Origin of the sequence: Natronolimnohabitans innermongolicus JCM 12255, assembly GCF_000337215.1 — an archaeon.
GTDB classification, from domain to species: domain Archaea; phylum Halobacteriota; class Halobacteria; order Halobacteriales; family Natrialbaceae; genus Natronolimnohabitans; species Natronolimnohabitans innermongolicus.
The window spans coordinates 1-57671 of record NZ_AOHZ01000014.1 but is presented as its reverse complement, the minus strand read 5'-3'; the positions used below and the strand labels follow the sequence as shown (position 1 = coordinate 57671).

51 protein-coding genes and 1 pseudogene (1 of these 52 running past the window's edge) are annotated in these 57671 nt (G+C 65.0%); 28 read left to right on the top strand and 24 right to left on the bottom strand.

All coding sequences use genetic code 11. The features are described from left to right. A protein-coding gene (locus C493_RS02720; RefSeq protein ID WP_007257865.1) for a helix-turn-helix domain-containing protein crosses the window boundary here: on the top strand, nt 1–80 show its final stretch. 556 nt of this gene lie to the left of the window's left edge; only the last 80 of its 636 coding nucleotides appear in the window; its start codon lies off the left edge, out of view; its stop codon occupies nt 78–80. 15 nt (nt 81–95) lie between these two features. Here C493_RS02720 and gatB read toward each other — a convergent pair whose 3' ends face one another. Next, nucleotides 96–1592, bottom strand: coding sequence for an Asp-tRNA(Asn)/Glu-tRNA(Gln) amidotransferase subunit GatB (gene gatB / locus C493_RS02715; protein ID WP_007257864.1), 1497 nt, complete (start codon nt 1590–1592; stop codon nt 96–98). A 308-nt stretch (nt 1593–1900) separates the two neighbouring features. Here gatB and C493_RS02710 point away from each other — a divergent pair, with 308 nt between their 5' ends. Further along, on the top strand, nt 1901–2755 hold the full coding sequence (locus tag C493_RS02710; protein ID WP_007257863.1) for a bacteriorhodopsin: 855 nt from the start codon (nt 1901–1903) through the stop codon (nt 2753–2755). 402 nt (nt 2756–3157) lie between these two features. Here the strand turns inward: C493_RS02710 and C493_RS02705 are convergent, their stop codons facing one another. Both C493_RS02705 and C493_RS02700 read right to left on the bottom strand, forming a co-directional pair. Next, a complete protein-coding gene (locus C493_RS02705; RefSeq protein ID WP_007257862.1) occupies nt 3158–6238 on the bottom strand; it encodes an FAD-binding and (Fe-S)-binding domain-containing protein in 3081 nt (1026 codons plus the stop codon). A 60-nt stretch (nt 6239–6298) separates the two neighbouring features. After that, complete coding sequence (locus C493_RS02700; RefSeq protein ID WP_007257861.1) at nt 6299–8068, bottom strand: L-lactate permease; 1770 nt, start codon at nt 8066–8068, stop codon at nt 6299–6301. 439 nt (nt 8069–8507) lie between these two features. Here C493_RS02700 and C493_RS02695 point away from each other — a divergent pair, with 439 nt between their 5' ends. The 6 genes from C493_RS02695 (at nt 8508) to C493_RS02670 (ending at nt 14859) form a co-directional block, all read left to right on the top strand. After that, a complete protein-coding gene (locus C493_RS02695) occupies nt 8508–9071 on the top strand; it encodes a helix-turn-helix domain-containing protein (RefSeq protein ID WP_007257860.1) in 564 nt (187 codons plus the stop codon). 198 nt (nt 9072–9269) lie between these two features. After that, on the top strand, nt 9270–11006 hold the full coding sequence (locus tag C493_RS02690; RefSeq protein ID WP_007257859.1) for an Nramp family divalent metal transporter: 1737 nt from the start codon (nt 9270–9272) through the stop codon (nt 11004–11006). An 84-nt stretch (nt 11007–11090) separates the two neighbouring features. After that, the gene (locus tag C493_RS02685) at nt 11091–11525 is read left to right on the top strand and encodes a hypothetical protein (RefSeq protein WP_007257858.1); all 435 of its coding nucleotides are present in this window, start codon (nt 11091–11093) and stop codon (nt 11523–11525) included. Further along, nucleotides 11522–12022 carry a hypothetical protein gene (locus C493_RS02680; protein ID WP_007257857.1) on the top strand — a complete coding sequence of 167 codons (501 nt, stop codon included), beginning with the start codon at nt 11522–11524 and terminating at the stop codon, nt 12020–12022. The genes C493_RS02685 and C493_RS02680 overlap by 4 nt, the downstream gene beginning before the upstream one ends. An 81-nt stretch (nt 12023–12103) precedes the next feature. After that, a complete protein-coding gene (locus C493_RS02675; RefSeq protein ID WP_007257856.1) occupies nt 12104–12628 on the top strand; it encodes an LUD domain-containing protein in 525 nt (174 codons plus the stop codon). Beyond that, a complete protein-coding gene (locus C493_RS02670) occupies nt 12625–14859 on the top strand; it encodes an LUD domain-containing protein (protein WP_007257855.1) in 2235 nt (744 codons plus the stop codon). Before C493_RS02675 ends, C493_RS02670 begins: the two co-directional genes overlap by 4 nt. Before the next feature lie 224 nt (nt 14860–15083). Here the strand turns inward: C493_RS02670 and C493_RS02665 are convergent, their stop codons facing one another. From C493_RS02665 to thiC, 5 genes are all read right to left on the bottom strand, one after another. After that, a complete protein-coding gene (locus C493_RS02665; RefSeq protein ID WP_007257854.1) occupies nt 15084–16055 on the bottom strand; it encodes a deoxyhypusine synthase in 972 nt (323 codons plus the stop codon). A gap of 107 nt (nt 16056–16162) precedes the next feature. Then, a complete protein-coding gene (locus tag C493_RS02660) occupies nt 16163–18190 on the bottom strand; it encodes an AMP-binding protein (protein WP_007257853.1) in 2028 nt (675 codons plus the stop codon). 166 nt (nt 18191–18356) lie between these two features. Continuing rightward, the gene (locus C493_RS02655) at nt 18357–19256 is read right to left on the bottom strand and encodes a PhzF family phenazine biosynthesis protein (protein ID WP_007257852.1); all 900 of its coding nucleotides are present in this window, start codon (nt 19254–19256) and stop codon (nt 18357–18359) included. A gap of 26 nt (nt 19257–19282) precedes the next feature. After that, nucleotides 19283–20707, bottom strand: coding sequence for an alpha/beta hydrolase family protein (locus tag C493_RS02650; RefSeq protein WP_007257851.1), 1425 nt, complete (start codon nt 20705–20707; stop codon nt 19283–19285). A 324-nt stretch (nt 20708–21031) separates the two neighbouring features. Continuing rightward, a complete protein-coding gene (gene thiC / locus C493_RS02645) occupies nt 21032–22480 on the bottom strand; it encodes a phosphomethylpyrimidine synthase ThiC (protein ID WP_007257850.1) in 1449 nt (482 codons plus the stop codon). A 334-nt stretch (nt 22481–22814) separates the two neighbouring features. Here thiC and C493_RS02640 point away from each other — a divergent pair, with 334 nt between their 5' ends. Both C493_RS02640 and C493_RS02635 read left to right on the top strand, forming a co-directional pair. After that, nucleotides 22815–23081, top strand: a complete 267-nt coding sequence (locus tag C493_RS02640; RefSeq protein ID WP_007257849.1) for a HalOD1 output domain-containing protein — start codon at nt 22815–22817, stop codon at nt 23079–23081. A 149-nt stretch (nt 23082–23230) separates the two neighbouring features. Beyond that, entirely contained in the window at nt 23231–23932 is a 702-nt protein-coding gene (locus C493_RS02635; protein WP_007257848.1) for a phosphoribosyltransferase, read from the top strand. A gap of 210 nt (nt 23933–24142) precedes the next feature. Here C493_RS02635 and C493_RS02630 read toward each other — a convergent pair whose 3' ends face one another. The 7 genes from C493_RS02630 to C493_RS02600 form a co-directional block, all read right to left on the bottom strand. Beyond that, a complete protein-coding gene (locus tag C493_RS02630; protein ID WP_007257847.1) occupies nt 24143–24334 on the bottom strand; it encodes a hypothetical protein in 192 nt (63 codons plus the stop codon). Between the two features lie 162 nt (nt 24335–24496). Continuing rightward, the gene (locus tag C493_RS02625; RefSeq protein ID WP_007257846.1) at nt 24497–25996 is read right to left on the bottom strand and encodes an MATE family efflux transporter; all 1500 of its coding nucleotides are present in this window, start codon (nt 25994–25996) and stop codon (nt 24497–24499) included. An 88-nt stretch (nt 25997–26084) separates the two neighbouring features. Further along, on the bottom strand, nt 26085–26744 hold the full coding sequence (locus C493_RS02620) for a hypothetical protein (protein ID WP_007257845.1): 660 nt from the start codon (nt 26742–26744) through the stop codon (nt 26085–26087). A 112-nt stretch (nt 26745–26856) separates the two neighbouring features. Next, nucleotides 26857–28059 (bottom strand): segregation and condensation protein A, encoded by a 1203-nt coding sequence (locus C493_RS02615; RefSeq protein ID WP_007257844.1) that lies wholly within the window; start codon nt 28057–28059, stop codon nt 26857–26859. After that, nucleotides 28052–31642, bottom strand: coding sequence for a chromosome segregation protein SMC (gene smc / locus C493_RS02610; protein ID WP_007257843.1), 3591 nt, complete (start codon nt 31640–31642; stop codon nt 28052–28054). Before smc ends, C493_RS02615 begins: the two co-directional genes overlap by 8 nt. Before the next feature lie 86 nt (nt 31643–31728). Beyond that, entirely contained in the window at nt 31729–32040 is a 312-nt protein-coding gene (locus C493_RS02605; RefSeq protein ID WP_007257842.1) for a DUF7518 family protein, read from the bottom strand. A gap of 164 nt (nt 32041–32204) precedes the next feature. Further along, the gene (locus tag C493_RS02600; RefSeq protein ID WP_007257841.1) at nt 32205–32513 is read right to left on the bottom strand and encodes a transcription factor S; all 309 of its coding nucleotides are present in this window, start codon (nt 32511–32513) and stop codon (nt 32205–32207) included. Nucleotides 32514–32706: 193 nt separating this feature from the next. Here C493_RS02600 and glmM point away from each other — a divergent pair, with 193 nt between their 5' ends. Then, on the top strand, nt 32707–34065 hold the full coding sequence (gene glmM / locus C493_RS02595) for a phosphoglucosamine mutase (protein WP_007257840.1): 1359 nt from the start codon (nt 32707–32709) through the stop codon (nt 34063–34065). Between the two features lie 52 nt (nt 34066–34117). Here the strand turns inward: glmM and C493_RS02590 are convergent, their stop codons facing one another. Beyond that, a complete protein-coding gene (locus C493_RS02590; RefSeq protein ID WP_007257839.1) occupies nt 34118–35305 on the bottom strand; it encodes a DHH family phosphoesterase in 1188 nt (395 codons plus the stop codon). A gap of 110 nt (nt 35306–35415) precedes the next feature. Next, entirely contained in the window at nt 35416–36306 is an 891-nt protein-coding gene (locus C493_RS02585) for an SDR family oxidoreductase (RefSeq protein ID WP_007257838.1), read from the bottom strand. A gap of 294 nt (nt 36307–36600) precedes the next feature. On the opposite strand from C493_RS02585, the gene C493_RS02580 reads away from it, so the two are divergent. From C493_RS02580 to C493_RS02570, 3 genes are all read left to right on the top strand, one after another. Then, nucleotides 36601–36867 (top strand): hypothetical protein, encoded by a 267-nt coding sequence (locus C493_RS02580; RefSeq protein WP_007257837.1) that lies wholly within the window; start codon nt 36601–36603, stop codon nt 36865–36867. Between the two features lie 313 nt (nt 36868–37180). Continuing rightward, on the top strand, nt 37181–37915 hold the full coding sequence (locus C493_RS22505) for a hypothetical protein (RefSeq protein ID WP_152421079.1): 735 nt from the start codon (nt 37181–37183) through the stop codon (nt 37913–37915). A 483-nt stretch (nt 37916–38398) separates the two neighbouring features. Then, nucleotides 38399–38833, top strand: coding sequence for a zinc ribbon domain-containing protein (locus C493_RS02570; protein ID WP_007257834.1), 435 nt, complete (start codon nt 38399–38401; stop codon nt 38831–38833). A 50-nt stretch (nt 38834–38883) separates the two neighbouring features. Here C493_RS02570 and C493_RS02565 read toward each other — a convergent pair whose 3' ends face one another. Next, nucleotides 38884–39309: a DUF5791 family protein gene (locus C493_RS02565; protein ID WP_007257833.1), complete on the bottom strand. Its 426-nt coding sequence runs from the start codon at nt 39307–39309 to the stop codon at nt 38884–38886. 138 nt (nt 39310–39447) lie between these two features. On the opposite strand from C493_RS02565, the gene C493_RS02560 reads away from it, so the two are divergent. The 10 genes and pseudogenes from C493_RS02560 (at nt 39448) to C493_RS02520 (ending at nt 49879) form a co-directional block, all read left to right on the top strand. Continuing rightward, entirely contained in the window at nt 39448–40536 is a 1089-nt protein-coding gene (locus C493_RS02560) for a tubulin/FtsZ family protein (protein ID WP_007257832.1), read from the top strand. 469 nt (nt 40537–41005) lie between these two features. Continuing rightward, nucleotides 41006–41887, top strand: coding sequence for a coiled-coil protein (locus C493_RS02555; RefSeq protein ID WP_007257831.1), 882 nt, complete (start codon nt 41006–41008; stop codon nt 41885–41887). Between the two features lie 248 nt (nt 41888–42135). Continuing rightward, entirely contained in the window at nt 42136–42543 is a 408-nt protein-coding gene (locus C493_RS02550) for a nuclear transport factor 2 family protein (RefSeq protein ID WP_007257830.1), read from the top strand. Between the two features lie 94 nt (nt 42544–42637). Beyond that, entirely contained in the window at nt 42638–43975 is a 1338-nt protein-coding gene (locus C493_RS02545; RefSeq protein ID WP_049889092.1) for a carboxylate--amine ligase, read from the top strand. Between the two features lie 224 nt (nt 43976–44199). Further along, nucleotides 44200–45195 (top strand): signal peptide peptidase SppA, encoded by a 996-nt coding sequence (sppA, locus tag C493_RS02540; protein WP_007257828.1) that lies wholly within the window; start codon nt 44200–44202, stop codon nt 45193–45195. Nucleotides 45196–45294: 99 nt separating this feature from the next. Then, nucleotides 45295–46614, top strand: coding sequence for a DUF373 family protein (locus C493_RS02535; protein ID WP_007257827.1), 1320 nt, complete (start codon nt 45295–45297; stop codon nt 46612–46614). Between the two features lie 49 nt (nt 46615–46663). Then, complete coding sequence (locus tag C493_RS02530; RefSeq protein WP_007257826.1) at nt 46664–47404, top strand: diphthine--ammonia ligase; 741 nt, start codon at nt 46664–46666, stop codon at nt 47402–47404. Nucleotides 47405–47494: 90 nt separating this feature from the next. Further along, a pseudogene (locus tag C493_RS21990) lies at nt 47495–47623 on the top strand (diphthine--ammonia ligase); the annotation flags it as partial. 193 nt (nt 47624–47816) lie between these two features. After that, nucleotides 47817–49358 (top strand): FGGY-family carbohydrate kinase, encoded by a 1542-nt coding sequence (locus tag C493_RS02525; RefSeq protein WP_007257824.1) that lies wholly within the window; start codon nt 47817–47819, stop codon nt 49356–49358. Between the two features lie 80 nt (nt 49359–49438). Further along, complete coding sequence (locus C493_RS02520) at nt 49439–49879, top strand: DUF892 family protein (protein WP_007257823.1); 441 nt, start codon at nt 49439–49441, stop codon at nt 49877–49879. Nucleotides 49880–49908: 29 nt separating this feature from the next. Here C493_RS02520 and C493_RS02515 read toward each other — a convergent pair whose 3' ends face one another. Next, entirely contained in the window at nt 49909–50880 is a 972-nt protein-coding gene (locus tag C493_RS02515) for a sugar phosphate nucleotidyltransferase (RefSeq protein WP_007257822.1), read from the bottom strand. Nucleotides 50881–51004: 124 nt separating this feature from the next. Between C493_RS02515 and C493_RS02510 the strand changes: the two genes are divergently transcribed. After that, nucleotides 51005–51301: a transcriptional regulator gene (locus C493_RS02510; protein ID WP_007257821.1), complete on the top strand. Its 297-nt coding sequence runs from the start codon at nt 51005–51007 to the stop codon at nt 51299–51301. A gap of 198 nt (nt 51302–51499) precedes the next feature. Beyond that, entirely contained in the window at nt 51500–51862 is a 363-nt protein-coding gene (locus C493_RS02505; protein WP_007257820.1) for a DUF7344 domain-containing protein, read from the top strand. A 92-nt stretch (nt 51863–51954) separates the two neighbouring features. Here the strand turns inward: C493_RS02505 and C493_RS02500 are convergent, their stop codons facing one another. Continuing rightward, nucleotides 51955–52428: a Rieske (2Fe-2S) protein gene (locus C493_RS02500; protein ID WP_007257819.1), complete on the bottom strand. Its 474-nt coding sequence runs from the start codon at nt 52426–52428 to the stop codon at nt 51955–51957. Nucleotides 52429–52518: 90 nt separating this feature from the next. On the opposite strand from C493_RS02500, the gene C493_RS02495 reads away from it, so the two are divergent. Continuing rightward, complete coding sequence (locus tag C493_RS02495; protein WP_007257818.1) at nt 52519–53661, top strand: saccharopine dehydrogenase family protein; 1143 nt, start codon at nt 52519–52521, stop codon at nt 53659–53661. A 126-nt stretch (nt 53662–53787) separates the two neighbouring features. Then, on the top strand, nt 53788–53991 hold the full coding sequence (locus C493_RS02490) for a hypothetical protein (RefSeq protein WP_007257817.1): 204 nt from the start codon (nt 53788–53790) through the stop codon (nt 53989–53991). A gap of 21 nt (nt 53992–54012) precedes the next feature. Here the strand turns inward: C493_RS02490 and C493_RS02485 are convergent, their stop codons facing one another. The 4 genes from C493_RS02485 to C493_RS02470 all read right to left on the bottom strand — a co-directional run. Then, nucleotides 54013–54909 (bottom strand): aminotransferase class IV, encoded by an 897-nt coding sequence (locus tag C493_RS02485; protein ID WP_007257816.1) that lies wholly within the window; start codon nt 54907–54909, stop codon nt 54013–54015. Continuing rightward, entirely contained in the window at nt 54902–55564 is a 663-nt protein-coding gene (locus tag C493_RS02480; protein ID WP_007257815.1) for an anthranilate synthase component II, read from the bottom strand. Before C493_RS02480 ends, C493_RS02485 begins: the two co-directional genes overlap by 8 nt. Beyond that, entirely contained in the window at nt 55557–57227 is a 1671-nt protein-coding gene (locus C493_RS02475) for an anthranilate synthase component I family protein (RefSeq protein WP_007257814.1), read from the bottom strand. Before C493_RS02475 ends, C493_RS02480 begins: the two co-directional genes overlap by 8 nt. Nucleotides 57228–57334: 107 nt before the next feature. Beyond that, nucleotides 57335–57671: DUF4332 domain-containing protein (locus tag C493_RS02470; RefSeq protein WP_007257813.1), on the bottom strand; the 337-nt coding region annotated here is incomplete at its 5' end.

The following is a 57671-nucleotide window of genomic DNA, read 5'->3' as shown; positions in this document are numbered from 1 at the left end:
CGGCGTTAGGGATTTCGGGCCAGTCGGCGTCCGAGCGACTGCGACGCGGCGTCGACCGCGTGCTGAAAAACGGCCTGTGAGCGGCTGCGGTCGGATTACTGCTCGAGTTCGGCCCGCAACAACTGGTTGACGTCACCGGGATCCGCGCTGCCGCCCGTCTTTTGCATGACCTGTCCCACGAGGAAGTTGATCGCGCCGTCATCGCCCGACTCGTAGTCGTCGACGGCGTCGGGGTTCTCGTCGATCGCCTCGACGACGGCCTGCTGGACCTCGTCCTCGTCGGTCTTGCCAAGCCCCTCTTCCTCGACGATCTCGTCTGGCGCCTCGCCGTCGTCGAGCATTCCGCGGAGCACGGTCTCGTGGGCGTTTTTCGCCGTGATCTCGTCCTCGGCGACGAGTTCGACGAGTCGTGTGACCTCCTCGAGACGCCCCTCGAGTTCCACGATGTCCATGTCGCGGTAGTTGAGTTCGCCGAGCAGGTTGTCCGCGACCCAGGTCGCGGCCAGATCGGGATCGAACTCGCCGGCGACGTCCTCGTAGAAGTCCGCGACCTGCTTCGTCGAGGTGAGCTTCGAGGCGGCCTCTTCGTTTAACCCGTACTCCGCCTGGAAGCGCTCGCGTCGCGCGGAGGGGAGTTCCGGAATCGCAATCTCCTCTTTCCAGCCCGAGACGCGAAGCGGCGGGAGATCGGCCTCCTCGAAGTAGCGGTAGTCTTTCTCCTCTTCTTTTGAGCGCATCGAGACCGTGATTCCGCGCGACTCGTCCCAGTGGCGGGTCTCCTGTTCGACCGCGCGGCCGCGCTGGATCGCGTTCTTCTGGCGGGTCTCCTCGTAGGCCAGGGCCTTTTCGGCGCCCTTGTGACTCGAGATGTTCTTCACTTCGGTGCGGTTTGCCGCCGCCAGCGCGTCCGCGCCGATGTCGGTCACGTCGCCGCTCTCGATCTCCGCCTCGGGGATGATCGAGAGGTTGGCGTCGATGCGCAGGCTGCCGTCGCGCTCGGCGTCGAAGACGCCCAGATACTCGAGGACTTCCTCGAGTTCGGCGAGGAAGGCCCGCACCTCGCTCGGGCTGCGAAAGTCCGGCGCCGTCACGATCTCCATCAGCGGCGTGCCGGCGCGGTTGTAGTCGACGCGGGTGTAGTCGGCCGAATCGATGCCGCCACCGCCGCCGACGTGCTGGAGGCTCCCCGGGTCCTCCTCTAAGTGGGCCCGCTCGATCGTCACCGTTCGGCGGTCGCCCTCGACGGCGACCTCGAGGTCACCGTCGGCACAGATCGGTTCGTCGTACTGGGTGATCTGGAAGTTTTTGGGCAGGTCGGGGTAGTAGTAGTTCTTCCGGTGGAACCGCGTCTCCTCGGGGATGTCGGCGTCGATCGCCTTCCCGATCTTGACGGCGGCCTCGACGGCGGCCTCGTTCAACACGGGCAGGGCACCGGGGAGGCCGAGACAGACCGGGCAGACGTTCTCGTTGGGTTCGTCGGTCTGTTCGGTCGAACAGCCACAGAAGATCTTCGTGTCGGTCTCCAGCTGGACGTGGACCTCGAGGCCGATGACGGTCACGAGGTCGCCCTGCTGGACGGTCTGGGCAGTCATTGGAGGCGATTCGAGCCCGTGGGGGTAAAACGTAACGGGACGGACCCGAAGCGACCGGCGACCGGCGAGCGGTCGCGTCGCTGATGCGGGCCACCCGACGGGACCTGATCGCCCACTCGCTACGCTCCGGCTCGAGCCCTCCCCATCACCGGCGAGAAACCGCAAAAAACGTGCAACGATCGGCGTCATAGGGGCTGTAGACTCTTTTTATCGGCCGAATACACCGACTACCGGGACCAGCATCGATTTCCCCTTACTGGTATGGCTCCGTTCTCTTTCGGGTTACCACCGAACGTCATACTGTAGACATGCATTCCGTTGACATACTGGCGGCGACCTCCCGGCAGGTCGTCCTCCAGACGCCAGAAACGCAGTCGGAGATCTTCGAGTACGTCTTCGACGACACGCTGCTCGCGCTGTCGTTCGTGACCAACATCGCGCTCGCAGGGTTGACGATCCTGTTTATCGTCGCGATGGGGCGGGGCGTAACGGATCCACGAGCCAACCTCATCCTCGTCGCGACGATGTTGATCTCGATCGTCTCGATTTCGAGCTACACGGCCCTCACATCCGGGCTTACGATAAGTTTCATCGAGATGCCTGCGGGCCACCCGCGAGCCGGCGAAGCGGTCCTGACCATGTGGGGGCGGTACCTTACCTGGACGTTCTCGACGCCGTTTATCCTCATCGTGCTCGGGTTGATCGCGGGGTCGAACCTGACGAAAATCATGACGACCTGCGCGTTCACGATCGCGATGTGCGTGACCGGCCTTGCCGCCGCGCTGACCACCTCCTCGGTCTTCATGCGCTGGTGGTGGTTCGTCATCAGTTCGACGTTCTTCCTCGTGATCGTCTACATCATCATGGTCGACTGGACGGCCGAAGCCGAGACGACGGGGACCGCCGACCTGTTCAACACGCTGAAACTCCTCACCGTCATCGGCTGGTTCGGCTATCCGATCCTGTGGGGACTCGGCGTCGAAGGAATCGCCGTGCTCGATGTCGCGATCACCTCGTGGGGCTACAGCGTCCTCGACATCGTCACGAAGTACATCGTCACTGGGCTGGTCGTCCTCTACGTCGTCAAAGAACCCGAGTCGATCACCGCTGGTACCAACTACGGTTCGACCCGGAAAGCCGTCGTGGCGCCGAGCGACGACTGAGACGGATTGCTGTACCAATGTTCCGGCGCAACCGTCGCCCGGGTCGCGGGTGCGCCGGACCTGCCGGACAGTAACCCGTATGACGCAGCGGGCAACACTCGGCCCCGTTCCGACCGGTCGCGTGTCGCTCTCGAGTGAGACACGGGTCATCGAGATCACGCTCGCGGAGCCCGCGATCAAAGACATCGCGAAGTGAACGACCGATCGCCAGGAGTCGATGGACCTCGAGTAGGGCGCTCGAGCGCTCGAGCTGTCGATGAGATCGCACGTCGGCCGTTGTCGGCCGTCGTCGCCGAACCCGGGACCTCGTTTCTACGGTCTCCTGTCGTCACTGCCCGTCGATCGCCAGGACGGGGGCGACGATCGGCGGGAACTCGGTACAGCAGTCCGCATCGACCGTGTCTATCGTCGCTCGGCGAGTGCCTCGGCGACGACCTCGATCGGTGTCGGGGGTTCCTCGGTCGCGCCGGGACGGTCCTCGAGTTGAGTGCGACAGGATGCGCCGGGGGCGACGACGCGCTCGGCCGCGCTGTCGTCGACCTGTTCGTAGAGGACCTCGCCGATCGCCTTGCTCATCGAGTAGTGTTCGACCTCGTAGCCGAAGGAGCCGGCCATCCCACAGCACGTCGAGTCGAGGGGATCGACCGCATAGCCCGCACGCCGGAGCACGCCGACGGCGTGGTGGTCTTTCGCGTGGGCCTTCTGGTGGCAGTGGCCGTGGTAGGCGAGGTGCTCGTCGGGGGCATCGAAGGCGATCTCGGCGTCGAGATCGAACTGATCGAGATACTCACAGACACCGTAGGTGCTCGAGGCAACTGCCTCGACCTCCGGGTGATCGAACAGATCGAGGTAGTCCGACTGCACCATGACGGCGTCGGAGGGCTCGATCAACACCACGTCGTAGCCCTCCTCGACGTACGGCAGGAGTTCGTGGACGGTTTCCGTCGCGTCCTCGGCGGCCTGATCGAGCAGCCCTTTCGAGTAGGCCGGGCGGCCCACGTCTCGCGGGTCGGCGACCTCGACGTGGACACCGGCGGCCTCGAGCACCTCGAGGGCTGCGTCGCCGGCCTCGGGATACTCGTGGTTGGTATAGATGTCGGGCACGAGGACGACCTTGTGATCGGCCTCGTGGGCCGCCACCGCGGGTCGACGGTCCGCGACGCGTTTCGCGAACGTGTTGCGCTCGAACGTCGGGAGGTCCCGCTCCCGGGAGATGCCGAGTACTTTCTCGGTGAGGACGCCGCTGCCGGGCAGCTTCGCCACCCAGTTCGAGACTGGGGCAGTCGCGGAACCGACCTTCGCGATCGTCTCGAAGTTCGTAAAGAACCGATCGCGAAGCGAGACGCCGTTTCGCTTGTGGTGTTCGTAGGTAAGTTCGGCTTTGAGCTTGGCCATGTCGACCCCGCTCGGACAGTCGTGTTTACAGCCCTTACAGCCGATACAGAGGTCGAGTACCTCTTCGACGAACTCGTCGTCGAACTGTTCGTCGGGATCGAGGTCGCCGCTCATCGCCTGCCGGAGCATGTTCGCCCGACCACGTGTCGAGAGGATCTCCTCGTCTTCGGCCCGGAAGGTCGGACACATCACGCCGCCGGTCGTGGACTGTTCGCCACGACAGCCGCCACAGCCGTGACAGAGTTCGGTCATTCCCTGAAAGCCCTGGTCGTTGTCCCACTCCAGGACCGGTTCGAAGCCGGCGTCGAACTCGTAGTCGGGGCCGAAGCGGTGGTTTTCGGTCATGTCGGTCGGGTCGTCGTCGCGGAAGACGACCTGGCCAGGGTTGAGCAGCCAGTCGGGGTCGAACGCCGTCTTCAGCTCCTGGAAGATCTCCCAGACCTCCTCGCCGTACAGTTTCCGGTTCCACTGGGTGCGGGCCCGTCCGTCGCCGTGTTCGCCCGAGACGGAGCCGTCGTATTCGACGACGAGGTCGGTGACGGCGTCGGTGATCGATTCCATCTCCTCGAGTCCCGTGTCGGTCTTCGTGTTCACCAGCGGCCGGATGTGTAAGACGCCCGGCCCGGCGTGGGCGTAGAAGCTGGCGTAGGTGTCGTGGTCCTCGAGGACCTCCTGGAAGTCGGCGACGAACGCTCGGAGGTTCTCCGGCGGGATACCGGTGTCCTCGATGAAGGCGACGTGTTTCTCGTCGGTCGTCCGCGAGAGCAGGATCGGGAGGCCGGATTTACGCAGTTTCCAGATCTTCGTGCGACTGTCGGCGTCGTAGGCCTCGACGGCGTCGAACGCCAGCGTCTCCGTCTCCGTGATCGTCCGCTCGTCTTCGTCGTCGGCTTCGCCGTCCGGATCGACGCTCGGACAGCGATCCGCGAGCAGATTTGCGACCTTCCGTTTGCCGTCGGCGACGTCGTCGGCGTAGAACTCGACGATCAAGACCGCGGCCGTTCCGTCGGGAAGGATCTCTGTCACGGGTGCGAACTCGGGTGTGTTCCGCGCGAGGTCGATCATTACGTCGTCGAGCACTTCGACTGCGGCCGGGTCGTGTTCGACGATCGGCTCGACGTCGTCCATCGCCTCGAGTACCGTGTCGTAGGCGAGCAACGCCATGCTCTTTTCCTCGGGAATCGGCTCGAGCGAGACGGTCGCCTCGGTGACGACCGCGAGGGTTCCCTCGCTGCCACAGAGGAGTTTCGCGAGGTTGATCGTCCCACCCTCGGCGTCGGGTTCGCCGACACCGCGTTCGCCGCCATAGGCGTCCTCGACGAGCCAGTCGAGATTGTATCCGGAGACGTTTCGCTTCAGGTCGGGATAGGCGTCATCGATGAGTTCGCCCTCCTCCTCGAGAATTCGGGCGACTGCCGCGTAGATCGCCGACTCGAGGTCGTCACCGTCGGCGAGTTCCGGAACCTCTTCGATGGTGACCTCGCCGAAGGTCGTGACAGTGCCGTCCGCGAGGACGACCTCGACCTCCTCGACGTAGGCGTCGGTCTTGCCGTACTGCAGGGAGTGTGCGCCCGTCGAGTTGTTCCCGATCGCGCCGCCGAGCGCGCTCTTGTCGCCCCACGCCGGGTCAGGTGCGAACTTCAGGTCGTGGGGCTCGAGTTCCTCGTTGAGCGACTCGAGGTAGATCCCCGGCTGGGTGGTCGCCAGTCGCTCGTCGGGGTCGATCTCTACGACGTCGTCCATGTACGTCGTGAAATCGAGAACGACGGCCTCGTTGACCGTCTGGCCGGCGAGGCTGGTGCCGCCGCCCCGCGGGAGGACGGGAATCTCGTTGTCAGCACAGTAGGAGACGACGCGAGCGACGTCGGCGGTCGATCGCGGGAAGACGACGCCGATCGGCGTCACCTCGTAGATACTCGCGTCGGTCGCGTACAGCTGTCGGGAGTAGGAGTCGAAGCGAACGTCACCTTCGACTCGCCGCTCGAGGTCGGCGACGAGGTCGGGTCGTTCGACGTCGTCGCTTCGGTAATCGTAGTTGGCGTTCGGATCGTTGGCTGGGTCACGTTCGGTGGGTGGTGTGATCGTCATTGGATTCGATGAGGGGGGAACGTTTGGGTGGCTAACTGATAGACGGTCAGTGGTCGATGCTTAGAAGATCGTCGGAAACAGCACGTAGACGGCGATTGTCGTTAGAATACCGCCCACGAGCAGATAGTACGCGACAGGGATAAGATTGAGCCGGACGACGCGTCCGGTCTTCCCAACGAGGCCGACCGTCGCGAGTGCGGCGATCACGTTGTGGATCGCGATGACGTTCCCGATCGCGCCACCGATAGACTGGGCACCGACCAGGATCTGCGTCGGCATGTCGAGTGTCTGGGCGACTTCGAACTGGAACGCGCTGAAGGTAATGTTACTGACCGTAATCGAACCGGCGATGAAGGCACCGAGCGCGCCGACAGCCGGGGCGATCATCGGGTATGCGGGCCCGATCACCGTCGCGGTCGCTTCCGCGAGCACGACGATCATGCTCCCGTCAGGGACCGAGGCGGCCGCCACGACGTCAGCTTCGACGTGGGCGTCGGTCTCGAGCATGATCTCGACCATCGCGATGACGAACACGAGCGCGATCAGCGGCGAGACGATTTTGCTGCCGGCGTCACGCCATGCGCCGACGACCTCGTCGGCGTCCATCCGAAACAGCGGAACGGCGATCAGCGCGCTGACCACGAGCCAGGTGCCGGGGACGTACGCCCAGCTGATCGCGCCGCCCAGTTCGGTCCCGAGAATCGCTGACCACTCGAGGACCGGACCGATCGAGAAGGTACCGAGGCCGGTTTCGATCGACACGACGGGATCTCCCTCTAGTCGCTCGGCGACCGCTTCGATAACCCGGGTACCGATCAGCAACACGACGAGGATCAGGTACGGCGACCACGCACGCAGCAACGACATCGAGTGCTCGCTACCGGTCGCAGCGCCCGTCCCATCACCGCCCGGTTCGATGGTCCCGACCCAGTGGTCGGGCCACTCGTCGCGGGGTGGGAACTCCCAGGTGTCGTCGGGCTCGAGGTAGCCGGCCCTGAGCAGGCCGACGACGACGGCGCCACCGACCATCGCGGCGAGCAGCGACGGAAGCTCGGGACCGATGAACCACGCCGTCAGTGCGTACGGGACGGCAAACGAGACGCCGGAGACCAGACAGAGCGGAACCACACCTCGAAGCGGGGCCAGCGACCGCTCGTCTGGGTCGCCGAAGAAGTAGACGACCATTCCGACGGCGAAAAGCGGCATCAACACGCCGAGGATACCGTTGAACACGGCAGCCCAGCCGGCCGCCGAGGCCGAATAGCTCGCGACCGACATCCCTTCGGTGGCTATCGTCGGCTCGACGCTCCCGAGCGGTTGCTCGTAGCCGACGATGATCGGCGTTCCGACCGCTCCGAACACCGTCGCGACGGCGTGACCGACGAGTGCCGCGACGACTGCGGCAAGCGCCGGGAAGCCGAGTGCGAGCAACAGCGGTGCGACGACGGCTGCGGGCGTCCCGAAGCCGGCGACGCCCTCGATGAAGGTCGCGAGAAAGAACCCGAGCAACACGACCTGGACGCGTCGATCCTCACTGATCGAGGCAAACGCATCGTTGATCGTATCGACCGCTCCGGAGCGCATCAGCGTGTACAACAACACGAGCGCACCGAAGACGATCCAGAGGATCTCGAGTGCGGCCAGTCCGCCACGGATACTCGCGGCGGCGATCCACTCGACTGGCATGTCCCAGATCGCAAAGCCGACGACCGCCGCGACGAGCCACGCGACCGGCATCGCTCGCTCGGCCGGCCACAGAAATCCGACCAACAGAACGGCGACGACGACGAGCGGTAAAAGCGCCAGCACTGCACTGCTAAGCACCGCCATCACCGGCATTCGTCCAGAGTGTTGCGATACCACGCTTCGTTTCATCGTGAATTCGGTCTGGCATCGTCAGAGGATGAGGATATCCATCATATATAACTATCGAACAGGCGAGTTCGGAACGGCGTCTGTAACGGTCGTTGACGCGTTATTCTCACTTTTCACGTCGAAAGGACTGTATAAAACGGCTGTAGACCGGTAGCGGCGGTGTCCGCGGCTGTCACGACGGTTTTGCCGATCGGTACCGATCGAAACGAGAGTCCAGTGTAGTTGTATGTAACGGCAAATATTCTGTTTGAGACGCTCTACACGGTATTACCGTCCGACGCCGTGACGGTCACAGCGACGATACATACGTGTGTATCGGCCAATTCAGTTGTCTGAATCAGTCGCCACAGTTGTGTGTAAAGGTTTATGCGGTCCCCGACGAGGTGTCTCGAGTATGGCGCGCGATCGGGAACGAAACGAGAACGGCCAGTACGTCGACCGGATTCCCGCGAGCGACGCCCTCGAAGTGTTCGAATCGCGGACGGACCGTGCACGACCGCTGACCGCCGGTGACGTGATGGAGGCGCTCGACTGCTCGCGTCGGACGGCCCACAACAAACTGAACGAACTCGTCGAAGACGGGGTTCTCGAGACGCGCAAAGTCGGCGCTCGAGGACGTGTCTGGTGGAAACCACTCGAGACGCCCACTCACGAACCATCCGGTCGGGACGACTCCGTTCCGACGGCCGTACGGTCTGCGATGAACGAGGTGGAGTTACCGGGTACCGGTGAGACTCTCGAGGACCGCCGAGAGGCACTGCATGCCTCCTACGAATATCTCACGGAGAATCCCAGTGCGAAGAAGTCGGACTTCCTGCAGGACGTGTTTCCCCAATACCCGGCCGGGTTCGAGACGGCAGAAGGATGGTGGAACGCGATCCAGCCCGCGCTGCGAGAACTTCCCGGCGTCGATCCACCCCAGGAACGGGGCCACATCTGGCACTACCTCGGCGGCTAATGGCGTTCCGTGCCCGATATATCGGACCGAATCCTCGAGGGTTCGATCGTCTGGCGGCTGTCGATGGACGACCGCTCGCGAACAATACGTTTACTACGATGGTACGCCAGGTTCGTGGCGTGAACCGACGTCGTCGACGGGCCGGGATCGGTTCGGGATGTCCGGCCGCTGACGGGCTATCGACGGAGGTGTCCACCCGTGACTGACCGATCGGCCCGGACCGCCGACGCCGATGACGACGACGTCTACGTCGACGACGAGGACGCCACGGGGTACCGCGCCTCGACGTACGTCCCCGTCGCCTACGACAACCTCGAGGTCGCGCCCGAAGACGAGACCGCGCCGGAGCGAGGGACCGGCGGACGCTTTCGCCTGCTCGATCTCCCGAAGGTGCCGAGAGTCGGACACCTCGTCGGGCCGAGTGCGATCATGCTCGGTGCCTCGCTCGGGAGCGGGGAGACGCTGTTCTGGCCCGGTCTGATCGCTCAGTACGGCTGGGCGCTGTACTGGGCGTTCTGGATCGGCGTCCTCACGCAGTTCGTGATCAACACGGAGATTCAGCGCTGGACGTTGCTCACCGGCGAGAGCGTCTTTCGCGCATTCGATCGCGTCCACCCCGTCTGGCCGCTCGTGTTCCTGGGGCTTGGTCTCGTCAGCCTCGGCTGGCCGGGGTGGGCGGCGAGTGCTGCCGAGGTCGGCGCAAGCGGTATCGGGATCGGCGGATACGACCTCACCGTCGGCAGATACGAACTCCCCGGCTGGCGGGCGTTCGGGATCGTCCTGATGATCGTCGTCTGGCTCACCTACCAGCTGACGCCGCTCATGTACAACATCGTCGAACGGATACAGCTCGCTCTCGTCGCGTTGACGTCCGTCCTCGCGCTCGTCCTCTTTCTCGTAGCCGGCGCATTCCCCGAACTCGGGTCGGTTCCCGGCGGTGCAGTGAGCTTCGGAAGCCTTCCACCCGAAACCGAGATCGCCGCGTTCCTCGGCGGGGTCGCGTTCGCCGGGGCTGGGGGCTATCTCAACCTCTCACAGAGTCTCTGGGTGCGCGAGAAGGGATACGGAATGGGGAAATACCAGGGGCGGGTCAAAAACCCTCTCATCGGCGACGAGCCAGAACCGGTCCAGCGTGACGGCTTTTTCCCACGACCGACGGAGCGGAACCGAAAGCGGTGGACGGCCTGGTGGCGGGTCGCACGACTCGAGCATTTCCTGACGTTCGTCGTCGGGCTCCTTGCGGTCTCGACCGCGATGATGGCGATCGCAGCACAGTACGCTGCGGGCACCGACCGCGACGCGGTGAGCATGTGGCTCTACGAGATTGTCCCCCAGTTGAGCGTGCTCGGCGGCGTGCTCGTCTATCTCGTCCTCTTCGTCGCCCTCTTTACGACACAGTATGCGATCATCGAATCGTTCGTCCGTAACAGCGCCGACGTCATCTACGAGGCCTACGGCCGGGAGGCCGGCTGGAACCTCTCGCGAATCTTCTGGGGGCTGCTCACTGTTTTCGTGCTGTGGGGGATCGCGATCCTCGCGTTGCCGATTCCGGTCGAGAACCCGTTCGGACTGCTCGTCGTTGGCGCTGCGATGTCCGGGCTGATGATGTGGCCGTACACGGCCCTGATCTTGCTGATCAACAGCCTGCGGCTCCCCGATCACGTCTCGCCGGGCTGGATACGGGTCGTCGCCATGTGGTGGGCATCTAGCTTCTTTGGCTATCTCAGCGTCCTCCTGCTGGGACTGACCCTCGAGCACGATTTCGGCCTCACGGCGTTCCGAACGGAGATCGGCGTGGTCGGCAGTGCGCCCGGCGGTTATCTCCTCTGGCTGGTCTTTCTCGGGGTCCAGGCGTACGTGATCTGGAAGAGCGCGGTCGCGACCTACCGACGCGATCCCTCGGCGGTCGTCGACGACGGGGAGCGACCGGACTGATCGCGGGAGTTATCCGCCCCCGGTGGCGAGTGGTCAGTGATGGCGTCCGTACTCGAGAGACTACAGTGGCTCGCTACACGGCGTATGGCGATCTACCTCGGCGGACTGGCTGTCATCGTCGCGACTCGAACTGGACCCGACGCGGTGGGTGTACCCGTCTCCGAGCCGGTCGAAACGGTGGTCGTCGTCCTCGTTCTCACGGTGATGGCGTGTACGTACGTTGCCGAGCGCGCGGTCCGAGACGACCGTGGCGCGGACGACGATGCTGCCGGACGCGTGGCCCGCGAGTACACGACCGGACAACGGGGCGCGATCGCGCTCGGACTCGGTGGGATCGCCGTCGGTGGCTTCTTCGCGTTTACCGGCCGTCTCGTCGTCGGCGTTCCGTTCGTTGTCGGTGCGGTGTTGCTCCTGAACTGGGCGTTCGAAAATAGACCGGCGGACGACCTCGAGCCACGTTCGGCCACCCCACTCGAGGATCGAGCGTCGGACGGCCGTGATGACGGAGGCCGTCGGTGAGCGACGACCGTCCCGGGGCCGAGCCGAGCGTCGGCGTCCACGTCCACTTCGGGATGACCGGAACGGTCCCGCTCCGACTTGCAGACCTGTATTTCACCACGGATTACCTGCTCGTCGCCGAGTACGGAACGATCACGCCGGTCGTCGGCCTGTTGACCGGTACGCCAAGGAGAGAAGCCACCAGGCTGGCCCGGACGTACCGCGAGCAGGGACTCGGGGGCGTTCGTGAGTCGGCCGACCGGACGATCGTCGTCCCCTACGACGAGATCGACCGGATCGTCTGTTACGACGGCCGGTCAGTCGCCCGCGAGAAGATCGCCGTCCACGTTACGGACGGACCGCCCTACGGCTATCGGATCCACGTACCGATCGATCTAGAGGCGTTTGCCGACGGGCTCGCGTCGTTTCCAGCGACGTCAACGCTTCCGGCCGAAATTCGGTCGGGGATCGGGTTCGATCCAGTCGAGAGCATCCGTCGGTTTCGTCGCGGTCGATAACATGATTTACCATCGAAAATACCGGAGAGGACGGCCCCGTGGAGCAGAACAGTGATGATGGTGGGACCGAACGCACGAGATATGAGCGCCGAGTCAGGGTCGATCCGCAACCGATTCGAGGAGGCACTGGCCGACCTCGACGTTGCACTGACCCGAACCACCCCGGCCGCGTTCGAGTCGACGCTACAGGAAGTCGTAACCGAACCAGTCGTCGGAACACCTCTTCCGTTCGAGGACGTCTCGCTCCCCGAGTGGGTCGACGACGAACCGACGCCGGCGACACTCGAGGCGGCGATGACGAGCGTTACGGCTGCCTCGTTTGGGATCGCCGACTACGGGAGCGTCGTCTTGCCCTCGACGTCCGAGGGAAGCGAACCGGTCAGTCTCTTTCCGGAACTGCACGTCCCGGTGCTCCACGAGCGCGACCTCGTGGCCGACATGCCGACGGCCATCGAGCGGCTCGGTCCGGAACTGCGAGACGGTGGCAGCGCCATCGTCGCGACCGGCCCCAGTGCAACCGCAGACATGGGCGCGCTGGTCGAGGGAGCCCACGGCCCGAACGCCGTTCACGTCGTCCTCCTCGAGACCGGCGGTGATGACGAATGAATACGAGCGGTGGCACACGCGAGCGAAAGTCCGACCACATCCGGTATCTCCTCGAGACGGAAGGTGACGCCATCGAGGCGAACACGCTCGGGTTCAACGAGGGCCGCTACGAGTCGGTCGCCGACCTCGAGGACTACGAGGCGTTGAAAAGCGAGGCCCGCGCGATCAAAGAAGACGCCATCGAGCGACTACCGGAGCTGATCGACGAACTCACCGAGACCGTCGAGGCCAACGGCGGGACGGTGTATCTCGCCGACGACGCGGCCGACGCCAACCGGTACATCCGCGAGATCGCAGACGAGAACGATGCCGAGCGACTCGTCAAATCGAAGTCGATGACCAGCGAGGAACTCGAGGTCAACGAGGCCCTCGAGGCCGACGGCGTCGACGTCGTCGAAACCGACCTCGGTGAGTGGGTCCTGCAGGTCGCCGACGAAGCGCCGTCACACCTCGTCGCCCCGGCGATTCACAAGTCCGAAGACGAGATCGCCCGGCTGTTCAACGAGCAGTTCGAGCCCGACGAACCGCTCGAGACCGCCGAGGAGTTGACGACGTTCGCCCGGGACCGGCTGGGAGAGCTGATCGTCGACGCCGATATCGGGATGACCGGTGCAAACGTCATCACGGCCGACTCGGGGTCGCTCATGCTCGTAACGAGCGAGGGCAACGCCCGGAAGACGGCCGTCGTTCCCGACACCCACGTCGCGGTTGCGGGCGTCGAGAAGATCGTTCCATCCGTCGAGGACCTCGCGCCCTTTATCGAGCTGATCGGTCGCTCGGGGACGGGTCAGGACATCACCTCGTACGTCTCCCTGTTGACGCCGCCGGTCGACTCCCCCGTCGTGGATTTCGACGAATCCGACGTGGCGCTCGCCGACCGTGACGACGACCGCGAGTTCCACCTCGTGTTGATCGACAACGGCCGCATGGCGATGCGCGAGGACGACCACCTTCGGGAGACGCTGTACTGTATCCGGTGTTCGGCGTGTGCAAACACCTGTGGAAACTTCCAGTCCGTCGGCGGCCACGCCTTCGGTGGTGAGACCTACACCGGCGGGATCGCGACCGGCTGGGAAGCCGGCGTCCACGGCCAGGAGAGTGCCGCCGCGTTCAACGACCTCTGTACTGGCTGCTCGCGCTGTGTCGAGGCCTGTCCGGTCGAGATCGACATCCCGTGGATCAATACCGTCGTCAGGGATCGGATCAACCGTGAGGGCGACGACGGCCGCTTCGAGTTCGTCTACGACGAACTGGTCCCCGACGAGGAAGATACCGGGAGCATCGACCCCCAGAAGCGACTGTTTGGCAACTACGAGACGCTGGCGAAACTTGGGAGTGCGACAGCACCCGTCTCGAACTGGCTGGCCGATCTCGGGCCCGTCAGGTCGGTTCTGGAACGGACCGTCGGGATCGATCGCCGCCGCTCGCTGCCCGCGTTCGAACGCGAGACGCTCGTCGACTGGTTCGAGTCGCGTGGCCCCCGCGTCTCCGCCGCCGACGCCGAGCGCGAGGCCGTCCTCTACCCCGACACCTACACGAACTACATCGACGTCGACCGCGGAAAAGCGGCCGTCCGCGTCCTCGAGGCCATGGACGTCCACGTTCGGGTTCCGGCGGTCGGGGAAAGCGGCCGGGCGCCGCTCTCACAGGGGATGATCGCGACCGCCGACACGAAGGCGAGTCGCGTCTACGCCGGGCTCGCTGAACACCTCGATGCCGGCCGCGACGTCGTCGTCATCGAACCGAGCGATCTGGCGATGTTCCACAGCGAGTACGAGAAGTTCCTTCCCGAGACCTCGTTCGAGCGACTCCGGGATGGCAGCTACGAGATCCTCGAGTACGTCTACGGTTGTCTCGAGAACGGGGCCAACGGGGCACGACTGCGAACCGGCGACGGCGGGCCGGACGTTGCCTACCACTCCCACTGTCAACAGCGCACGCTCGGCGTCGACCGCTACACTCGAGCCGTCTTCGAGACCCTCGACTACGACGTCGTCGAGAGCGACGTCGAGTGCTGTGGAATGGCCGGCTCCTTTGGCTACAAACAGGAGTACTACGAGTTGAGCATGGACGTCGGCGACCGACTCGCCGAGCAGTTCACCGCCCCCGAAGCACAGAACCGCCTGGTCGTCGCCAGCGGCACCTCGTGTGAGGACCAACTCGAGGACGTACTCGACCGTGACGCGGCCCATCCGGTCGAGGTACTCGATCCCCGCTCGCGGCTTCACTGATAGCCGTCGATAGCAACGATAAAAACGGGGCTGATCGGCGGACGAGTGGATCGACTCGCTACTCGTCCCGGGGCTCCTCGGACGGGGCAGGTTCGACCGTGATCTCTGCCGTCCCGAACGGCTCGAGTGGCTCCTCGTTGCATTCAGTGCTGTGTTCGGGAAGAACCCGATGACGTGGGCCGTTTCCTCGCCGACTATCGCGTCTTCGAGTGGCTCACGCAGCGTCAGTTAAATGCAGCCGCCACGAGCAGCGGGAACACGAGCGTTGCTTCCGCTTCGACCTGGGTGTAGTTCTTCTCGGCCTCCTTGATCTTCCCCCACGAGACGGCCTCGTTCGGCGGCGCACCGGACAGCGAGCCGTCGCCTTCCATCCCCGTCGAGATGTAGACGACGTAGTCGGCACCGCCCCGGAAGAGGTTCGTCATGATCGCGTGGTGTTTCGGAACGCCGCCGCCGACCGCGATGAGGCCGGTCGTATCGGCGAGCATTCCCTCCTCGATCAGCGAGTCGTAGTCGTCCAGAATCTCGATTCCCACGTCCGAGTCGTACCCCTGCCGGTAGTAGTAGAGGAAGTTCCCGACCTCGGCGTCGGTCAGCGCCGGACAGTACACCGTTACGTCGTTGTCGGCGGCCTGTTTCAGGATCGAGTCCTCGTCCTCGAGCGTCTCGCCGAGTTCGCGGGCGAAGGCCGTCGGCGTCCGAACCTTCTTCTCCGCGAAGAAGTCGTCGAAGAAGTCGTAGAGGTACTCCTCGAGCCAGACGTACCGATCGGAGGGGACGAAGATGTTACCCAGTCGGTTGATCCCGCGCTCGCGGAGTTCGGCCTCGTCGGCGTCCCATTCACCCATCTTGAACGGCTTCGCGGTCTTGATGACGTCCTCCGTAAGCGAGCCGGACGTCGTGATCAACACGTCGACGTACCCTTCGCGGACGAGCGCGGCGACGACCTCGCGCAGCCCCGACGAAACGATGTTCGAGGTGCAGGTCAGGTAGATCGTCGCGTCCTCATCTTGCATTCGCTCGGCGATGTCGATCGCCTCCGCGAGCTGGGTCGCCTGAAAGCCGGTCGTCTCGTAGGACTCGAGCAGTTGCTGAAAGTCGAACTCGCCGCGGAAGTCGTAGCCGCGAACGTCGGCCGTTGACAGCTCCTCATCGGTACCCGGCACGACCTCATCGTGGGACTCGTCGTCGGTCATATGCCTAGGTACGCGGGGAGCGTTTTGAATGGCTCGCGACGGGTCTCGGTCTGTGAGGCGGTACCGAACGACCCGGTACGACGTCGCTGGCCGGTTTGATCGCGTCGCTACCGCGCGTCCTCGAGTTCCTCGAGCGCCTCGGGGTTCTCGATGCTGCTCATGTCGCCGAGCTCCTCGCCCGTATACGTCGCCTCGATGGCCCGTCGGATGATCTTGCCCGACTGCGTTTTCGGCAGGTCGTCGACGAACAGGATCTCTCGCGGCCGGAACGGCTTGCCCAGTTCGTCACCGACCTGCGTACGGAGTTTCGCCTTGAGGTCGTCGGATTCCTCGAAGCCGCTCTCGAGAATGACGTACGTGACGACGGCGGTTCCCGTCGTCTCGTCGGGAGCCCCGATAGCTGCAGCTTGATTGACGGATTCGTGGTCGATGAGTGCCCCTTCGACCTCCGCGGGGCCGACTTTCCGGCCGGCCACGTTGAGTGCGTCGTCGGCCCGGCCGTGGAGGAACCAGAAGCCGTCCGCGTCTTTCTGGGCCCAGTCGCCGTGGTTCCACATGTCTTCGAACGTCGACCAGTACTCGTTCAGGTAGCGTTCGTCGCCGGACCAGAGCGATTTCGTCATCGAGGGACAGGAATCTCGAGCCACGAGGAAGCCTCGCTGGTTGTCCTCCCGGACCGAATTTCCACCACGATCCACGATATCGATATCCATGCCGAGCCCCGGTCCGCCCAGCGTACACGGCTTCAGCGGCTGGTTCGGCATCGGCATCAGGAAGCAGCCACAGATCTCGGTGCCGCCGGAGAAGTTGATGATCGGTGCGTCGCCGTTGCCGACGTTTTCGTAGAACCACTGCCACGATTCGGGATCCCACGGCTCGCCCGTCGAGCCCAGCAGCCGAAGCGAGGAGAGGTCGTGACCCTCGAGCCACTCGTCCCCGTGTTTTCGCAGCGCCCGAATCGCGGTCGGCGAGATGCCGAACTGGGTGAGCTCGTGTCGGTCGATCATCTCCCAGAAGCGATCCGGCTCGGGATGGTCGGGTGCACCCTCGTACATGAAGACCGTCCCGCCAAAGGTGTGGGTGCCGATCAGGGTCCACGGCCCCATCATCCAGCCGATGTCGGAGACCCAGAAAAAGCGGTCGGCCGGCTTGAGATCCATCCCGAAGTAGACCTCCTTGGCACACTGGACCTGCACGCCCGCGTGGGTGTGAACGATCCCCTTTGGCTCGCCCGTGGTGCCGGAGGAGTAGAGCAGCATCGACTCCTGACTCGAGTCGAGGGACTTCGAGTCATAGTCGTCGTCTTGCGTTTCGACGGCGTCGTCCCACCACTCGTCGCGTTCGTCGTTCCACGGGATTTCGTGCTCGCTCGAGGGATCACTCGATCCCAGCCGGTCGAACACGATCGTCTCCTCGACGTAGCCCGCCTCCTCGACCGCCTCGTCGGCCGCGGACTTGAGGAAGACCGGATCGCCGCGACGCGAGAAGCCGTCGCCGGTAAAGAGGACCGAACATTCCGAATCCGCGATCCGGGTCGCGGCGGCGTCGACGCCGAACCCCGAGAAGATCGGAACCGCGATCGCTCCAGCCTTGAAACAACCGTAGAGGATCGAGACGACTTCGGGCACCATCGGCATGTAGAGCCCCACCGTGTCACCCGTCTCGATCCCCCGTTCCTCGAGCGCGTTGGCGACCTGATTCGACTGCCGACGGAGTTCGTGGTAGGTGACTTCCCGGACCTGGCCGTCTTCGCCCTCCCAGATCGTCGCTACTTTGTTGCGCCGCTCCTCGTCGCGGGCGGCGTGGCGGTCGACGACGTTGTGGGCGACGTTGAGTTCGCCGCCGGGATACCACTCGGAAAACTGCGGCCCCTCGCTGTCGTCGCGCACCTCGTCGTAGGGCTCGTAGAACTCGATGTCGAGGTAGTCGACGAGTTCGTCCCAGAACCAGTCGACCCCGCTTTCGGGCTCGCCCTCGACCTCGCCGGTCGTTCGCGCGATGAGTTCGTCGTAGTCGTCGATCCCGTACGTTTCCATGAAGTCGTAGACGTTGGTCGACTCGACGAACGACCGACTGGGGTCGTGGACCACCTCGTCGACGTCCTCGAGGGCCGGATCCGTAGTGTTCTCGGACATCTTCGGGTTGCTGGTACGACACATACCACCATGAAACAACAGGTCGCCGTCGTTGACTGTCGGTCCGCGACGGATTCGTGGACCCTCAGACCGGGTACTGTAGTCACTTACCGCCGATCGGCGACCCGTTCTGGCGATCGGTGATACAGAGGTACAGCAAACCGTCTCAGGCCTCGAGGATCTCGTCGTCCGTCGACTCGGGGACGACCAGCGAGCCGTCGAGGACGGTCACGCCGCGGCCGCCGACCCGAACCCCGTCGTCGACGCGAACGCGGACGGTGCCAGGGCGGTCGACGTAGTGGCCCTGCTCGAGGCGAAGCTCGTCGGGAAAGTCGTCGTCGAACGCGCCGAAGCGATCGAGGTAGGCGCCGACGGCGCCGCTTGCGGTTCCCGTCACGGGATCTTCGGGGACGCCGGCGCCGGGCGCGAACATCCGCCCGTGAAGCGTCGATTCCCGGTCGAGCGCGTCGAACGTAAAGAGGTAGACCCCCGTCGCGTCGACGGCGTCGGTTAGCTCCTCGACCGCGTTCATATCAGGCTCGGCGCTGCCGAGATCCGAGAGGTACGTGATCGGGGCGATCAGAAACGGCAGACCTGTCGAGGAGACGGCGAGAGGAATGTCGTCGCTCGCCCCCTCGAGGGCAGCCTGATCGACGCCCAGGGCGTCGGCGACGCGGTCGTAGCCGACGTCAACCTCGCGAATCCGCGGCTCGTCTTGGGACATCCAGACCGAGCCGTCCGATTCGACGTCGATCTCGAGGACCCCAACGTTCGTCTCGAGCGTGTACGTTCCGGCCTCGAGGCCCTCGTCGTGGAGGTGGGCGAAGGAGCCGATGGTCGCGTGCCCGCAGAGGTCGACCTCCTGGGTCGGCGTAAAGTATCGGACCTCGTAGTCCGCGTCGTCGCTCGAGCGGAGGAAGGCCGTCTCGCTGACGGCCATCTCGGCGGCGATGCGTTGCAGCTGGTCGTCGGCGAGGCCGTCGGCCTCGGGAACGACGCCGGCAGGATTGCCGGCCAGCGGCTCGTCCGTGAACGCGTCGACCTGTAAGATACGAGTCGTGTCCATACGACGGTGGTGGGTCGAGAGGGGCATCAATCCTCGGTCCTCGACGCGGTCTCTCTCGAGTGAGGGTACCGCTCGGCGACCCAGTCGGCGAGGTCGTCGACGACCGCCCGCTCGACGTTGTTTCGAACCATGTACTCGCCGCTCACCGACGGTCCATCGCCCGACATGAACCGATGATCGAGCCCGTCGTAGGTTTCGAACGTCGTGTCCGGCCGCTCCGCGAGTTCGCGTTCCCACAGTTCGAAGTCGTCCTCGAGGGTGACCTGGTAATCCCGACTGCCCTGCAAGAAAAACAGCGGCTCGTCGACGGCGCGTGCAGTCTCGACCGGGTCGTACCCTTCGAGACTCGCCCAGAGTGCGCCGGGGTACTCGAGGAGGATTTCGTCGCGGTCGTACGCGCCAGTTTGGACGCGTTCGATCGCCGCCTGCGTCTGCTCGTACGCGGTTTCCATCTCCGGCCACTCGTAGTCGCCGACGGTGGCGAAGTGTTCGTACTGTTCCTCGAAGAGCGTAAACATCGGCCGCGCCGGTGCGGCGAGCACGGCGGCGCCGGCGAGTTCGCCGTCCCGGTCGAGGATCCGCGGCGCCGCTTTCCCGCCCATGCTGTGGCCGGCGACGACGATCCGGTCAGGGTCGACGCCGTCGAGAGCGCGGAGTTCGTCGATCGCGGCCAGCGCGTCGTCGACGGTAACGTGATCCAGCGTGTGGTCTTCGGGGTCGACCGCACAGACGGCGGTTCGTTTGTCGTACCGGAGCGTCGCGATGCCCCGACTCGCAAGGCCGGTTGCCAGATCGGCGAACATTCGCGTGCCGTAGCTCGCGTAGTCCATGTCCGCCGGGCCGGACCCGTGGACGAGAACGACGCCCGGTACCTCGTCGGCGTCGCGTGCCGTCGGCGTTGGTATGGTAGCGATCCCATCGAGTGGACAGTCGCCAGTCGAAACGGTTACCGACGATTCGGTGAACGAACCGCGATCGACGTAGTCGGGGCGTTCGTACTCGCTGTTGTAGTCGGCGAAGACGACGGCGCCACCGTCGACGGCGACGCGGAGTTCGTCCGTTCGATCGGCGAACGATATCGTAGCGTCGACGACGTCCAGCTGACCGATCTGTCGTTCCTGTTGGGGAGTAAGCTCGTCGGGCTCGGCCGTCCCGAGGAGTTCTTCGAACTCGCCGTGGACGGCCGTATACCCCATCCAGAACTGCTCGAGGTTCCCCGCGGCGATCCCGTCACTCAACTCGCTCGCCCGGGCGAACCGACGCTCGCCGAGTTCGTCGACGAAGGCAACCGTGAGTTCCGTCGCCGTTTCCGGTTCCGGCTCCGGTTCGCTTTCGTCTTCTCCGTCCCCGGCGTTTTCGTCGGTTCCGTTCTCGCCGTTCCCACCGTTTTCGCCGGTTCCGTTTCCGTCGGCGGACTCGTCGCCCGCGTCCGCCGAGTCGTCGCCCGCCAATTCGGTGCAGCCAGCCACGGAAGCGGCTGCCGCCGCAGAGACTGCCGCCAGTAGCCGTCGGCGTCTCGGAGAGTCCACAATAACGAACTGTCACGAGTAAACCACTATAAACCCACCCGCTCGCCGCCCGGGGCGGCAGTTCGACGGTGGTATCGCACCGAAACGAACGATCCACCGCGCGTCATTTTTGGGCAGCCGCGACCGATTGCAGTCACTCCGGTACTCGTCCCGGCGAATCGTCTCATACGGATTGCGGCCCCGATGTCCCGACGCACCCGCCGCCCGGGTCGCGATTGCGCTGGAGCTGACGGACGGGGAACCGTATCAATCGTCACCGAACTGTTCGACCGACCGCTCGTCGCTATCGTCGATGGCGGACGGCAGGTCGCCCGACTCGTGGGTCCCCACGGGCGGCCGGTTTACCTCCGCGGCCGGCGAGGACTCGAGGTCGGTGGCCTCTTCCTCGTTCGTCAGCGACTCCATCTCGCCTTCGTCTCGAGCGTCCTGATCGATCCGCATCGAGCAGAACTCGGCGCCGCACATCGAGCAAAAGCGGGCCTCCTTGTAGTTGTCCTCGGGCAATGTCTGGTCGTGGTACTCGCGCGCGCGGTCCGGATCGAGTGCGAGGCGGAACTGCTCGCGCCAGTCGAACGCGTACCTGGCCTCCGAGAGAGCGTCGTCCCAGTCGCGCGCGCCCGGCCGTTCGTTCGCCACGTCGCCGGCGTGGGCGGCGATCCGGTAGGCGGCCAGGCCGTCGCGGACGTCTTCCTCGTCGGGGAGGCCGAGGTGTTCTTTCGGGGTCACGTAACAGAGCATCGCCGCGCCGGCCTGGGCGGCCATCGCGGCGCCGATGGCGCTCGTGATGTGGTCGTAGCCGGGCGCGACGTCGGTCACGAGCGGACCGAGGACGTAAAACGGCGCGCCGTCGCAGACCTCCTGCTGGCGCTCGACGTTCTCGGCGACCCTGTGCATCGGGACGTGGCCCGGCCCCTCGACCATCACCTGCACGTCGTGGTCCCACGCGCGACGCGTGAGTTCCCCCAGCGTATCCAGCTCGGCGTACTGTGCGTCGTCGCAGGCGTCGGCCAGACAACCAGGTCGGAGGCTATCCCCGAGACTGAACGTGACGTCGTGTTCGGCGAAGATCTCGCAAATTTCGTCGTAAACCTGGAAGAACGGGTTCTGCTCGCCGTTTGCTTCCATCCACGAGGCCACGATCGACCCGCCGCGGGAGACGATCCCCGTCTTCCGGCCGTCGGTCAGCGGCAGGTGCTCGGCGAGGATGCCGGCGTGGATCGTCATGTAGTCGACCCCCTGTCTCGCCTGTTTCTCGACGATCTCGAGCAGCAGTTCCGTCGTGATCTCCGCCGGGCTGCCGGCCCGTTTGACCGCCTCGTACAGCGGCACCGTTCCGATCGGCACCGGCGAGTGGTCGACGTGCGTCTCGCGGATCGCGTCCAGATCGCTCCCAGTGCCGAGATCCATCACGGTATCCGCGCCGTAGTGGACCGCCGTGTGGAGCTTTTCGAGTTCCGCCTCGAGATCGCTCGTCGTCTCGCTGTTCCCGATGTTGGCGTTGACCTTGGTCGCGAACTCGCGCCCGATGATCATCGGGTCGAGCGCGTCGTGATTGGTGTTGGCCGGAATTACGGCCTGTCCCTCGGCGACCTGGTCGCGGACGAACTCGGGGTCGCGGTTCTCGCGTTCGGCGACTCGGTACATCGCGTCGGTGATCGTTCCCTCGCGGGCGGCTTCGATCTGTGTGTGCGCCATCGATAACTAGGTTATATTATAGAGTAATATATCAGTTGCGCTGCAATCGTGCCTATTGAGTGGGCTGCAAACGATGCTACCTGTCGAAGGGAAGAAAGAACACGGCTACCTGTGAAGTCGCCTATTGTCGCTTTTCTCCGGCCTCTGCCGGCAAGAAATCGCTATCAAATATTCGAGAGTGACTGTCAGATTCCGGTTGGGAAGGGAATAAACGATCGTGATAGTTGGATCGAGTTTAGGTGGTTTTTTATACTAGACTGTTGCCTACCTCGCAAGGCACGTCATGGCGATGAATCAGAACCACCTTTCAACTAGTTCGATGGGGACCAGTTCTATGGACGATCAGCGTTACACGTTCTCGGCGGAGAAGAGCCCGACGATGGCTGTCGTCGAGTCCGTTGCAGCCGTTTCCAACACCGAACCGACCGAACTGCCGCCGCTGTACGACGCGATCAATCCGGACGCGCTCGACTCGCTGTTCGAGTCGTCCGAAACGCGAGATCTATCGACCGTTCGCGTCTCGTTTCCGTACAACGGGTACGATATCGCTATTCAGGGCGGTTCGAATCTAACCGTCGAACTCGAGGCCCAAACAGAATAGTTCGGCGACTCAACGCCCGAAACTGGCGGGGGTGCGGTCGCTCGAACGGGGGTCGGGTCCGTCGGCGGGTGGGACCGACGGGCGCGGACTCGAGCGGCCGAAGACGCATCGTTTAAGCGCCGCAGTTCCGTGAATACGTTCTGAGCACGATGTCCGACCTACCGGACGATTTCGACTGTACGATCACCACCTGGGAGTACATCTACGGCCTCTGTCGCGACGTGAGCGACGACGTCCGCGACGACGCGTTCGAACCGGACGTCATCGTCGCCCTCGCTCGCGGTGGCTGGTTCGCGGGGCGCTGTCTCTGTGACTTCCTCGGACTGGACGACCTGACGAGTCTGAAGATGGAACACTACGTCGGCACCGCCGAGAAAAGCAGCGAACCGACCGTTCGCTACCCGATGCCGGAGGGGAGCGTCGAGGGGAAAGACGTCCTCATCATCGACGACATCGCCGACACCGGCGGCTCGATCGAACGCGCCTACGAGTACGTCACCGATCGAAACGCCGGCGAGGTCCGCACGGCGACGCTGCAGTTGCTCGGTACCAGCGAGTACGAGCCCGATTACGTCGGCGAACACCTGGCGGAGTGGACCTGGATCGTCTACCCGTGGAACTTCATCGAGGACATGATCGATCTGGTCTCGACCGTGATGGATCGAGCCGACCAGCGGACGTTTACGCAAGCGGAGATCCGTCACTACCTCGCCGAATTCCACGGCGTCGATCGCATCGAGATGGAGATCGCCCAGCCCGGTCGCGTCCCCGAAGTGCTGACCGAGATGGAACGACGCGACGTCCTCGAGTCGGCCGGTCCCGGTGAGTGGGCGCTGGCAGACGACGACTGAGACGGACCACTGTATCGAGTTCGCGCTGCCTCCCGTCCGGACGGGTCGCAGTTGTGGCGGCGCTGATCCGCGGTAGACGGTTCGACCGTTCGACGACCCCGTCCCGTGGTGCGTTCGAAGCTGCCGCCGCTCGAGTCCGAGCCGCCGGCTCGAGCGATCACCCGACGCCCGCTGCGAGCGCGAAGCCGAACGGTCGGGGCGATCCGCCGATCAGGATCGATCGAACGCCGGCGGCACCTCGAGGGCGACGACCTCGTGGCGGGTTTCCCGTTGATGATCGGAGCCGATCACCGCCGCTTCGTCGCGGTCCGCGACGGTGTGTTCGAACGCACAGCTCTCGCACTTGACGAGGAACCGCTTCGATTCGGTCGTGGTCTCGGCCGACTCCCTGTTCGTGAGCATATCACGTCGTTCACCGGCCGTTTGCTTGAGGGATGTTCCAAAAGGGTTTGGAAGTTTCACAGGCTGTGAGTCACGGCTCGTGGAACGTCTCGGGTTAGATACGGTGCCGTCTCCGGATTGGGAGCTACCCGCACGGTGATAGGTTGTCGGCGGCGACTCTCGTTACTCCGCGACGGAATCGGTCTCCTCCGTCGCCGTTCCGTCCGCTCCCGACTCGCCCTCGTCGGCCGCCGTTTCGCCGCCCGCGTCGTCCTGCTTCTTTTCGGCGTCGTCATCGACGATCGATTCCGTCCACGTCCCGCGCGTGAACCACGCGACGGCCGCGAGCGCGCCGACGATATCGCCGATCACGACGCCGGTCCAGATCCCCGTCGGCCCCCACTCGGCGACGAAGATCAGGTAAAGCGTTACGGGGACGCGGACGAGCCACAGTCCCAGCACGGAGAACGCGAGCGCCGTCTTCGTGTTCCCCGCGCCGCGGAACGCACCCAGGACGACCTGCATCACACCCATGAAGACGAACGCGAACGCGGCGAACTGGAGGTAGGTGACGCCGTAGTCGAGGGTCTCGGCGCGGCCCGCCTCCTCGGCCGTCAGAAACACCGCCACGAACGGCTCCGGGAAGAGAAAGGCGAGCGCCCCCGCGACGGCCATAATCGCGCCGACGACACCAGCACCGACCCAGGTCGCCGTCTTGGCCCGGTCTGGCCTGTCCGCACCGAGATTTTGGCCGACGATCGAGTCCATCGCCTGTCCCATCCCCAGCGCCGGCAGGAACGCGAGCGAGATCAGGCGGTTCCCCAGCCCGTAGGCCGCGACGACCGCCGGCGGAAAGGTGACGACGATCGCCGTCATCGCGACCAGCGCCATCGCCGTCATCGACTGCTCGATCGCCGTCGGCACGCCGAGTCTGACGATGTCGGTGACGTACTCGAGTCGCGGGCGGAGGTGGTCGAACTCGATCTCGGGGCCGACGTCGGTGTAGTAGAGCAGGTAGAAGCCGATCGCCGTCGCCAGCCCTCTCGAGACGACGGTCGCGACGGCGGCGCCGGCGACCTCGAGGCGGGGCAGCGGCCCGACGCCGAAGATGAGCAGCGGGTCGATCGCGAGGTTGAGAACGACGCTGACGACCATCACACGCATCGGCGCGCGGGTGTTGCCGTAGCCGCGCATCAACGCGGCGAAGACGAAGAAGCCGAAGACGAAGGGGACGCCGAGGAAGAAGATCTGCAGGTACTCGGCGGCCAACGGGAGAATCGCCTCCTCCGTGGCGCTGTCTGCGGGAAGCACCTCGAGCATCGGCTCCGTGATGAAAAAGCCGACGAGGCCGAGGAAAATCGCGATCAGCGAGATGAACGTGATCGTCTGGCCGGCGATCAGGCCGCCCTCGCCGCTCTCGGCGCCCGTGTGCTGGGCCAGCAGGATCGCCCCCGCCGTCGTGAAGCCGGCGCCGACCGCGATCACCAGAAACAACAGCGGAAAGGCGAGACTCACCGCGCCGACGGCGTCGGGCGAGAGCGCGCCGAGCCAGAACGTGTCGCCGACGTTGTAGGTGACCTGCAACAGCTGGATGACCACGAGCGGCCACGCCAGCTTGAACATCGGCCGGAGGAGCGACCCCTCGGTCAGTTCGCTCTCGTCCGGGCCGTCGCTGGCTGCCATATCCCTATCCTCACGCTCGAGTCACTTGGTCGCTCTTGACTCGTGGTAGCGCTGTGCAGTCTACGGATCGGGGTTCGAGACGCCGCGGTCACCGATCGTCGTCCGCGAACGCGCGCCTGACCTCGAGGGCCGTCGTCTCGTCCTCGAGCGTGACGCGGCGAGCGATCGTCGTACCGGGATCCTCGTCGACGGGAGGCGACGGCGACCCGCCGTCGCGTCCCGGCCCGTCAGCCGTCGCCGATCCACCGTTTCCGCCACCGCCACCCGACGTGTCGGTCGGCCGCTCCGTTGTCGACGTTTCCCGTGTGCGAGCGGCCGCCCGCTCGTCGCGCGACGCGTGCGGCGTTCCCAGACAGTCCCGACAGAAGTCGTTGCTCCCCCAGGCGAGCGTGTACACCGGCACGCCCAGAGCGACGACCTGACGCGCGTAGCGTCGGTGGACGCCGTCGCTCGTAACGGTGTCACAGCGAATACAGGGTCGTCGCTCCGACTCGAGAGGCTCGTCTTCGAACCGGTACTCGATGCCGAACGTGTGGGCCGGATACAACGGCAAGCCGTTGAGCGCCCAGAGAACGAACAGACACGCCGCGAACAGCGCCGCCGAGTACCACATAGCGATGCTCGGGTCGCCGACGGTACCGAGCGGCCCGACGAGCGCACCCGCGAGAATCGCGATCGGCAACACTCGACGCAGGAGCGCGAAGAGTTCGACGTGGAGGCGAAAGACGACGTCGTCGGGCCGTTCCATCGGCTCGAGGTTGGCAGGGGGCCGGGTAAACGTTTGTGGCGGACTCAGCGCTCGAGTCGCACTCGAAAGGTGGTCGCGGACGTCGAGGCATCGAAACTCGGACGACCGCCACTCAGTCGGCGATCGCTTCGTCCGCCTTCGCGTCCGCCGTCACCCGCTGGATCCAGAGGTCGCCGAACAGTTCGTCCTGCTCGAGGCGGACCTTCCCGCGGTGGGCGAGAAAGAGCAAGGCGAGATAGGTCATCACGCGCGTCCCGCCGAGTTCGTCGATCTCGGCGTACAGCACCTCCTCGCGGCCGCTCTCGTACTGCTCCTCGAGTTCGGCCTCGACGTCGTCGATGACGGCCTCGATGTCCTCTTCGTGGGTCGTGTGAGTGACGTCGTCGCTGGTTGGCTCGTCGTCGACACGGAAGTCGTCGCCGGCGTGGTAGTTCAGCTCCTGGACGCCGCGGTCGTACCCCTGGGGCGAGTCGCTGGTGTCGTAACTGCGCGATTCCTTCCACCACGAGCCGCGCTCGGCCGACCGGAGCTCTCGAACCAGTTCGTCGAGCGTCTCCGGCTTTCCGCGGACCTGCTTGCGCTCGAGGCGCCGCTCCATCTCCGCCTCGAGGCTTTCGACGGGGTCGAATCCCGGCGCCGGCTCGTCGGCGTCGCCGCCGTCCGTCGGCCCCTCGTCGGCGAAGGGGGCTTCCCACGGCGGTAGCTCCTCCTCGTCGGGCTCGTCGGGGGCGAACAGTTCGTCGCTTTTCATCCGCAACAGGACGCTCGCGTAGAACAGCGCCCGGCCCGAGGTCCGCAGGTCGGCGTCGTCCAGGGCCTCGAGGAACTTGTCGGTCACCCGGACGACGTCGATATCCCAGGGATCGATCTCGCCGTCTTTGGCGAGTTGCACGAGGAGTTCGACGGGTTCGACTTCGTCTTCGTCGTCTTCGTCGTCGCCGGCTCGCTCCTGGCCGTCCGGCGTTGCCGAACCGTTGCTCCCGTCGACCTCGTCTTCGGAAAACTCGAGGATCGAGTTGTCGGAGTCGGAGTCGGAGTCGGGGTCAGAATCGGAATCGGACGCACCCGGCCGCTCGCGGTCCTCGTGGCCCGCGATGTTCAGGGGGATGTCGTCTCTCCCGCCGTCCGTATAGAACCCGTCTCGATCGACTCGCTGATCGCTTTGCTCCTCGCTCACCGTTTTCGAGTCGCGTGGCGACTCACTGCTCACAGTTTCACCGTTCGCATTCTCCGAGTCGCGTGGCGACTCGCTCTCTCGCGGGTCGCTTCGCTCCCCGCTCGATTGTTCCGAGTCGCGTGGCGACTCGCTAGTCACTCACCGGCACCTCCTCACCCTCCGGCCCGGCGCCGTCGCTCAGGTCGATTCCGGTGACGGCGCTGACGTTGTTCTGTTGCATCGTCACCCCGATCGCGCGCTCGGAGCGGTCGAGCATCGCCGTGCGGTGGGAGACGACGACGAACTGGGCCTGGTCGGCGAGTTCGTCGACCATCTCGCCGATGCGCTCGGCGTTGACCGCGTCGAGGAAGGCGTCGACCTCGTCTAACGCGTAGAACGGCGCCGGGTTGTGTCGCTGGATCGCGAAAATAAACGCCAGCGCGGTCAGGGACTTCTCGCCGCCGGACATCGCATCGAGGCGCTGGATCGGCTTGTCGCCCGGTTGGGCCTTCATCGTCAGCCCGCCCTCGAACGGATCCGCCTCGTCTTCCAGGTGGAGCGTCCCGGTCCCCTCCGAAAGCTTCTCGAAGATTTCCGTAAACTGCGCGGCGATCTCGTCGTAGGAGTCCATGAACGTCTGTTTCTTCTGGGTTTCGTACTGCTCGATCCGGTCGCGGATCCCCTCCGCTTCCTCGACCAGCGTCGCCCGCGCATCCTCGAGTTCCTCGAGGTCGGTCCGGACGTCGTCGTACTCGTCGATCGCGAGCATGTTGACCGGCTCCATCGCGTCCATGTCGGCCTGCAGCAACTCGATCATCTCGAGGACGGTGTCGTGGTCTGGAACGTCCTCGGGGTCGTAGTCACCGACCTCGGCCTCGAGGCTCTCGATCTCCCACTCGAGGTCGCCGACCCGACTCCGGGTGTCCTCGAGTTTGCTCTCGACGGCGTTGACGCGGTCCTGTTGCTGGTCGCGTTTCGCCCGCGCGTCGGAGAGTTCCTCCTTGAGGTCGCTGCGATCCGCTTTGAGCTCCGCCAGTTCCTCTTCGAGGTCTTCGACCGCTTCGCGTTTCGCCTCGAGTTCCGTCTCCTTTTCCGCGATCGTCGCCTCGTACTCCTCGATCCGGTCTTCGTGTTCGGCCGTCCGGTTCTGGGCCGTTTCGACGTCGTCGTGGAGGTCGTCGATCGCGTCCTCGGCGTACTCCTTCTCGAGGCCGAGTTCGTTGAGCGTGCTGTCGATCTCGTCGATCCGGTCCTCCCGTTCGCCGATTTCGGCCTCGAGCTCCTCGATCTGGGCGGTCAGTTCGGGGATCTTCGAGTCGGCGAGTTCGGTCTCGAGCTCGTCGATGTCGGCCTCGATCTCCTCGATGTCGGCCGTCTGCGCTTCGATCTCGCTGGAGATTTCGGTCATCCGCTCGTCGACCTCCTCGCGTTCGTCTTCGAGTTCCTCGAGGTCTGCTTCGAGCGAATCGATCTCGTCTTCGATCTCCGCGCGTTTCTCGTCGATGCCCTCGAGTTCGGACTCGATCGAGCGAACCTCGTCGGCCGCGTCGGACTTTCGGTCGCGAGCGTCGTCGAGGCGACCCTCGACGTCCCGAAGCTCCTCGCGAAGGGACTCGCGGTCGTCCTGCAGCGCCGTGATCTGTTTTGCGACGCGCTCGAGTTGGCCCTCGCCGCCGCCAGTGAACGAATAGCGGGAGCCGCCGCCTGAACCGCCGGTCATCGCGCCGCTTTTCTCGACCAGGTCGCCGTCGAGGGTGACCATGCGGTAGTCGCCCATGTAGGAGCGAGCCGTCTCCAGATCCTCGACGACGAGGGTGTCCCCGAGGACGTACGAGAAGACGTCCGCGTACTGCTCGTCGAAGTCGACCAGATTGTACGCGAAGTCGACGACGCCCGGGTCGCTCGGCGCCGACGGCAGCCGTCGCTTGTGCATGTCCGTCATCGGGAGGAACGTCGCTCGTCCCGCGTTGCGCGACTTGAGGTGGTCGATACACTGCTGGCCGATCACGTCGTCGGAGACGACCACGTTCGCGAGTCGACCGCCGGCCGCGGTCTCGCAGGCGACGGCGTACTCGCCGGGGACGGTCCCGAGCTGGGCGACGGCGCCGTGGACGCCGTCGATGCCGGCGTTGAGGATCGTCGTCACCGCGCGGCCGAACGAGGAGTCGCCGCTCTCGCCCGCGTTGGCCTCGAGTTCGGCGTACTCCTGTTGTTTCGCCTGGATCTCGTCGTCCAGTTCGTCGACCTCGGATTGGATGCGGCGCTTTTCGGCCTTGAGGTCGTCGACGACCCCCGCGATGTTCTCGCGGTTCGTCCTCGCCTTCTCGAGTTCGCGCTCGAGCTCCGAACGCTTGTTCTCGAGTTCCGGCAGTTCGGCGCGTCGCTGTTCGATCGTCTCCTCTTTCTCGGCGCTCTCGTTCGAGCGGCGCCGCGCCTCGTCGAGCAGGCGGTCCTGCTCGCGCTGGAGGTCGTTTCGCTCGGTCTTGGCCTCCTCGAGATCCGATTTGCGCTCGGCGAGGTCGGCCTTCAGTTCGTCGAACTCGGTGTCGACGGCCTCGATCTCGGCCTCGAGTTCGTCGCGTTCGGCCTCGCGCTCTTGAATCTCGCTCTTGATCGAGGCCTTCTCGAGTTTGTGCTCGCGCATCTCGCTCTCGAGGTCGTCGATCTGCTCTTGCTTGCGATCGATCTGGACGAACGCCTCTCGACGGTTCGACTCGGCCTCTTCGATCGCCTCCTCGCTGGATTCGATCTTGTCCTCGAGCCGGGAGATCTCGCCTTTGATCTCCTCGATCTCGCTTTTGATCTTCAGCTGTTCGTCCTCGCCCTTGCGCTCGATTTCGGCGTTCAGATCCTCGAGGTCCTCCTCGAGGCGGACGACTTTGCCCTCGCGTTCGTCGAGTTCGCGCTGAAGGTCCGCGAGTTCGTCGGCGAGCTCCTCGGCTCTCGATTCGGCGCTCTCGAGCGCGTCGCGTTTCTCCTCGAGCTCGCTTGCTTTCTTGTAGCCCTCGTACTCCTCTTTTTCGCGTCGCAGGCGGCGGTAGCGCATCGCTTCCCGGCGTTCGTCCGCTAACTGTGTGAGCCGGTCGCGTTTCTCCTCGATGCGGAGTTCGGCCTCGTCGATTCGCTCCTCGACGACCTCGAGTTCCTCGAACGCGTCTTCTTTCTTGGCGTCGAACTCGGCGACGCCGGCGATCTCGTCGATAATCTCCCGGCGCGCGTGGGGCGTCATGTTGATAATCTCGGTCACGTCGCCCTGCATAACGACGTTGTACCCCTCCGGGGTGACGCCGGCCTGAGCGAGGAGATCCTGAATGTCCGAGAGGTTGACCGCCCGGTCGTTCAGGTAGTAGTAGGAGTAGTAGTTGTCCTCGGTTTCCTTGACTCGGCGGCGGATGCGAATCTCGTCGACGTCGCCGACGTCCTCGCTGCCCGCCGCGTTGACGACCTGCGAGCGCGTCAGCGTCTCGTCGGTGTTATCGAGAATAACCTCGACGGTCGCCTCGCGGGGGCCACTCGAGTCGTCGCCGCCTTCGTGACCGGGGTTGTAGATGAGGTCGGTGAGTTTCTCGGCGCGGATCCCGCGGGTGCGGGCCAGTCCGAGCGCGAAGAGCACGGCGTCGATGATGTTCGATTTGCCCGAGCCGTTCGGGCCCGTGATAACGGTAAAATCCTCGTAAAACGGGATCTTCGTCTTGCGACCGAAGCTCTTGAAATTGTCCAGAACGAGTGCTTTGATATACATACTGTGAGCGCGCCCTCCGTCGCTGCGGAACTCGTGGGTATCGCCGCGGCCGGAACCGAGCGGGCGGCCCCGACGACGCCACGCGGTTATGCGACAATAATGTCGTCGCTACCTGAGTCTTCCGCTTCGTCGGCGGCGTCGTCATCGTCCGCGTCGGCTGCGGCTTCCGCGACCTCGTCCGGCTCGGCTTCGGGGGTTTCCTCCTCGAGGGCCTCGCCCTGTTCCTGTTCTGCGGTAACGCGACGCTCCGGAACGCGCGTCGGCGTCTCGGCGTCCAGTTCGGCCTCGAGAACGCGAATTCGCTCCTTGGCTTCGATCAGTTCGTCGGTGAGTCCTTCGACCGTCGACTCGAGCTCTGCGACCGTCGACTCGAGTTTCTCGACGCGGTTGTTCGACATATCCACTAGCGGCCCGTCCGGATACATAAACGTACGTCAGACATTACTCATAAGTCTGGTAACTATCGCGGTAACGTGTGGTCCCCCAGAGGGGGGACCCAGCGGCGATTCGGACCGTTACGAAGCGGGGTCGTTCAACGGCGACGCCGCGGTCGACGCGACCGTCAGTTATCGTCTTCGCGCCACTTGTGTTCGCACTCGGTACAGATGAAAAACCGCGTCTCGGATTCGTCGGCCGCCCGGATCTGTTGCATGTACCAGTGTGCGCGGTCGTTGCCACACTCCGGACAGTGTGCGTCGGTTTCGGGTAGGGAGGTCTCTCCGGAGGACTCGATAATCTCGCTGGCCTCCTGGCTGTCGGTGACGATGTACTCGTCGGCGTCGCCTTTCGGCTTCGTAAAGCCACAGCTTCCGCACTCCCAGCGCCCGTCGTCGGCTTTCATCATCGAACCGCATTCGTCGCAGAATTCCATCGTTGTCCGGGCTACGACGGCCGAGTGACTTAAGCGGCCCGTTTGTCGAGGCAGCGACCGGTGGTGCTCCTGGCGCGGTCGTCCCGCGCCGCCGTCTACCGCCGTTTCGGCGATTCACGTCGACCGTTCGTCACGTCTCAAATCGCCGGAGGAAGTCCGATTTTTATATACCCGTTCGTGATACGACTCGCGTATGTTCGGAACGAGCGGTATCCGCGGGGAAGTCGGTGACGAAGTGACGGCGGAACTGGCCCTCTCCGTCGGCCGCGCGCTGGCGACCGAGGGCTACGAACGCGTCGTCGTCGGTCGTGACGTCCGCGAGAGCGGCGCGATGCTCGTCGACGCGCTGACCGCGGGGGTTCGCGAGTGCGGCGGCGACGTCGTCGACGTCGGCGTCGCCCCCACGCCGACCGTCGCCCGCGGCGTCGACTGGCTCGAGGCCGACGCGGGCGTCGTCGTCACGGCCTCGCACAACCCGGCCAGGGACAACGGGATCAAGCTCTGGTCGCCCTCGGGCCAGGCATTCGACGGCGAGCGCCGCGAGGCCATCGCCGACCGCGTCCGCGAAGAGCGCTACGACCTCGAGCCCTGGGACGGCCTCGGGACCCGCAGAGACCACGTGGGACTGCTCGAGCGCCACGTCGAGACGATCGCGGAGACCGTCGGAGACGACGAGGCGGACGACGCCCTCGAGGACCTCAACGTCGTCGTCGACGTCGGCAACGGCGCGGGCAGCGTGACGGCCGACGCGTTCGTCGAACTGGGCTGTTCCGTCCGTACGCTGAACGCCCAGCAGGACGGCCGGTTCCCCGGTCGGCCAAGCGAGCCGAACGCCGAGACGCTCGAGGATCTGCAGCGACTCGTCGGCGCGACCGACGCGGACCTGGGCGTCGCCCACGACGGCGACGGCGATCGGATGGTGGCCGTCGACGAGCGCGGCGAGTTCGTCCCGAAGGACCTCCTGTTGGCGCTGTTCGCCCGCGAAGCGGCCGGCGACGGCGAGCGAGTCGCGGCGCCCGTCGACACCAGCCTCGCGGTCGACGACGCCGTCGCGACCGTCGGTGCCTCGGTCACCCGCACCGCGGTCGGCGACGTCTACATCGCCGAGCGAGCGACCGAGGACGACGTCACTTTCGGCGGCGAACCCAGCGGCGCGTGGATCTGGCCCGCCGAGACGCTCTGCCCCGACGGTCCGCTCGCGGCCTGCAAACTCGCGGCGATGGCCGCCCGCGAGGGCTCGCTCGCCGCGCTCGTCGACGACCTCGAGACCTACCCCATCCGTCGGACCTCGATCGAGGTCGAAGACAAGGCCGCCGTCATGGACCGCGTCGAGGCGACGGTCCGCGAGCGCTACGACGAGGTCGACGCCCTGGACGGCGTCCGCGTCGAAGACGACGACGGCTGGACGCTCGTCCGCCCGAGCGGTACCGAACCCGTCGTCCGGATCACCGCCGAGGCCCGCGACGACGAGCGCGCCGATGCGCTGTTCGAAACCGCCCGCGAGATCGTCCTCGAAGCGGCGGAAGAAACCGGCGTCCCATCCGCCGAGTAATCAGCGATGGCGGGTGCTCCCGGGCTCGAATCAGATCCAACCCCAATCCTGACTATCGTTCGCCCGCGAGCGCCGAAAAGAGCCGCTCCTCGAGTTCGTCACGACTGATCCCCTCGGAGGGACCGATGCCGCTCATGTGGTCGACCGAGACCTGCCCGCCCCCCATCCGGGCGTGACCGCCGGCGTTGGCCATCGGAACGTCGCTCGTGGCGCGACGCAGCGCCTCGCCCATGTGGACGCGGTCGTCTCGCGAGCGTCCTGAGAGGTGGATCGTGCCGTCGTATTCGCCGTAGACGACGACCGCCGTGACGCCCTCCAGGTGCATCAACTCGTCTGCGGCCTGTGGAATCGCGTCGGCGTTTGGAATCTCGCCGACGTCGCAGATCGCGAACGGGCCCTCGACTCGCTTCTCAGTGATCGCGGTCGCTTTGACCTGCAACACGTCGTCGCTGACCTGCGGGTTGGCAATTCGCTCGAGCAGGTCCTCGTCGATCCCGGAAAACAGCGTCGCGCAGGCGTCGAACTCCGCGCGCGAGCAGCCGTTCGTCAGGTGGTTCGTATCGGACTGGATACCGTAGAGAAGTCCGGTCGCGAGCTCCGGCGAGACTGTCAGTCCGTTCCCGTTCTCGGCGCCCATCGTCGCGCCGAGGTCGTCGAGGTACTCGACGACGATGGTCGACGCCGCGCCGTAGTCGGTCCGGACGTCCGTAAACTCCGTCCCCGCGCCGTTGCCGGGGTGGTGATCGACGACCGCGATCGGCTCGACCGACTGCGAGCCGGCAAAGCCCCGCGGCGTGTTGTGATCGACGAGGACGACGGCGTCGGCCGCCAGTTGCGTGCTCGACTCGACCGACTCGAGATCGAGGTCGAGGACGGTCCGGAACGCGCGATTCTCCTGGTGGCGGATCTCGCCGGCGTACTGCAGCGTCGCGTCGGTTTCGACCGACTCGGCGATCCGTGCGATACCCATGGCACAGGACATCGCGTCCGGGTCCGGATTCGGGTGCATCAACACGGCGACCTCGTCGTGCTCGCCAAGCAGTCGTTTGAGCCGGACGCCGGGCGGTCGCCGAAACCAGCGGACGACCCACCAGCCGGCGACCGCGACCGCGACGGCCGCGACGACGAGCAAGGAAAGCACCAGCGGCTCGAGCGAGCGAAACCCGTCGACGGCGGACCCGATGACGAGCGCGTCCGGCCCGACGAACGCACTGCTGATCGAGTCGCTCCGGACGCACATACCACTGTATCAGATCGAACGGTCAAGAAATTTGTCCCTCTCGTGCTCGAGACGGGTAACTCAGTTACGGTGATTCAGTTGTTCGGTTCGAGCGCCGACGCCGCCACCATTTACGCCGCGAGATACGCCTCGATCGCGTCCCGATACCCCTCCCGGTAGGTCGGATACGCGAACTCGTAGCCCAGGTCCCGCAGTTTCTCGTTCGAACAGCGCTTGCTCGTCAGGATGCGCCGTCGCCCGGCTTCGGAGACGTCACCGTCCTCGAGTCGCTCGGCTTTCGTCTGCTTCGGTGGTTCGTCGACGCCGCAGCGGTCGGCGAGCCAGTCGGCGAACTCCCACTTGTGGGCCGGTTCGTCGTCGACGATCTGGACGACCTCGCCGCGGGCGAGCCCCTCTTCGAGGAGGAACCGGACCGCGCCGGCCGCGTCGTCGCGGTGGACCATGTTCAGGTAGCCTTCCGTAACCGGCCCCTCGAGGTAGCGCTCGAGGCGGTAGCGGCCGGGCCCATAAAGGCCAGCGTAGCGCGCCACGGTGCCTTCGAAACCGTACTCTGGAGGGCGCTCGAGGGCGATTCGCTCGGCCGCCGCGAGCACCTCGGTCTTCTCGGTCGTGGGCTCGATGGGCGTCTCCTCGTCGACCCAGTCGCCGTCGTGGTCGCCGTGGACGCCCGTCGAGGAGGTGTAGACCAGCCGCTCCGGTGGGGTCTCGCGCTCGCCGAAGTGCTCGATCGCCGTCTCCAGGCCCTCGACGTAGACCTCGCGGGCCGCCTCGGCGCCGCGACCGCCGCTGCTGGCCGCGAAGACGATCGCGTCGACGTCGGGGACTGCCTCGAGCGAGTCGGCGTCGGTGATGTCGGCCTGTACGGCCTCGAAGCCGGCGTCCTCGATCCGTTCGATACCTGCGTCGGACCGGCGAACCCCGATCGCGTCGTGGCCGCGGTCGGTGAGTTGGCGACCGAACTCGAGGCCGACGTAGCCACAGCCCAGAATTGCGACGTTCATACGCGACCTCGTGGACGCACGGACATAATTTCGGCGTTCGGAGCGAAAATCGTTCGCGTCTCGTCCGAACCGACGCCGCTTCGTCGTCTCCGACCGGAACCATCGGCCGCCCGCGGTCGAATCGCCGACTGATCCGACATACACCGGTACCAGCTATACGAACCCTGCGACTGTAGAAGATGGGCAGTTGCGATATAATCGCTAAGACTGGAGCTTCTCTCCCCGCAACTCACGAGGAAGAGAACTACAGACCGGCCCAGTATTGGTCGCGATCGCGGGATCGACGCCGAACCGATGGCTGCCCTCCCAGGGACGACGCCGCGGGAGTACGTTCGCTGCTATCACGAACTCGTCGCTGCCGACGCCGTGACCGGTCGGCTCGCAATCGGATCGCTGAAAGGGCACACGACCACGGAGACTGTCGACATTATCACGACGGTACGGGAGGCGATCAACCGGGACACGACCCACGTGAACGGCGAGATTGAGTTGCACGGCTTCAGCGTCGGGCCGGCGACGCACTCGCGAGCGACCGGCTGGCACTCGAGGGCGTGTCGGTGACGTGGCCCGACGACGAGTTCAGCGCAGGCGAAACGGTCCTGATCGATGTCGACGAGGATACCGTCCGGGTGCCGTTCGACGGCGACGAAATCGATACACTCGGGACGCAACAGAAGTTGGTAGGACAGTTCCTCTATTCAGAGCAGATTGTGAAAATAACGGTAAGTACTGTAGACGCACAAAATATTATTAATAGTTCTCAATCGGAAAATGTGTTTCAGATACATAACTTTAATAAACAGTCGGGATAAAATCCAGCTGGTTCAACATGAACCGAAGAAGCATCATAGCGGCTGTCGGCTCCCTCACAGCAATGGGAACGATTGGCACTGTCACCGCTCAAAACCGGAACGGAGAAAGGAGCAGAAGACAAATCGTGGAAAGCTTTCATGAAGATGGACTAGAAGGTGTGAAGGGCGAATTTGAAAAACAAAACTTAGACTATACTGTAACTTCGACTACGTTAGAGGAAAAACAGTCAGAGGAGTCGGAAGTCACACCAGAATACGGTTATGATGAGGACGAGTCTGAGGTGCAACTAATGCTGGCTGAAAATAGCAACCACCCGGATAGGATTTGGGCCACAGCATCAATGGCACTTGAGGAGGTAGACCCGTTTGCTGATAATTATGATGGCACAGATGATGCTATCGGCATTTCGTTTGACGACGATCATTGGTCAGTTGTTGGTTCAACATCTAAAACAGTTAATTACCCAGACGGTGTTGAAGAAGAAGGAGAAATATCGTTCTACTCTAATAGTTTGGAGGATGGAGGTTTGGCTGCAAACGTTGACTTGCCGGTTGATTTCTATATTAGGGGCGTCCCCTATCCACCAGAGACGACGAATGTGGCATTGATGACAGAGTTAAGGAATCTGGACGGCGTAGCAGGTAATATATTTGCCACCTACGTTCATAATGGTGGCTCAGGGTCTATCGATAGCATCTCTGGAGGTGCTGGACCAATTGACGTTGCGCTTTCCGGATGGGATAGCACTGAGAATTTTGACATAGCAGATGATGATAATCCAGACCCATATATGTAAATGTCAAACAAACACTTAACAGCATAAAGATTTAAACTCGAGAGAACAATAGTATTTTATATGGAAACTAGAGAGATTATAATCTCAGTTCTTGGATTACAGATAACAGTACTGTTTGGAATTTTGTCTTTGATAGGTCAAATAGGATCGGTCATATGGACAGAGGTTATGTACATGGGAATAGGTGTACTTGTGACGATCTTCGCGTTGGTCTCTAGTAGATCCGATCAGTAATGGGTAAGTTGTATTTCAATATAACCATAATTCGATCAATTATTTCTGTATGATGAATATTTCGACTGAGATTACCACAATCGAATAACGAAACCGCGCCTCGAGAGCTCCTAGGTGCCCGCACGCCGTAATGGAGCGCTAGATCGACGCGAACAGTCCCGAGAAAGTCGAGGATTCGAACGTCCTCGGCGTGGACTGCAACGTTGACGACCACATTGCACACATAGCACACATATCGCGTTCGAGAACTTGGAGCGGATTCGAGAGCGGATTAGCGATGGCAAGAAGTTCCAGCAGTGGGCGTTCCGCGAGCTCCAAGAACAAACCGAGAATAAAGCGGAACTGGCCGGCATCACGGTTGAGAAAGTCGAACCGGCGTACACGAGTCAGCAGTGTTCAAAATGCGGGTGTACGCTTGAAGAAAACCGCGACGGGCAACAGTTCGCTTGCTCGGAGTGTTCGTACACGGTGAACGCCGATGATAACGCCGCAAAGAACGGTGCTCGGAAACTCGCGCTCAAACTCCAGCGGGGGCAGAAGTCCCCTGCTGGAGGGGCGTTCTGTCAGTCCGCCCTGAAATCGGGGGTGATGACCGTGAACGCTACTGACGTGGCGTCCGACACACCCGTGTCGGCAGAACGAGAGTCCACTGACAAGCCCACCGCCTCAGCGGTGGGTAGCTGACTTCGATCGAATAGACGACGTAGACGTCGTCGACTGGCGCGAGTACTAGTTCAGGGCGCGCCGTCGGCGATCACGTACTGGACGTGAACGAACTCCTCGAGGCTCATCGGCGCGCGCCGTTCGATCTTCTGCTGGATCTCTTTGGCGTCCATGTCGATGGCGAGGTCCCCTTCGATCGCGTCGACGTCGAGGACGGCCGTCGTCATCCCCAGGAGCAGGTGTTCACAGGCGATTTCGACCATCTCGTCGGGTTCGGGTTCGCCCTCTTTGATCGACTGGATCTGGGCGGCCTCGGGGAGCGTGAGGCCGGGCGATTCCCCTCCGAGGAGCGCCTCGGCGGTCTCGCGGTCGACGTCGGTCTCGGCGGCGACCGCGTCGACGCCGTGCTGGGTGACGACGTCCCGGAGGTCGTCCTCGTACTCGGCGCGGAGGTCGGCGGGCGAGTCGGGGACGGTCGTCCGTTGCTCGTAGAACATGCGGGAAGGAACGGGCAGCGCGCTGAAAGGCGTTATTATTAGGTCGCGGCAGGATGCCGTTCGGTCCGGACGCCGGGGCGCCGGCACCTGTATTTGTTCACCGCAACGTTGAAATTCTCGCTCGCTCATGAAAGCACCATGAAAGTCGCCCTGATCGGTGTTGGTCAGGCCGGAGGCAAGATCACTGAACGGCTCGCCCGCTTCGACGCGGAGATGGGCTTCGGAGCCGTTCAGGGCGCCCTGGCCGTCAACTCCGCGAAACCGGACCTCCGCTCGCTCGAGTACGTCGACACGCAGTTGATCGGTGCCGACCGCGTCAACGGCCACGGCGTCGGTGGCGACAACGAACTCGGCACCGAAGTCATGCAGTCGGACATCCAGCAGGTCCTGAACGGCCTCGACGGCCGCGTCACCTCCCAGGCCGAGGCGATCTTCGTGGTCGCCGGCCTCGGTGGCGGGACGGGAAGCGGCGGCGCGCCGGTGCTGGTCCATCACCTCCAACAGGTCTACGACGTGCCCGTCTACGCGCTCGGCGTCCTCCCCGGACGCAACGAGGGCGCGCTCTACCAGGCCAACGCTGGTCGCTCGCTGAAGACGGTCGTCCGCGAGGCCGACTCGACGCTGCTCGTCGACAACGACGCCTGGCACGAACAGGGCGAGAGCGTCGAAGGCGCCTTCGAAACGATCAACGAACGCATCGCCCAGCGCGTCGGCCTGCTCTTTGCCTCCGGCGAGGCCGTCGAAGGCGTCGGGGAGAGCGTCGTCGACTCGAGCGAAGTGATCAACACGCTCCGCGCGGGCGGGATCGCCGCGCTGGGGTACGCGACCGAAGTCGCGAGCGAGGACAGCGGCGAGAACATCCGAACCGCGATGAGCGTCTCGCGACAGGCGCTGTTGACGGGAACCAGTCTCCCCGACGCGACGACGGCCGACTCGGCGCTGCTGGTCGTCGCCGGTCAGCCCGACCGCATCCCCCGCAAGGGCGTCGAGCGCGCCCGCCGCTGGCTCGAGGACGAAACCGGAAGCATGCAGGTTCGCGGCGGGGACTTCCCGCTCGACAGCGACCGACTCGGCGCGCTGGTCTTGCTCGGCGGCGCGGAGCGATCCGACCGCATTCAGGAGTTCATGGAACGCGCGCGCGAGGCGAAGCGGGCACAGGAACGCGAGGAGGAGAAAACCGATCCCGCCGAACAGTTCGCGGACGACCGCCTCGAGAACCTGTTCTAGTCGTTTCGTCTCGCCGGGGAATCGCGACGCCCCGATTTCGATTCCCGCTGCTGACCGAACGGCGGTCGTCGCTGACCTCGAGTGTGAAACTATCAGCTCGTGTGACGGTTGTGGCGCCTCTATGCGGCGTCTGCGGCCGACAGCTGCCACGTTCGTTTATAACCACACCTAGATCCATGTCATACCGCGACACAGTCCGAGGAGTCCCCTGCTAACGGTTTCCGGGGGTCTGGCGACCGTTACATTTAAATTGGAGGCACCAGTACGTACGGCTACCAGAACGCCACCGGGGCGCGTATCGCTCGACGATCGATGACAGGAAATCTTATTCACCGAGGTTTCGCAGATCGTGAGCGGACGCTGTGTGCGTCCGCGCCAGTCTCGCCGAAATACACTCGAGTGACGAGTGTCTCCAGCGAGACGAGCGAGCAGTGCCCGGTGCGGTATGGCACAGAGGTTTGAGTAACACATGGTAGACGAATCGAAAAACATCGAACTGACGGAAGACGACCTCGAGAACAAATCCAAAGGCGAGCTCATCAAGATGGCCGGTCAGCTGCGAGATCGGCGAAACGAGCTCAACCAGATGGCCTCCGAGCGCGCATCCAAGCGCGACGACCTGAACGCGAAGACACGCGAGAAGGTCGACGAAGCCCAGGAACACCGCGAGAAACGCGACGAGCTCAACGAGCAGGTTCAGGAGCACAAGGAGAGCCGCAACGAGCTCAACGCCGAGGCCAACGAGCTCTTCGACAAGGTCGAGAAGCTCAAGTCCGACATGGAGCTCGACGAGGGCAAGGACCTCGAAGAGCTCGAGGAGGAGATCGAACAGCTCGAGTTCAAACAGCAGACCGAGGTCCTCTCGAGCGAGGAGGAAAAAGAGCTCATCGAGAAGATCGAGTCCAAGCGCGAGGAGTACGAAGAGCGCAAGGGAAAACTCGAGCAGAACGAGGACCTCGAGGGTCTCGTCGAGGAAGCTGAAGAGGTTCGCTCTGAAGCCTCCCAGCACCACCAGAAGGTCACCGAGCTGGCGGACAAGGCCCAGGAACACCACAACCAGATGATCGAGGCCTACCGCGAGGCCGACGACATCCGCGACGAGGCCGACGAGATGCACGAGAAGTTCGTCGAGGCCCAGGAGGCCGCCGACCAGCACCACGAGGACTTCGTCCGCGTCCAGAAGCGCCTGCGCGAACTCGACAAGAAGGAAGAAAAGGAGCGCAAGTCCGAGCGCGACAAGAAGAAAGAAGAGGCCAAAGAGGAAGCCGAGGAGATCTATCAGAAGTTCAAGGAGGGCGAAACGCTCGACACCGAGGACCTGATGAAACTCCAGAAGACCGGACTGCTCTAGATCGGTTCCGTCTACCCGCGCGGATCTGCCGTTCGTTTTTCTCTCGATCTGTTTCGACGCCGTCTCGAGGAGTGCGCCCGATGCGATGTGACGGCCGTCGGTTCCCCGGCTAGCGATTTCTTCGAAGATGTAATTTTCGTATGTATTTTCACGTCCTGTGAACGACGTGAGCCCTTTTTGTCCGTTTGTGTGATCGGACAGACCTAGAAACGGGAATGAAATCAAATACGTGCCGATCGACTGCGGGTATGGCGCCTCGGGAACTCCTCGTAGAGTTCTACGCCGGATTCAACGCGTACGTGACCGGCGGTGACCCCGACGCAGTACGATCACTGCTGGCCGACGAGGTCGGTTTGACGGCGACCGGTAGCGATCCGGATCAGCCGGAGCGGACCGCGACCGGCGTCGATGCCGTCCTCGACGGTATCGGCGGCTCGATTCGCGACGAGACGGATCACCTCCAGGCGGTTCCCGACGAGTTCACCGCGATTGATGAAACCGTTGCCGTCTCGGGCGCGTACGTCGGAACGGTCGGCGACGAACACGTCGATATCCCGTTCGTTCACGTCTACGAACTGGAAGGCGAAACGATTCAGCACTGCTGGGCGTACATCGACACTACGCTCGACGGAGTCCGGGAGCGGATCACGCCGTGAGCGTGAGCCGTCTCTCCCCCAGCGGCGCATCCCACCACCGGCACATTGCGATATCCACCACCTACCGATGACGACCGAACACCACCCCTCGACTATGCAACACCAACACACCGAACCGGGCGTAGTCGTCCCTGGCATCGACGCACCGAGTACCGTCGCCTGTCTGCGCTCGCTTCACCCCCGCGGCGTTCGAACGATCGTCGCCTCCGAATCCGCCGAGACGCCGGCGTCGTGTTCAACCTACTGCGACGAGTTCGTCGAGGTCCCAGATCCGGACGCGGACCTGATGGCCTACGGCGACGCGCTGCTCGACCTCGCGCGGCGACCGGACGTCGAGACGCTCATTCCGGTCCGCGAGGAGGACGTCTACATCCTCGCCGACCGCAAGGACGAATTCGCCGAAGTCGTCCGGACGAACTGGCCCGACTTCGAGACGCTTCGACTCGTCCAGGATCGAGTCGAACTGTTCGCCGCGGCTGACGCCGCCGACGTCGCGGTTCCCGAGACCGCTCTCCTCGACCAGTGGACCGACTGGGACCGCGAGACGATCGTCAAACCGCGATACACCGTCTCCGCGCCCGCGTATCTCAGCGGCGACTCCGATGCGGTGACGATCGGCTCGACGGAGTATCAGCGACCGGGTTCGCCCCCGGACCCGCAGGCGGCCCGCGAGAAGCGCGGCCACATGCCCCTCGTTCAGGAACGGATCCCCGACTCGAGGGAGTTCGGCTTCTTCGCGATGTACGACCACGGGGAGCCGGTCGCGACGTTCCAGCACTGTCAGCGCCGGGGCTGGAAGTACTGCGGGGGCCCGAGCGCGTACCGCGAGACGGTCTACGACCCCGAACTCGAGGAGGCCGGCCGGGCGCTACTCGACGAACTCGAGTGGCACGGTCTCGCGATGGTCGAGTTCCTCCGCGACACCGACGCGGAGGAGTACAAGCTCATGGAGATCAACCCGCGGTTTTGGTCGTCGCTCCCGTTCTCGGTGCAGGCCGGCGCCGACTTTCCGTACTACTACTGGCAGCAGGCACGCGGCGAGCCGATCGATGTCGACGACAGCTACGAGGTCGGCATCGGGGGCCACCTCCTTCGCGGCGAGTTGAGCTACCTCCACAGCGTCGCGACCGAGGAGTACCCGATGGTCGAGCGACCCAACTTTGCCGACGCGGCTCGCGAGGTCGTCTCGTCGATCGTCCACCAGCCGCGGTTCGATTACGCGGTATCCGACGATCTGATGCCGTTCTTCCGGGATGGACTCAACCTCGTCCATGCGCTACGAGGAACCGAACAGGACCCATCATCGAGCGGCGACGACGCAGCCGGCGCTGTGGCCGCAGGCGACGAGGCGACGGCCGAGCAGTCGAACCCTTCAGCTTCCCAGCCACAGGGGGCGTCACCGTCGCAGGCGTCACAGCAACTCGACGACTGATACGGGTTCCTGTCCGTCAGTTCCGGCGCACCCGCGACCCGGGCGGCGGTTGCGCCGAGAAATCGGGACAGCAGTCCGTATGGTAGCCGTCCGGTAGTTGCGTCCGGCGAGAACGCGTTTCGTTCCGCAAACGCTCGCGAATCGGTAAACGGCGGTTTTGCCCGAAACCACCAGTGATTAACAGATGCCACGCACAGATACCCGTATGACTCGAGGTGACCGCAGTGGTCAGTAGTACGGGACTCGGCCGACTCCTGATCGTTCTCGTCGGCGGGATCGTCTTCGCCGCGATCGGCATCACGCTGTTCGTCGTCGTCCCGGAGACGACCACCGACTTGCTCGGCATACTGATCGCCGTCGCCGTCGCCCTCCTCGGGCTTCGGATCGCCGGCAACGTCGCGGGATCGCTGTTTCCCGGCTACGACGTTGCCGAAGTCGGCGTCGAGGGGCCGATCAGCCGCGACGGCGGTGGCGGGGGACTCCCGTCCGGGCCGCGGTCGACGCCGGCCGACGATATCGTCGAGCAGATCGACCGTGCGGACGCGGACGACAGCGTCGACGCGTTGCTGTTGAAGCTCAACACGCCCGGCGGCGAGGTCGTTCCCAGCGACGACATCCGCCTCGCGGCCGAGCGGTTCGACGGTCCGACCGTCGCCTACACGACCGACGTTTGTGCCAGCGGCGGCTACTGGATCGCCAGCGGCTGTGACGAACTCTGGGCTCGCGACGGGTCGATCGTCGGATCGATCGGCGTCATCGGTTCGCGGGTCAACGCCAGCGACTTCGCCGAGAAGGTCGGGCTCTCCTACGAGCGATTCGCCGCCGGCGAGTACAAAGACGCGGGGACGCCGCTGAAGGAACTCGAGGACGACGAGCGCGCGTACCTCCAGGGGCTGATCGACGACTACTACGAGACGTTCGTCGACCGCGTCAGCGACGGCCGCGACCTGGACGCCGAGTTCGTCCGCGACACCGAAGCCCGGATCTACCTCGGTGAGGAGGCCCACGAGCTAGGGCTTGTCGACGAACTCGGGACGCGCCGCGACCTCGAGGACGAACTGGCCGACCGACTCGAGCGCGAGGCGGTCAGCGTCGAGGAGTTCGAGCCCGAGCGGCCGCTGATGGCTCGCGTCGGGACGGGCGCCCAGCGGCTGGCCTACGCGTTCGGCGCCGGAATCGCCGGCCTCGCCGAGGAGCGGGAGTTCCGGCTTCGGCTCTGAGACGGGCTCCTGTACCGAGATACCGGCACAATCAGAGCCGGATCGCGATCCGTCGAACGAGTAAGTGGTTTTATCGTCACACGGAATGGAACGCCAACCGTGACAACGCTGGTCGTCTGTCTCGATCGGACCGACGACGTCGGTCGCAAGACCGGCCTTCGGTCGCCCATCGTCGGCTGGGAAGCCGTCCGCGCGCTGGTGACCGACGTCGGGCTGGCGGACCCGGAAGACTCGGGGGTCAACTCCCTGCTCGAGACCTTACGTGTCGCCCAGGACCTACGCGACGAAAACGAGGAGGTTGTCGTCGCGGTCGTCTCCGGGGACCGAGAGTCGATGGTCTCGGCGGATCGGGCGGTCGCCGCCCAGTTAGATGAACTGGTCGCCGACTACGACCCCGACTCCGCGGTCGTCGTCATCGACAGCGCGGAGGACGAGCGACTGGTTCCTATCGTTGAGAGCCGGATGCAGGTCGATTCAGTCGACCGGGTCGTCGTTCGCCAGGCCCGGGACATCGAGTCGACGTACTACCTCCTGAAGCAGTTTCTCGCCGACGAGGAACTGCGCCAGACCGTGCTCGTCCCGATCGGACTGACGCTGCTGGTCTTCCCGATGCTCGCGACGCTCGTCGGCCCCGCGGAGGGCGCGGCAGCGATCACCACCGTCATCGGCGTGTTTCTCCTCTACAAGGGATTCAACGTCGACGAACTGCTGACCAGAACGGCCCACCAGCTTCGGGAATCGCTGTACACCGGTCAGGTGTCGGTCGTCACCTACGTCGTGGCCGCCGGGCTCACGTTCGTTGGGCTTTTCATGGGCGCGCTCGGCGTTTCGAATCTGGACGATCCCCAGGGAGTCGTCATTCCGGCAGTGCAGTTCGCCTTCGACAGCGTTCCGTGGCTCGCGATGGCCGCGCTGACCGCGAGCGCCGGCCGACTGTTAGACGAGGCGATCGGCGACGAACCGATCCGTAGCTCGTATCTGAACCTACCGTTTATCGTCGTCGCCGTCGGGCTGGTCGTCCGCGGGTTCACCGCGTACTTCCTCGAGACTCAGGCCGTGATCGATCCGTTCGTCGTCCCGGCCTACGAGTTCGGCGTCGTCTCGAACGAGAGCTTCGTGCTGACCGCCGGCGAACGACTCGCGCTGTTCGTCGTCACCGCCATCGTCGTCAGTCTCGTCGGCGCGCGCGTCGCCTCACACTTCAGTCCGTCGGGAACTGACGACGACCCCGTCGCCGGAAGCGGAGACGACGACGTCTCGGGGCCGGGCCTCGAGTCGACCGTCGACACCGCATCCGAGGCGCCGGAGTCGTCCGACGCTTCGGGGTCGGGACTCACCGACGGCGGTCCCCCTCGAGACGCGACCGACCGCGACTCGAGTGCGCGAAGCGACCCCGACTCGGATCAAGACCTCGAGTAACGGCGCCGAAACCCGTCACGTCTTTACTGCTGTATCTCGACCGCTCTCTATGAGCGATGCAGAGGGTGCGTGGGTCGGTCTCTTTTCGGGCGGCAAGGACTCTTCGTGGGCCGTCTACCGAGCCCTCGAAGAGGGGCTCGACGTTTCTCACCTCGTCACGGTGCATCCGACCGGCGACTCGTACATGTATCACGTCCCCGCGACCGAGCTCGCGTCGCTGGCCGCACAGAGCATGAACATTCCGCTGATCGACGTCGAACCCGACGATTTCGGCGCCGCGGACGCGACCGATTCGAGCGCGCAGGGCGACGACGAACTCGAACCCCTCGAGGCGGCCCTGATCGAACTCGACGACGACCTCGAGGGCGGTATCGCCGGCGTCACCGCCGGCGCCGTCGAGAGCGAGTACCAGACGAGCCGGATCCAGGGGTTGTGCGACCGACTCGGCTGTGAGCTGTTCGCCCCGCTCTGGCAGAAAGAGCCCCGCGACCTCGCCGACGCGATGCTCGAGGCCGGCTTCGAGACGACGATCATTCAGGTCGCCGCCCACGGACTCGACGAGTCCTGGCTCGGCCGGACGCTCGATCGACAGGCGCTCGACGAACTCGAGGAGCTCAACGAGGAGTACGGCGTCCACATCCTCGGCGAGGGCGGCGAGTTCGAGACGTTCGTGGTGGACGGTCCGCACATGGATCGGCGGATCGACCTCGAGTACGAGTCGGAGTGGGAGGGAACGCGCGGGCGGTTGCGGATCACTGACGCGCGATTAGCGTCGTCGAACCGCGAGTGAGTGCGAGCGCGGTGCGACGCGCCGCGAGCGGCCGTTTTTGGACCAGATTCTTGCGCGAGCGGTAGCGAGCGACGCGAGCTACCCGAGCGGAAAAACGGTGGTTCCGAGACGTTCGTGGTGGACGGTCCGCACATGGCTCGGCGGATCGACCTCGAGTACGAACGGGAGTGGGAGGGGACGCGTGGCCGATTGCGGATAACGGACGCGCGACTCCAGTGAAGTGATCCACCGTCGGTGGGAGTGTGGCGAGCGAGCGGCGTTTCGATCGCGTCTCCTCGAGGGAGACCGCTGTGCCCTATCGACCCTCCGGATTCGTCGCGCGAGCGCCGACGAACGGCTATCGCTCGCTCCTCGAGCGTGCATCAGCGTCGATAACCGGAATTTATTATCGCGCATTTCAGTTTATCGACCGATGAGCGTCTATCTGGGTGTCGACGCGGGGACGAGGAACGTGAAGGCCGTCGCGTACGATCTCGCCGGTCGCCGGGTGGCGATGGCATCGGAACCACAATCGGTACTGAATCCGGCGTCGGGTCGCGCCGAACAGGACATGGCGGCGGTCTGGTCGACCGTCGCGGAAGCGATTCGCTCGGTGACCGACGACCTCGAAGCCCGCGGCTCCGGGGGCGAATCCGCACCGGCGATCGAGGCCGTCGGCCTCACGGGACAGGGCGACGGCTGCTGGCTCGTCGACGTCGACGGAGAGCCGGTTCGAAACGCCGTGCTCTGGTCTGACAGCCGCGCGGCCGGCGTCCTCGAGGAGTGGGCGGCCGACGGCACGCTCGAGGCGCTCGTCGAAACCTGCGGCTCGCGCCCGTATCCCGGCATGGGACTGCCGGTGTTGCGGTGGCTCGCCGACGAAGAGCCGGAGAGCCTCGAGGCGGCGACGACGGCGTTTTCGTGTACGGACTGGCTCGCGTTTCGGTTGACGGGCGACCGCGGGACCGACTACACGGAGGCGACGGTCCCGTTTCTGAATCGGGAGACGGAATCCGTCGAGCCGGCCGTCTTCGAGCGCGCCGGGCTTGCGGATTTCCGGTCGCTTCTCCCGCCGGTTCGGAAGCCGACGGACGTCGTCGGCCGCGTGACGGCTGCGGCGGCCGAGCACACCGGCCTTCCGGTCGGAACGCCGGTCGTGACCGGTGCGATCGACGTCGTCGCGTCGGCGATCGGAAACGGGGCGGTACGGCCGGGTGACGGCGCCGCCTCGATCGGAACCTCGATCTTCACGCAGGTCATCGGCGACCGCCCCGGCGAGAGCGAGACGAGCATCGGCATGGCGCTCGGTCTCGACGGCCGCTGGACGACCGCGATCGGGTCGAACGCGGGGACCCGGAGCCTCGAGTGGGTGCGATCCGAACTCGCCGACGGTGCCTCCTTCGACGCGCTCGAGGAGCGGGCGCGGGCGGTTCCCGCCGGGAGCGAGGGGCTGTTGTATCTCCCCTACCTCAGCGAAACCGGCGAGCGGGGTCCGTTTACCGATCCGAACGCGCGTGCCGGATTCGTCGGTCTATCGCCGGCCCACGGGCGGGCGCACCTCGTTCGAGCGACCTACGAGGGGCTCGCGCTCGCGCTGCGAGATTGCGTCGAACACCTGCCCGTCGAACCCGAACGGCTCGCGCTCGGCGGCGGCGGCGCGCGATCGACGTTTTTCCGCCAGCTCGTTGCCGACTGCGTCGGAACGGAGATCGTCGTGACGGCCGACGACGAACCCGGCGCGAACGGAGCGGCGATGCTCGCTGCGGTCGGGAACGGCGAGTTTTCGGACCTCGAGCGCGCGGCCGAGGCGATGACGGCAGTTCACACGCGATACCAGCCCGCGACCGACGCGTCGGCGACCTACGACGATCTGTACGAGACGTACGCGGCGGCCCGGGAGGGCCTGGAGCCGGTCTGGGACGCGCAGGCTGCGTTCCGCGAGGGGGTCGATTCGGACGACGTCGCGTCGAGATAGCCGCGTCCGTCCGACGCTCGCGCGCGTTCGCTTGAGACGGCCGTCTCTCTTTGCGCCTCGCCGGTGACGTCACCGACGGTATGATCGAATCCGAGCGCGACCTGTTCGTCCGGGAACTGCGCGAACTCTACCACCTCGAGCAGGAACTCGAGGAGCTCCGGTCGTCGTTGGCCGAGTCGGCGACCGACGAGGACGTCGTGGAGTACTACATGGCTCACAGCGAGTCGACGGGAGAGCAGATCGGCCGCCTCGAGACGCTGTTCGAGGCCGTCGAGGCCGAGCCCGGCGCGCTCGAGAGCGCCGCGCTCGAGGGGCTGTGCGAGGACCGCCAGGAACTCGTCGGCGACCTGGTCGAGACGGAATTCTGGCGAGCGATCGAACGCCTCGAGATCACGAAACTCGAGACGCTGTTGACGCTGGCGGATCGAATGGACCTGCCCGCCGAAGTCGTCGATCCGCTCGGGCAGACGAAAATCGAGGCGGCGGACGGACTCGAGCGAGTGCAGGCGTTGACGTCCTGAGAGGGCTCGGATCGACCGAATCGAGGCGACTACGGCGACCCGTTCGTAATCGTCGTGTGTGCGCCGATGAGCGCACCGGCCAGGTCCAGATCCTCGAGAGTGGTTCCTTCGTCGATGATCGAACGGCGGACGTCGGCGTTTCGCACCGTCGCGTCCGGGAAGATCACCGCGTGGTCGAGAGCGGTGCTCTCGAGGGTGACGTCGCCCATCACGTGGACGTTGTCGCCGATGGTGGCGTCCTCGAGCGTCGCGGAGTCGGCGACGATGGACTCGCCGTCCAGATGCCAGGCGACGGCGTCGAGGTAGCTTTCGGGGGTCCCGATGTCGTACCAGGCGCCCTCGAAGGTGTAGGCGTACGTCGACTCCCGGTTTTGCAGCCACTGGACGAACCAGCCGGGTTCGTCCGGGTTGTTCCCCTCCTCGAGGTAGGTCGGGAGCAAGGAAAGCGAATCCCGCGGAAACGCATAGCAGGCGATCGAAACCAGCGTACTGTTGGGTTCGTCGGGCTTCTCCTGGAAGTCGACGACGCGTTCGCCCTCGAGTTCGACGAGGCCGTAGGATTTGGCCTTCTCGCGGGAGCCAACGTCGTAGGCGGCCAGCGTCGGCGCGTCCTGCGCTTCGAAGTAGTCGAGAAAGTCCGCGACGTCGAAGCTGATCAGGTTGTCCCCGGCGATCACGAGCAGGTCGTCGTCGACGTTCTCGCGGTCGATCAACTGGGCGAGCGCGCCGACAACGCCGAACTTGTCGTCTTCTGCTGCGGTGTCCTCGACCGACAGCGTCGGCTTCGCAAACTCGCTGTCGGCGAGGTGGGCCTCGAAGTCGGCGGCGAACCGTTCGTTCGTGCTGACGAACACCTCGTCGATGCGGTCGTCGGCCTCGAGTTCGGCGAAGATCCGGTCGATGACGGTCGAGTCGCCGATCGGGAGGAACATCTTGGGCCGATGTTTCGTGATCGGCCACATCCGAGTCGCGTACCCGCCGGCAAGCACGACGGCTTTCATGGCCGCACGTTCACCAGCGCCGGGTAAGTGGTTTGCCCTTTCAACGAGTTGCCATCCCCGACGCCCGCAGGCGACTCGAGGCGGGCAGCGAAACCGTCAAATCCCGACGACCGCTTCATCCCGTATGCGCGAGGCCGACGAAACGACGCGCCAACGACTCGCCGACGCCCTCCGCGTCGAACCTGCAACGCCGAGCGAACTCGCCGTCGAACTCGATCTGACGCCACACGCGGTGGTTCGCCACGCGGAGCACGTCTCCCGTTCGATCGACGGGGCGACGACCGACGAACAACTTCTCGTCGCCCCACCGACGTGTCGCGACTGCGGGTTCGACGGGTTCGACGACCTGTTGAATCTCCCCTCTCGATGTCCCGACTGCAAGAGCGAGTCGGTGACGGAACCCACGCTAACGATCGAGTAAGTGTTACCTCATTGATCGGTCAAGTTTTGATATGAATCTGAAACGAATTCGATACTAATATTTAGCGGGGTGCCGAGAAATCGGTACGAACCCTCGAGCGAACGGGCGGTCGATCCTCGTTCCCGTCGATCACTGTCACCGTCTCTCGTCTTTCGAACGCAGGTTCCCGTCCGTTTCGAGAGGTCTCGAAGGATACGAATGACTACTACGCCCCATCAAGAGCCCGACTGTGTCGACTTCGTGTTGACGGTCCTCGACGAACTCGACGCGTGCGAGGCGTCAGCTCGAACGATCGACGACGCGTTCGGACTGCTCGCCGACCAGCGGCGACGGCTGCTGCTCGAGGTTATGCGCACCTACGGCGAGGAACTCACGCTCCCGGACGTGGCCGAAGAGGTCGCCGTTCGCGAAACCGGTCGGCAAGTGCCGAACATCTCCGCCGAACGCGTCCACGAGACGTATCTCTCGCTGTATCACGATCACCTGCCGCGACTGGTCGACGCCGGGTTGCTCGAGTATGACCAGGAAGGCGACCTCGTTATTCCGGTGGCAGTGCAGTGATCGTCGCCGCTGTGGCGGTCCAAGCCTGAACTGGTGGGGCGAACCCGGTCGTGCGGTGCGGTTCGCCCTATCAGTCGACGCTTGGGAGGGTACTAGATTTTGACGTTCGAACTCGAGGTCAGATCGTCGCCGTCGTCGATCGGTCCCGCGCCGACGTACTCGTAGTCGTCGTCGGTCAGGTAGACGTCGCCGTCGGCGACGGTCACCTCGAGGTCCGTGAGGTAGGCGCCTTCGCAGGGACCGAACGTACACTTGCCCGAATCGGCCGCGAAGTACGCGCCGTGGTTCGCACAGACGAGTTCGCCGTCGCGCATCGGCGCGCCGGAGCCCTTGTCGATCTTGATGTGAGTCATGTGCTGGCAGTAGTTGAGCCAGCAGGCGACCGCGGTCGGCGTGTCGTTGTCATCGTCGTCGCTACCGCCATCGTCGGTATCATCGACGCCGTCGGTCGCGACGAGAATCGCCTCCTGCTCGTCGTCGGCGTCGGTTCCGTTTCGCACGCGAAAGACGACCGTCGACTCCGTCGGCACCGACTCGAGCGACGTAATCCGTTGAGACGCGTCCATCGGGCGCCGGTTATCCATCGGCCACACTGAACGTTGTGGTTTCTCACCCGTCTGACGCAGCTTTAACATCCGTAATGCCGAACGACGGCTATGGGCGCTTTTCTCATCTACGGCTCCTACGGCTACACCGGGCGACTGATCGCTCGAGAGGCCGTCTCTCGCGGGATCCCGACGACCGTCGCCGGACGCGACGGCGCGGCCGTTACCGAACAGGCGGCCGAACTGGGCGTCGACGGTCGGACGTTCGACCTCGAAGACGGGGGCGACGTCGCCGCCGAACTTCGCGAGTTCGACGCCGTCTTGAACTGCGCGGGTCCGTTCGTCGAGACGGCCGAACCGATCGTCGAGGCCTGCCTCGAGGCCGAGACGGACTACCTCGATATCACCGGCGAGTTTCCGGTGTTCGAGCGCCTCCGCGGGCGCGACGACGCGGCCCGGAGCGCCGGCGTGACGCTGCTGCCTGGCGTCGGCTTCGACGTCGTCCCGACCGACTGTCTGGCGGCGTTTCTCCACGAACTCGTCCCGTCGGCGACCGCCCTTTCGCTGGGGATCAAAAGCGCCGGGCCGCTCTCTCGCGGGACCGCTCGCACGGCCGTCGAGCACCTCGGCGGCGACAGCGTCGTCCGTCGCAACGGCCGGCTTCTCAGGGTCCCCATGGGCTTTCGGACCCGCGAGATCGACTTCGGCGACGGCCCCGAACACGCCGTCACGATCCCCTGGGGAGACGTCGTCACCGCCGCCCACACCACGGGTATCGACTCGATCGAGGTGTACGCGGCCGCCCCGTCGTGGGCGAGCACCGCGATGCACATCGGCGACGCGCTCCCGATCGGGTGGGTGCTCGAGAGCGAGCCGGTCGAGGACGGGTTGAAGCGGTTGATCGACGCCGCGGTCGACGGCCCGGACGAGCGCGCTCTCGTAACCGACCGCGCGACGGTCTGGGGCGAGATCGTCGACGACTCGGACGGCCGTCGCGCTCGCGCCCGACTCGAGACGCCGAACCCCTACGCGCTGACCGTCGAAACCGCGGTGAACGCCGCCGAGCGCGTTCTCGGAGGACGAACCGATCGGGCCAGAGCCGATCGGATCCCCGCCGGCTTCCAGACGCCGGCGTCGGCTTTCGGCGCGGCGTTCGTCCTCGAGTGTTCGGCCGTCGAGCGCGAACTGCTCGAGTCCCCGTCGGACGTCGACGGGCCGACGCCGCCGGTACTCGAGTCGGACGCGAACGATTGAGGGGAGCTTCGACTTCGCTCTTGGGCTGACCCGTCTGTTCCGTTCGCTCGGTTCTGTCCGTTCCGTTTTGGTCTCAATTCTGGAGAGCGGTAGCCCTATCCGCGGAGACGTGTACGGTCCGCACAGATGGTCGGATGGATCGTCCGCGACGTAGTGCCCTGGATCGTCGTCTGGACCGCCTTCGCGTACGTCACGATCGTGGTCGTCGAATTCGTCGCCTTCGGACGCGTCGACTGGCTCGAGCCCTTCCCTGGTGTCCTCGGTGCGGGTATCGGAGTCGCGTTCGCGCAACGACTGCTCTCGTTTTCGCCGCTCGAGCGCGGCTCGTAACGGGGTCGCGGCCGAGCAGAATCAGTAACAGACGCGCTCGACGCGCTCGTCGTACAGCCTCGAGAGCCGGTTCGTGATCGGCCCGTCGCCGACCGCCTCCCCGTCGAGGGTCGCGATCGGTCGGAGCTCCCAGGTCCGATTCGTCAGGAACGCCTCGTCCGCGCCGCGGACCGCTTCGATGTCGTACCGTCCCGTCTCGAGCGGAATATCGTCCGCTCGAGCCGACTCGAGGACGAGTTCGCGCGTGATCCCCGGGAGCACGGGGCCGTCGGTCGTCGGCGTGTAGAGTGTGCCGTCGCGGACGAAAAACAGGTTGCTCGTCGCGCCCTCGGCGACGTTGCCTTCGCAGTCGCACATGAGCGCTTCGTCGGCTGCGACGGTCCCGTCGTCGCTTCGCAGCTCCGTCCGCGCCAGGATCCCGTTCAGGTAGTTGTGCGTCTTCGCTGCGGCCGGAATCGCTTCGTCGGGCGTCCGTCGGGTCTCGACCGTCCGAACCGTCGCGTGACGGTCCCAGACGGAGGCGCCCTCGAGGCCGCCTCGAGGCAGCGGCTTCGCGTAGATCACGACCGTGGGATCGACGTCCGGCCGTGGCGTGAGTTTGCCAGGTTGTACGCCGCGGGTAATCGAGAGGCGAACGTAGGCGTCCGCGAGCGCGTTCGCGTCGAGGACGTCGTCGATCCGCCCGCGAAGGTCGTCGGCCGACAGCCCGTGCTCGAGCGAGAGCGCCTCGCACGTCGACTCGAGTCGCTCGAGGTGGCTGTCCCACGCGAGGGGCGTCCCGCCGTAGACGCGAAGGGTCTCGAAGGCGGCGTCGCCGTAGCGAAAGCCGCGGTCGTCGACGCTGACGGTGGCCTCGTCGGCGGGGACAAGGTCGCCGTCGACGTGGTAGTAGCGGTCGGCGTCGCAGTCGTCAGCCATCCCGCCCCTCCGTCTCCGCGGCGAACCGACAGAAGTTCGCGATCATTCGCTTGCCCACCCGCAACGAGATCCCGTCGACGTCGGCCGCGTCGTCGTGCCCGCGCGTCAGGATGCTCTCGGGGTGAAACTGCACGCCGAACTGGGGCTTCTCGCGGTGACGGACGGCCATCAACACGCCGCGCTCGTCCGCCGTGCGGGCCGTCTCGACGAGCGTGTCGGGCAGGTCCGCGCGGTCGACCGCCAGCGAGTGGTAGCGTCCGACCTGGACGGTCTCCGGCAGCCCGTCGAAGAGGACGCCCCCGTCGTGATCGACCGTCGACGGCTTGCCGTGGACGACCGACTCGGCGTGGACGACGGGGGCGCCGTTTGCCGCACACAGCGCCTGGTGGCCCAGACAGACGCCGAGAATCGGGTAGTCGGTCTCGGCGAACAGCGGGATCGAAATACCCGCGTCTGCGGGCGTTCCGGGGCCCGGCGAAACGACGATCCCCGTGGGGTCGATCGACTCGAGGTCGTCAAGGTCGAGGTCGTCGTTGCGCCGGACGAGCACGTCGTCCGCAACCTCGCCGACGTACTGGACGAGGTTGTACGCGAAGGAGTCGTAGTTGTCCACGACGAGGATCCGCGCCCCCTCGGCCGCGGCGTGCTCACGCATCGGACTCACCGCCGTTTCCGCCCGTCCCGGACTCGAGGGCCATCTCGGCTCGGTCACCCAGCGCGTCGTCGACGGCGGTGATCAGCGCGCGAGCCTTGGCCAGCGTTTCGTCGTACTCCCGGCGCGGTTCGGAGTCGTGGACGATCCCCGCCCCCACGCGCAGGTGGTACTCGTCGGCGTGGCGAACGAGCGTTCGGATGACGATGTTCAGGGTCGCCCGGCCGTCGAACCCGAAGACGCCGACGCTGCCGGTGTAGGGTCCGCGACGGGTCGCCTCGAGGTCGTCGATGATCGCCATCGTCTTCGGCTTCGGCGCGCCCGTGATCGTGCCACCCGGGAAGACGGCCGCGATCGCGTCGGAGAGCGACCGATCGTCGCGCAATCGGCCGGTCACGTCCGAAACGAGGTGCATCACTTCCGCGTAGCGGTCGATCCGACGGTACTCCGCGACCTCGACGGAGCCGTACGCACAGACCTTCCCGAGGTCGTTTCGCTCCAGATCGACCAGCATGGCGTGTTCGGCCCGTTCCTTCTCGTCGGTCCGGAGGTCGTCCTCGAGTCGGGCGTCCTCGGTCGGGGTCTCGCCGCGCGGTCGCGTGCCGGCGATGGGCTCCGTTCGGACGAAGTCACCGTCTCGCTCCAGCAACAGCTCGGGGCTCGCGCTCACCAGCTCCGCCGTGCGAAACTCGAGCAGACCGGAGTACGGCGCCGGATTGACCCGTCGCAGGGCGTCGTAGGCCGCGACGGGATGGACCGCCGCCGGGGCGACCAACCGCTGGGAGACGTTCGCCTGGAACGTGTCGCCCTCGCGGATCGACTTCTTGACGTCGGCGACGCGTTCGGCGAACGCCTCGCGGCCGCAGTCGCTCTCGAAGGTGGCTTCCGTGGCCGCCACCGGCGCCTCACCGATGGACGCATCGCCCTCGAGCGCGGCGCCTGCGAGTTCGAGGGCGCGCTCGCGACCGCGGTCGTACGCGGCGTCGATCGCCTCGTCGGCCGGCGCAGTCTCGTCGCCGACGGTCAGCGTCGGGCACGCGGTCACGCGGAGTGTGGTGTCGCCGCCTCCACGTTCAATTTTCGTTTCGTTCTCGTCGTCACCGCCCTCGACAGCCGGCGCCTCCCAGGCTGCGAGCCGATCGTAGACGGCCACCTCGAGTCGCGGCAGTCCGCGGTCGTCGACGGCCGAGTCGGGGAGGGTCTCGAGTTCGCGGGCGATATCGTAGGAGAGCCAGCCGATCGCGCCGCAGGGGTAGGGAACGTCGCAGTCACCGCGGGCGAGCGCCTCGCCCTGGAGCAGCCCCTCGAGTGCGGCGAGCGTCGGCGAGTCACTGTCCGCGCCCGCGTCCGCATCTGCGTCCGATCCGGACCGAACGACGGCGTCGGCGCCGACCGTCAGCCGGTCGACCGGATCGACGCCAAAGTAGCCCCAACCGGGCTGCCCGCCGGTCGTCTCGAGGTAGGCGTTCCCCGCGGCGTCGGGCTCTCGTGCGCGTCGGTACGCCGAAAACGGATCGTCGACCGTCACGCGAACCTCGACCGGAACGCGGACGGTCTTCGCGTCGGTCCCGGTGAGAGTCGCGACGGCCGACCCGCGCGAGTCGAACCGATCACGGACGGCGGTTCGAAACGACTCGCGAGCGGTGACGACGCGCGGCTCGTTCATGTCGCTCGAGACGGGCGGCGCGACTAATCGTTTTGCGATTTCGAGAAAGCGGCGGCGAAAAACAGCGGTCGGCGTACGGGGACGGCGGCGTTTTGGATCGCGTCGAGTTACCGGACCTCGGCGCGGTCGATCCAGCCCTGAATGCGTTTCTCGGAGACGTCGGTCTGCTCGGCGAGGTCGGCCGCGTCGGCGGCGGCGAGGTCGGCCACGGTCTCGACGCCGGCGGCGGTGAGTCGGTCGGCGTAGGCGGGGCCGATTCCCTTGATCGAGTCGACCGGTTCCGGCGCCGGCTCGTCGGGCTCGGCGTCGGCTTCGTCGTCGGGAACCTCGCCCTCGGTGATGTCGGGCGTTTTCTCCGATTCGGGCGCCGCATCGTCGGTCGTCGGACCGGCGGCTTCGGCCGGCTCGGCCGCCGCTGCGGCTCCGTCTTCGGTGTCGGTCATC

Bases quoted from the DNA above. Each gene is read 5' to 3' on its own strand.
- C493_RS02520 (WP_007257823.1), top strand. From the start codon at position 49,439: ATGATCGAATCCGAGCGCGACCTGTTCGTCCGGGAACTGCGCGAACTC.
- C493_RS22505 (WP_152421079.1), top strand. From the start codon at position 37,181: ATGGGAACGATTGGCACTGTCACCGCTCAAAACCGGAACGGAGAAAGG.
- C493_RS02695 (WP_007257860.1), top strand. From the start codon at position 8,508: ATGGCGCGCGATCGGGAACGAAACGAGAACGGCCAGTACGTCGACCGG.
- C493_RS02560 (WP_007257832.1), top strand. From the start codon at position 39,448: ATGAAAGTCGCCCTGATCGGTGTTGGTCAGGCCGGAGGCAAGATCACT.
- C493_RS02555 (WP_007257831.1), top strand. From the start codon at position 41,006: ATGGTAGACGAATCGAAAAACATCGAACTGACGGAAGACGACCTCGAG.
- C493_RS02700 (WP_007257861.1), bottom strand. From the start codon at position 8,068: ATGGCGGTGCTTAGCAGTGCAGTGCTGGCGCTTTTACCGCTCGTCGTC.
- C493_RS02590 (WP_007257839.1), bottom strand. From the start codon at position 35,305: ATGTGCGTCCGGAGCGACTCGATCAGCAGTGCGTTCGTCGGGCCGGAC.
- C493_RS02605 (WP_007257842.1), bottom strand. From the start codon at position 32,040: ATGTCGAACAACCGCGTCGAGAAACTCGAGTCGACGGTCGCAGAGCTC.
- C493_RS02500 (WP_007257819.1), bottom strand. From the start codon at position 52,428: ATGGACGCGTCTCAACGGATTACGTCGCTCGAGTCGGTGCCGACGGAG.
- C493_RS02480 (WP_007257815.1), bottom strand. From the start codon at position 55,564: ATGCGTGAGCACGCCGCGGCCGAGGGGGCGCGGATCCTCGTCGTGGAC.
- smc (WP_007257843.1), bottom strand. From the start codon at position 31,642: ATGTATATCAAAGCACTCGTTCTGGACAATTTCAAGAGCTTCGGTCGC.
- C493_RS02620 (WP_007257845.1), bottom strand. From the start codon at position 26,744: ATGGAACGGCCCGACGACGTCGTCTTTCGCCTCCACGTCGAACTCTTC.
- C493_RS02505 (WP_007257820.1), top strand. From the start codon at position 51,500: ATGACTACTACGCCCCATCAAGAGCCCGACTGTGTCGACTTCGTGTTG.
- glmM (WP_007257840.1), top strand. From the start codon at position 32,707: ATGTTCGGAACGAGCGGTATCCGCGGGGAAGTCGGTGACGAAGTGACG.
- C493_RS02515 (WP_007257822.1), bottom strand. From the start codon at position 50,880: ATGAAAGCCGTCGTGCTTGCCGGCGGGTACGCGACTCGGATGTGGCCG.
- C493_RS02485 (WP_007257816.1), bottom strand. From the start codon at position 54,909: ATGGCTGACGACTGCGACGCCGACCGCTACTACCACGTCGACGGCGAC.
- C493_RS02550 (WP_007257830.1), top strand. From the start codon at position 42,136: ATGGCGCCTCGGGAACTCCTCGTAGAGTTCTACGCCGGATTCAACGCG.
- C493_RS02710 (WP_007257863.1), top strand. From the start codon at position 1,901: ATGCATTCCGTTGACATACTGGCGGCGACCTCCCGGCAGGTCGTCCTC.
- C493_RS02600 (WP_007257841.1), bottom strand. From the start codon at position 32,513: ATGGAATTCTGCGACGAATGCGGTTCGATGATGAAAGCCGACGACGGG.
- C493_RS02635 (WP_007257848.1), top strand. From the start codon at position 23,231: ATGTCCGACCTACCGGACGATTTCGACTGTACGATCACCACCTGGGAG.
- C493_RS02530 (WP_007257826.1), top strand. From the start codon at position 46,664: ATGAGCGATGCAGAGGGTGCGTGGGTCGGTCTCTTTTCGGGCGGCAAG.
- C493_RS02625 (WP_007257846.1), bottom strand. From the start codon at position 25,996: ATGGCAGCCAGCGACGGCCCGGACGAGAGCGAACTGACCGAGGGGTCG.
- C493_RS02525 (WP_007257824.1), top strand. From the start codon at position 47,817: ATGAGCGTCTATCTGGGTGTCGACGCGGGGACGAGGAACGTGAAGGCC.
- C493_RS02630 (WP_007257847.1), bottom strand. From the start codon at position 24,334: ATGCTCACGAACAGGGAGTCGGCCGAGACCACGACCGAATCGAAGCGG.
- C493_RS02490 (WP_007257817.1), top strand. From the start codon at position 53,788: ATGGTCGGATGGATCGTCCGCGACGTAGTGCCCTGGATCGTCGTCTGG.
- C493_RS02665 (WP_007257854.1), bottom strand. From the start codon at position 16,055: ATGACCGACGACGAGTCCCACGATGAGGTCGTGCCGGGTACCGATGAG.
- C493_RS02685 (WP_007257858.1), top strand. From the start codon at position 11,091: ATGGCGATCTACCTCGGCGGACTGGCTGTCATCGTCGCGACTCGAACT.
- C493_RS02655 (WP_007257852.1), bottom strand. From the start codon at position 19,256: ATGGACACGACTCGTATCTTACAGGTCGACGCGTTCACGGACGAGCCG.
- C493_RS02585 (WP_007257838.1), bottom strand. From the start codon at position 36,306: ATGAACGTCGCAATTCTGGGCTGTGGCTACGTCGGCCTCGAGTTCGGT.
- C493_RS02675 (WP_007257856.1), top strand. From the start codon at position 12,104: ATGAGCGCCGAGTCAGGGTCGATCCGCAACCGATTCGAGGAGGCACTG.
- thiC (WP_007257850.1), bottom strand. From the start codon at position 22,480: ATGGCGCACACACAGATCGAAGCCGCCCGCGAGGGAACGATCACCGAC.
- C493_RS02660 (WP_007257853.1), bottom strand. From the start codon at position 18,190: ATGTCCGAGAACACTACGGATCCGGCCCTCGAGGACGTCGACGAGGTG.
- C493_RS02640 (WP_007257849.1), top strand. From the start codon at position 22,815: ATGGACGATCAGCGTTACACGTTCTCGGCGGAGAAGAGCCCGACGATG.
- C493_RS02670 (WP_007257855.1), top strand. From the start codon at position 12,625: ATGAATACGAGCGGTGGCACACGCGAGCGAAAGTCCGACCACATCCGG.
- C493_RS02475 (WP_007257814.1), bottom strand. From the start codon at position 57,227: ATGAACGAGCCGCGCGTCGTCACCGCTCGCGAGTCGTTTCGAACCGCC.
- C493_RS02565 (WP_007257833.1), bottom strand. From the start codon at position 39,309: ATGTTCTACGAGCAACGGACGACCGTCCCCGACTCGCCCGCCGACCTC.
- C493_RS02580 (WP_007257837.1), top strand. From the start codon at position 36,601: ATGGCTGCCCTCCCAGGGACGACGCCGCGGGAGTACGTTCGCTGCTAT.
- C493_RS02510 (WP_007257821.1), top strand. From the start codon at position 51,005: ATGCGCGAGGCCGACGAAACGACGCGCCAACGACTCGCCGACGCCCTC.
- C493_RS02705 (WP_007257862.1), bottom strand. From the start codon at position 6,238: ATGACGATCACACCACCCACCGAACGTGACCCAGCCAACGATCCGAAC.
- gatB (WP_007257864.1), bottom strand. From the start codon at position 1,592: ATGACTGCCCAGACCGTCCAGCAGGGCGACCTCGTGACCGTCATCGGC.
- C493_RS02495 (WP_007257818.1), top strand. From the start codon at position 52,519: ATGGGCGCTTTTCTCATCTACGGCTCCTACGGCTACACCGGGCGACTG.
- C493_RS02545 (WP_049889092.1), top strand. From the start codon at position 42,638: ATGCAACACCAACACACCGAACCGGGCGTAGTCGTCCCTGGCATCGAC.